The organism is Ideonella sp., assembly GCF_041287625.1.
In the GTDB taxonomy this organism is placed as follows: Bacteria; Pseudomonadota; Gammaproteobacteria; order Burkholderiales; family Burkholderiaceae_C; genus Ideonella.
The window spans coordinates 1-56,859 of sequence record NZ_JBGGNH010000030.1; the positions used below are offsets into that span (position 1 = coordinate 1).

Consider the following 56,859-nt stretch of genomic DNA (forward strand, 5'->3'; position numbering starts at 1 on the left):
CGTGCTCGTGGAGCGCGACGACGAAGCCAAGAACGAACGCGGCGTGCAGATCGCACAGGAGCTGATCAACAAGGAGAAGGTCACTGCCACCGTCGGCTACATCAACACCGGCGTGGCGCTCGCCTCGCAGCGCTTCTTTCAGGAAGTCAAGATCCCCGTGTTCCACAACGTGGCCACCGGCTCGCTCATCACTCACCAGTTCGACGACTAGCCCGAGAATTACATCTTCCGCAACGCCGCGCACGACAGCATCCAGGCGCCGATGATCGTGGAAGAAGCCATCACCCGCCGCGGCTTCAAGAAGGTCGCCATCCTGGCCGACTCCACGAACTACGGCCAGCTCGGCAAGGCCGACCTCGAGAAGGCGCTCAAGGCCAAGGGCATCACGCCCGTGGCCGTCGAGAAGTTCAACATCAAGGACGTCGACATGACGGCCCAGCTGCTCAAGGCCAAGGAAGCCGGCGCCGAAGCCGTGCTCACCTACGGCATCGGCCCCGAGCTGGCGCAGATTGCCAACGGCATGACCAAGCTCGGCTGGAAGGTGCCGATGGTCGGTTCGTGGACCCTGTCGATGGCCAACTACATCGACAACGCCGGCCCCGGCGGTGAAGGCGCGCGCATGCCGCAAACCTTCATCCAGGAGCCGACCACGCCGAAGCGCCAGTCCTTCATCATCAGCTACCTGAAGACCTTCAACCCCAAGAACGCGCGCATGGATTCGCCGGTCTCGGCCGCGCAAGGCTACGACTCGATCTACCTGCTGGCCGCCGCCATCAAGCAAGCCGGCAGCACCGACGGCCCGAAGATCAAGGCCGCTCTCGAAGACCTGAAGGCGCCGGTCGAAGGCGTGGTCACCACCTACAACAAGCCCTTCACCAAGACCGACCACGACGCGATCACCGCCAACATTCCGGTGTTCGGCGAGGTCAAGGGCGGCAAGGTGGTCTACGCCTATCCGGAAGACCAGAAGAAGGCTGCCTCGGTGCAAGTCAAGAAGTAAAGCACCGCCCCGTGAAGACGCCGCCCCGGACAACCGCGGCGGCGTCTTTTATTGAGGGGCCCTCCTTTGCCCCGAACGCGCCGCCATCACGGTGCAGAGAGAAATCGCCATGCAAATCTTGACTCAACTCATCTTCAGCGGCATCGCGCTGGGCATGATCTACGCGGTGATCGCGTTCGGCTATCAGCTCACCTTTGCCACCTCCGACACGCTGAACTTCGGCCAGGGCGACGCGTTGATGCTGGGCGCACTGGTCGGCCTCACGCTGGTGGGCCTGGGCGTCAACTACTGGCTGATGATTCCGCTGGTGTGCGTGTTCGGTGCCGTGCAGGGCGCGGTGGTCGAGCGCATCGGCGTGCGGCCCGCCATCAAGATCAAGTCGGAGTTCGGCTGGATCATGTCGACCATCGCGCTCGGCATCATCTTCAAGAACGTGGCCGAGAACGTATGGGGCCGCGACGACCTCAAGTTCCCGTCGCCGCTGCCCGAGTCGCCAATGAAGTTCCTCGGCGCCAACGTGCTGCCGATGGAGCTGCTGGTCGTCTTCGGCGCACTGGCGATGATGTTGGCGGTCGAGTTCTTCAACCGCAAGACCATCTACGGCAAGGCCGTGGTCGCGACCTTCAATGACCGGGATGCCGCCAAGCTGATGGGCATCAACACCAGCCTGGTCATCACCTTCTCGTACGCACTGTCGTCGCTCACCGCTGCATTCGCCGGCGTGCTGATCGCCCCGCTCACATTGACCGGCGCCACCATGGGCGCGGTGCTGGGCTTGAAGGCCTTTGCGGTGGCCATCATCGGCGGGCTGACCAGCGGCATGGGCATCGTGGTCGGCGGGCTGATCCTCGGCATTGCCGAGACGACCACCGGCTTCTACCTCTCCACCGGCTACAAGGACGTGCCCGGCCTGGTGCTGCTGCTGATCGTGCTGGCCCTGAAGCCGGCCGGCCTGTTCGGCAAGACGGCGATCAAGAAAGTCTGATGCGATGAAGGCACCTCAAATCGCGGCGATTGCCGTTGGCATCGCCCTGCTGGCGGCCTTCCCGGCCATGGTCGGCAACCCGTATTACGTGCACCTGGTCGAGACCATCCTGATCTACGCCATCGTGCTGTTCGGGCTGGACATCGTCGTCGGCTACACCGGGCAAGTCTCGCTGGGCCACGCCGGCCTGTTCGGCATTGGCGCCTACACCGCGGGCGTGCTGGTGATGAAGCTGGGCGCGCCGCTGTGGGTCACGCTGCCGGCGGCCATCGCGGTGGCGTCCGTGTTCGGTGCGCTGCTGGCGCTGCCGGCGCTGCGGGTCACCGGGCCGTACCTGGCCATGGTCACGCTGGCCTTTGGCACCATCATCCAGATCCTCATCAACGAGATGAGCTTCCTGACCGAAGGGCCGATGGGCATCACGCTGACCAAGCCCAGCGTCTTCGGCCACACCATGGACGAGACCGAGTACTACTGGCTGGTGGGCGTGCTGCTGCTGGCCTCGCTGCTGGTGGTACACCGCATCCTGCGCTCGCACCTGGGGCGGGCCTTCGAGGCGCTGCGCGGCAGCCCGGTCGCGTCGGACTGCATGGGCGTCTCGGTCTACCGCTACAAGGTTTATGCCTTCGTGATCAGCGCCGGCCTGGCCGGGCTGGCCGGTGCGCTGTATGCGTACTCCGAGCAGTACATCTCGCCCAACACCTACAACTTCGAGCTGACGGTGATGTTCCTGCTGGCCGTCATCATGGGTGGGCGCAAGAGCCGCATCGGCTCGCTGCTGGGCGCCGCCATCATCGTGCTGCTGCCCAAGTTGCTGGACGACCTGGCGATGTTCCGCACCGCCTCGGTGATGCTGGCGGTGATCGTCACCATCGCCGCAGGTGTCGCGGTGCAGCGCGGCAAGATCAAGCCCAAGAGCGCCGCCATCCCGGTGATCGGCACCATTGCGCTGGCCGCAGTCTCGTTCAAGCTGCAGAGCATGACCGACTGGCGGCTGTCCATCTTCGGGCTGATCACGCTGTTCGTCGTGTACTACCTGCAAGACGGCATCGTCGGCTTCGTGCGCGGGGCGCTCGGCCTGCGCAGCCATGCCTCGCACGAGGCGGCCGAGGTCGCAGCGCTGGCGCCCGGCCAGCAAGCGCTCACGCAAGCCGGCGGCGCCACCGGCGAGCAGTTGCTCGCGGCGCGCAACGTGCTGATGCAGTTCGGCGGCCTGAAGGCGCTGAACAACGTGGACCTGAACGTCAAGCGCGGCAGCATCCACGGCCTGATCGGCCCGAACGGCTCGGGCAAGAGCACGATGATGAACGTGCTCACCGGCATCTACACACCCACCGCCGGCGGCGTCGAATTCGCCGGCCATTCGCTGGCCGGCCTCAGTCCGGCGCAGATCGCCCAGCGCGGCGTGGCGCGCACCTTCCAGAACGTGCAGCTGTTCGGCGAAATGAGCGCGCTGCACAACGTGATGGTCGGCCTGCACCACAGCTTCCGCGCCAACCTGATCGACGTGGCGCTGCACCTGCCGCGCTACCTGCGCGAGCACCGCGCCGCGCGGTTGCGCGCACTGGCACTGCTGCGCTTCGTGGGCCTGGGCGAGCTGGCCGGCGAAGAGGCGCGCAACCTGCCTTACGGCCAGCAGCGCCTGCTGGAGATTGCCCGCGCACTGGCGCTGGACCCGCAGCTGCTGCTGCTGGACGAACCCGCCGCCGGCCTCACCGCGCCCGACATCGTCGCGCTGCGCGCCATCATCCAAAAGATCCGCGAACACGGCGTCACGGTGATCCTGATCGAACATCACATGGACGTGGTGATGAGCCTGTGCGACACCGTCTCGGTGCTGGACTTCGGGCAGAAGATTGCCGAGGGCGGACCGGCCGAAGTGCAAGCCAACGAAAAAGTCATCGAAGCGTATCTGGGCGGCCAGGCCAGCTGAGGAACAACAAGATGCTCACCATCCACAACCTCAGCGCCGGCTACGGAAAAGTCCAGGTCCTGCACGGCATTTCCATCGACGTGCCCAAAGGCCAGGTCGTCACGCTGATCGGCTCCAACGGCGCTGGCAAGACGACCACGATGCGAGCCGTCAGCGGCATGATCGCGCCCACCGGCGGCGAGATCCACCTCAACGGCAAGCGCATCGACGGGCTGGAGCCGTACCACATCGCCCGACTCGGCCTAGCCCATTCGCCCGAAGGCCGGCGCGTATTCGCCACCATGAGCGTGGCCGACAACCTGTTGCTCGGCGCCTTCCCGCGCCTCACCGGCAGCCGCCCCAAGGGCGACGTGGCGGCAGACCTGGAAAAAGCCATGGCGCTGTTCCCGCGCCTGCAGGAACGCCGCACCCAGCTCGCCGGCACGCTCTCCGGTGGCGAGCAGCAGATGCTGGCGATGGCCCGCGCGGTGATGCTGAACCCCGAGGTCGTGCTGCTGGACGAACCGTCCATGGGCCTGGCCCCCATCCTGGTCGACGAGGTTTTCCGCATCATCGAACGCCTGAAGGCCACCGGCACCACCATGCTGCTGGTCGAGCAGTTCGCCGCCGCAGCCCTCGCCGTGGCGGACTACGGCTACGTGCTCGAAAACGGCCGCATCGCGGTGCATGGCAGGGCCGAGAAATTGCGCAACGACCCGGCCGTCAAGGCGGCCTACCTGGGCGGCGGGCACTGAGCACCGGAGCGGTTCGGGAGCCCTGAAGGGATCTTGGCGCCCAGGCGCCGTCGCCTCTTTGCGCTGAGCGCCTTGTGACTCTGCCACGGGCGCTCCTATAGTCGGCGATCCCAACAAGCACCTCGTGCACAAGGAGCCGCCTCATGACCCGTTCAAGCTCGTCGCTCGCCCGCCTGATCTCGCCACTGGCCCTCGCCACAGCCGCCCTGGCAGCGGGCTGTGCCGCGCCACCGGCGCATGAGCACGGCGCCGGGGGAATGGAAGGCATGGGCAGCATGGCTTCTATGGCCGTGGCCACGCTCACGCCGATCGCCGGCAGCAACGTGCGCGGCATCGTGATGTTCCACGAGAAGGACGGCCACCTGATGGTGCACGCCAAGCTCAGCGGCCTCGCCCCCGGCGTGCACGGCTTCCACCTGCACGACAAGGGCGACTGCGCCAGCCCCGACGGCATGAGCGCCGGCGGCCACTTCAACCCCACCGGCCAACCCCACGGCCCGCAAAGCGCCCCGCACCACGCCGGCGACATCCCCGCCCTGACCGCAGACGCCAGCGGCAACGTCGACCAGCACTTCATGCTCGACGGTCCGACCGTGGCCGCCGGCCCCACCAGCGTCATCGGCCACTCGGTGATCGTGCATGCGAACCCGGACGACTACGCGACGCAGCCGACTGGCAACTCGGGTGGGCGTGTGGCTTGTGGCGTCATCGCCGGGCATTGAGCCGAAGCGCTGACGATCAGCGACCTCGCCTCAGGCGAGGCCGCGCGGGAAGCGGTTCACCGACCCACCAAACCCGAAACGGCGACTGCCCCGACGGCAAATCCAGCGACCAAGACCAGGATGCTTGAATCCCAAATTCGGGAGCAAACAAGGGCAGGTCAGCGCACAAATAAATGGGGTCAGAGTCAATTTATCTCATTGCCGGGCGAGCGCCACTCGACGGTTGAGAAAGATAAATTGACTCTGACCCCATTTATTTGAACCACGGTAGCGGCGGCAATGCAGATGGTCATGTTTCTCGTTTGAAATTCAAGACTTGCCTCAGGCCAGGTCCTCAAAAATGAGTCAGGCGCCGGCAAGAATGTGGACATAGTTGACGTACTTTTGCATCCTCCGGCTGCGGGGTGCAACAGACAATAGCTCGTCCTTGTACCCCCCCAGGCCAGTACGACGAAGCAGGCGGCTGTAGAACCGATACTCCTGCGGCAGATAGCCCTCCAGAAGCATCGTCACCACGCGAGTTCGGACTCTATCTTCCTGCTGCGGCGTCAACGTTGCCTTGCGAAGTGCTCGCGCTGCCTGGGACTTCAAGGTCATACCAAAGGGAAAACCTTTGCTCTCGGAGATGAAATCAATCCCGAGTTCCGTGCAAGCCGGATCGTCTTCCTTGATGCCCTGGATGACCGCCGCCATGATGGGGTAGATCCAGCCACACTCCCCCTCCATGTGAATTTGAGGTCGAAGGACCCTTTGTTCGGTAATCTGAAGCTGACGACAGTAGCTCTCATACCGCCTGACGACAGATTCAACGGACCACTCTCCGTCGCCGTTGTAGTTCTGCATCGGCATGTATTTAGCACTTGAAAAGTTGCTTTGAACGGCACCGCAATGCATCCACCTGAAGTGGTGTCAAACCTCATCACTTTCACTGCAAGCGTACTGAGATATTTCCAAAGCCAATGACGCTGAAGCAGCAAGTTGGACGAGCTGGGTTGGTAGATAGCAGAACTGGGACACATACCCTTCTTGCAAAGAGACGCCAAAATCCAGGACTGCCGTTTGCACTCCCGGAAACGCCGCCATTCTTGCCACGAGTTCGGAATGATTTCTAAGGAACTCGGTGGCTTCCTTTACCTGCCCGGAGAAATCATCCAGGTCTGCTCCGCTTGCCACAAAGTTTGCGCCGCTATCTATGTGTATTTTTCCTTTGAGCAACCTCGCCTCGTTCTTCCTCCAAGTGCGATGCGCGACGAGACCACACTCGGACACCATGGCATCCACGTCAAGCGATTCGCCAGAGATTCTCAACATGCAGCTCATGTGACTTGGAGCTGTGAAGTCCATTGAAGCTGAGCTGCGGACCAAGGCCTACTGAGGGACGCTGGGTCGAGTGACCGCTAGACTTCACTTTCCCACCTTGCGATAACTGTCTTAGCGACATTATCAAGCGTTGGCATTAAAACAGCACTATTTACGCCCTCCCGATCTAGCAATTTCAACAAACGCGGAATCTGCTCCCCGTCCAGAGTGTGGCCAATAAGGACTGGCTCGGCAGTCGAAGTCTGCGCAAATACATCCTCAAGCGATGGCCACACATGCTGCCTAAAGTAAAACTTCTCGACCGCCAGCAGTTCTGTAAATATGCCAACCTGCGAATGGAGAAACGCATTATTGGCCCGCGCCGGCGCATGCATCTTGAGATAAAACTGGCCAAAGCTTTGGGCAGCTCCGCTATGACTTTTGGTCCGCGTATCTAACGCCCAAACGCAAATTCGAGTGGAAGATGCTGGTTTATAGAGTGGCGAGGCGGCAAAGAAAGCTGCAATAACAGGGTTGGCAGACCAATCCAATAGTCTGGTTGGAACGCCATGATGTTGTGCGAGAGCCATGAGTTCAATGTTTGGAGATTGGCCTTCTCCCCGCATTTGCCTTGCCCACCTCGTAATAAGTGGACTTCGCTCAGGCAAATACGCTTCCGAATCAACTGGGAATCCAACTTCATTCGCTAGAAAAGCAAACTGATATAACGCCTCAGCTTCGGCCGCATGCCATTCATGATAATGCCGAAATATCTCTTCAGGGCCGTCACCCGATGGAATGCTTAGTTTTTCAGCCTTGATTCTATTAAGCAGCGCAAGGAGCTTATTCCCTGTCTGACGCCAAGCTGACGGTATTAGTTGCCAGTTCTCTGCGTCACTAATCCCGCGGAAGACCCATGGAGATTTTTCGCTATCGCCTGTCCACCAACGCTCATTGGATCTACGTATCCGACCTAGGAAGTCTTCCGCATTCGGACAGTGAATGATTTGAAGCGCAGACATTGAAGAGGGCCCGTTGCTTAAAAATCTAACGTGTTCTGTCTGGCGCCTAAACGCCGGATATTACCCACCACGCCTGAGTGGCGGAAGCAGCCCTTTGGGCTCCGAGTGCTTGAATCAACTGGACCCCCTATGTGACGCTCCGGCGTAACACCGCCGTCAAAAGCGGCGCATGTCACAGATTCTGCGGGTGCAGCACCGTCTTGCCAAGAGCGGAGACGCCGTGTCCACGGCATAAGGTGCCGGCGGACACTGCCGCGGATCTGGTGGCCACCGGGCCGGTTGCTCAGTCCGGCCGCGCAGTCAATGCGCCAATCAATAGCCGACCGACAGGCTGACCCAAACCCGCGGACTGCGTTTGGGCGTGATGACCGCAGCCTCGCGGTCCGTCGCCCAGGCGGCCGACAAGTCCGCAGCCCAGCCCTCGCCCTGCAAGCCGGTGCCCACACCGGCACCGGCCAGCCGGCGGCGGTTGCTGCCGGTGGCCCAAGACTGATGATTGACCTGCACCACCCCCGCATCCGCAAACGCCTGCAGCTGCCATTCCGGCGCCGGCTGCCAGCGCAGTGCCAGGTTGCCGACCCAGCCGTCGTCGCCGCTGGCTTCGCCTTCGGGGTAGGCGCGCACGCCGTTGGCGCCGCCGAGGCTGATCTTTTCGGCGGAGGGCAGGTTGTGGTCGGCGCGTTGGCCGCGCCAGGCCATGGCCAGCGTCCATTCGGGCAGCAACTGCTGCTGGCGCTGCAGGCTGGCGGTGAACTTGCCGAAGCCTTTGCCGGTGTTGGCGCTGAGCTGGTCGATGAAATCGCTCACGGCGTCCATGTGCACCTGGCCGGTTTGCAGGCCCAGGCTCAGGTCGCTCACGGCTGGCAACGCCAGCCAGCCGTCTTGCCACTGGCCTTGCAGGCTCATGCTGGCGAGGTTGATGCGGTGCGTGCTGCGGGTTTCGGTGCTGGCCACCATGTCGACCAGGCGCTTGTCGTCGTACTGCAGCTGCAGGTTCCAGTTTTCGGTCTGGCTGCGCACGAGCGAGTGGCGCGCGTAGAAGCTCAGCGTGCTGGCCAGGCCGTAGGCGCCGAGGGCGGCGAACTGCTTGCCGAGCCGGTAGTCCATGTGCGAGGCAGACAGGCCCACGCGCGTGCCCAGCGGCCCCACCGGCAGCTGGTAGGACGCAGCGGCGTAGCGCTGGGCCAGCTGGCTGCGCAGCAGGTGCAGGCTGAGCTGGTCGCCCAGGCGCAGCGGGTTGTTGAACGAGAGGTTCAGGCTCAGGCGCTGGTCGCCGGTACTGTCGCTGCCGTGGTTGTCGAGCGCGGCATCGGCCTCGAAGGCCCGGCCTTCGTCCACCTCCACCAGCAGGTCCGAGGCGCCCGGCGTGTCGCCCGGCCGCAGCGTGGACAGCACGCGCGTGCCCGGCAGGCTGCGCAGTGACAGCAGCACCGGCGCGAGGTCCTGCTCGCGCAGGGCGGCCTGCGGCTGCAGCAGGTCCAGCGGGGCCAGTGCGTCGCCCTGCAGCTCGGCGCGGTTGCGCAGCTCGACCTTGCCCAGCCGGCCCTCGGCGACCGCAATTTCCACCCGCCCGCCCTGCACCTCCTGCGCCGGCAGGTAGGCCCGCGCGACCAGGTAACCGGCCTCGCGGTAGGCCCGGGTGAGCCGGCCGGCGAGCTGGTTCAGCTCGGCCAGGTTCAGCTCGCGGCCGATGGCATCGGCCAGCAGGGCCTGCAGCCGGGCTTCGGGCAGGCTCTGCACGCCGCGCAGCACAAAGCCGCTGACGCGCACCCGCGCCCCGCCTTCAGGCACCGCGCCGGTTGCCGGCGCGTCCACGTTCAGCGGCGGTGACGCACTGGGCGCCGGGCGCGGCGGTGGGTTGTTGCGCAGCTCCTGCAGCAGCTGGCCAGCATCGGGTGCGGCCAGTGCGGCGCTGGTGGCCAGGCTCAGCGCACACAGCGCCAGGCGGTTCGGGGACAAGCTTCTCATCGGCAACAACCACCCAGGATGACTCGGAACTCAGCGCGCAGCAGCAGCGTCGGCTTCCAGCACCGTCAGGCCCAGGCCCTTCAACAGCGCGGCCAGCTTCAGCCGCTGGGCCACGGTCAGGGTCGCGGGCTTGAACACGTCCGCCAGGCCCAGTTGCTGGGTCTTGGTGAGCTGGTAGTTCTGCGCATCCGCGCCGCTGATGGCAAAGGTTTCGACGACGGGCTTGTCGTGGCCCCACAAGGCGGTGACAAACTGGCCGGTCTGGCTCAGTGCCACGTCGTCGCCCGCGACCAGGCCGGTCAAGTTGCCGCCGGTGACGGTCGCGGTCTTCGTGCCGTCGAACACCTTGTCCTGCGCCTTCGCGCCGGTCACGGTCAGCAGGGCTTGGGCGATGTTGGCGCTGCTGCTGTCGCTGGCGACGACGTAGTTGCCCGCGTCGTCGCCGCCCAGGCTGTTTGTCACCGTCACGACCTTGCCGAGACCCGCGTTCTTGTCGGCGAACGTGCCACTCTGGCTGAGCGTGACGCTGTCGCCTGCGACCACGCCGGCCAGCGTGCCGCCGCCGACCTGAGCCAGCGCCGTGCCGTCATAGGTTTTGTTGGCGGCCGCGCTGCCGCTCACTGTCAAGGTCGCGGCGGTGATGTCGGCCGTGGTGGTGGCGGTCGCATTGGCCAGCAGGTAGTTGCGGGCATCCGTGCCGGCGATGGTGAACTGCTCGTTGACGGTCTTGCCGCTGCCGGCGTTCTTGTCGGCGAAGCTGGCGCTCTGGCCCAGGCTGACGCTGTCGCCCTGCACCAGGCCTTGCAGCGCGCCGCCGTTGACGCTGGCCTGCGTGCTGCCGTCGTAGGTCTTGCTGGCGACCACGCTGCCGGAGACGGTGAGCGGCGCCTGGGCGATGTCGGCCTTGGCGGTGGCCGTGGGGTTGACCAGCAGGTAGTTGCCGGCGTCGCCGCCGCTGATGGCGAAGCTCTCAGTGACGGTCTTGCCGGTGCCGGCGTTCTTGTCGCCGAAGCTGCCGCTCTGGCTGAGTGCCACGCTGTCGCCATCGACCAAGCCGTGCAGATCGCCACCACTGACGCTGGCCGTGCTTGTGCCGTCGTAGGTCTTGCCGGCGACATGGGCGCCGAACACGATGAGGGCGGCCTGGCCGATCGCCAGGTTGGCGCTGTAGGCGATGTCATAGCCCTGCTGCGTGGAGTAGAGGCCGCTGCTCACCTGAAGCGAGCCGTTCCCGGCGCTGTAACCGCCAGCGTTTTTGCTGTTGCTGGCATAAGTGAGCGGGCCGCTTCCCAGCAAGGTGGCGCCGGGATCGGACAGCGTGTAGCTGCCGATGGTACCCATGGCAGCCTGACCATCGTAGACCTTGCCGGTGGCCGTGAAGGACACGCTGACCGGCGTGAGGAAGCTGCGCAGCAGCGGCATCGTGCTGCCTTCGTACAAGCGCCAGGCGGTGCCGCTGCCGCCCACGTCGTCCAGCGACCAGCCGGCCGCCGTGTAGGTGGCGGTGGACCTGGCCTCGGCATCGCTGAGGCCACGCGTCAGGCTGTCCACGCTGGCCTGGTTGTTGGCAATGCCGGTGCCCGCCTTGCCCTTGAGCCAGAACGAGCTGCCGACCTGGCCCTGGCCGGCGTTGCGGCCGACCAGGCCACCGGTCTGGGTGTAGCCACCAACGTCGCCGGCGGCATAGGCACTGGCGATGCTGCCGCTGTTGCTGCCAACCAGGCCGCCCACGTTGTAGGCGCCGGAGACGGTGCCGCTGGCGTACACATTGCTCAGCACGCCGGTGTTGCTGCCGACCAGGCCGCCGCTGTCGTTGTTGTAGCCGCGCACAAACCCGGTGGCATAGGCGCCGACGATGCTGCCGGCGTTGCTGCCGGCCAGGCCGCCGATGCCGTCGTCGCCATAGACCCCATCCCCGGCGTACACATTGCTCAGGCTGCCGTTGTTGCGGCCCACCAGCCCGCCGACCTCGGTGCCGCCTTGCACGTAGCTGCCGTCCGCATGCGCGTTGACGATGCTGCCGTCGTTGATGCCCACCAGGCCGCCGGCCTGGTTGCCGTACAGGACGACGCCGTTCGCCTGCGCGTTGCTGATGCTGCCGGCATTGCGTCCGACCAGCCCGCCCGCCGCGCCGGCCGACTGGCCAGAAGCCCAGTCGACGACCACGCCGCCGCTGGCGCTGACCTGGCTCAGCGTGGCGTTGCTCCAGCCCACCAGACCGCCAACGTTGGTCGCGCCGGTCACCGCGGCGGTGGAGAAGACGTTGCTGATCGTGAGGTCCTGCAGCACCGTGGTGGGCTGGCCGTTGGCATCGGTGCCGGCCACGCCGGGCCGGCTGAGGGTGCCCACCAGCCCGCCCACGTTCGACGTGCCGCTGACGCTGCCGCCACTGCTCACGCCGACCAATGCGCCGCTGTCCCAGCCGACCAGGCCGCCCACCGCGCTACCGCCGCTGACCAGGCCCGCCGCGCTGCTGTTCAACACCGCGCCCTTCGCGTCGTTGTTGCCCACCAGCCCGCCCACCTGGTCGCCGCCGCTCACGACGGCCAGGCCCTCGCTGTTGCCGACGATGCCCAGGTTCTGGCCCGCCAGCCCGCCCACCGCGCTGCTGCCGGTGACGCTGCCGGTCACCTGCACCTCGCTGACCGTGCCGCCCGAGTTGACCCAGCCCACCAGGCCGCCGACGTTGGCATGGCCGGTGACGCTGCCACCGTTCAGGTCCAGCTGGCTGAGGCTGCCGCCGCTGCCCAGCGTGCCGACAAGGCCCACGTTGTCCTGCCCGGCCCGGTTGATCACCAGGCCGCTGATGCTGTGCGACGCCCCTGCCAGGCTGCCAGTGAACGGTGCCGCCGCATTGCCGAGCGGCATGAAGCCTTCGGAGCCCCAGCCGTCGCCCGCGGCGGTGCCGGTGGCGCTGGCGTCGATGTCGTTGGCCAGCACGTAGCTGGCGCCGAGGTCGTAGCCGATCAGCTGCAGCTGGCGCGCGTTGTGGATGCTGCGCGTGTACTCGGTCACGCGCACCGGCCGCATGCCGTCGAACATGACCCAGGCCGGCTGGCCGCTGGCGCCATTGGCCACCCAGAAGCCGGAGCCGGCCGCACTCTCGTGCCAGCTGCCCAGGCCGGCGTAGTCGCTGTGCTTGCTGCCACCGGCGGCATTGCCGATGTTGACGTTGTGGGCCCCCGCCGAGGTGCCCCAGGCGCTCGCCTGGCCGGTGGCGTTGCTGTCCCATACCAGGTTGAAGTTGCCGCCGGCGTTGAGGCCCACCAGGCCGCCGACCTGCGAATCGCCATGCACGGCACCCACCGCGTAGGCATTGCTCACCGTGTTCCAGCTCGAGCCCAGCAGGCCGCCAACGGTGCTGCGGCCGGTCACGCTGCCGCTCACCACGCTGTCGCTGACGGTGCCGCCGTTGAAGCCCGCCAGGCCACCCACGGTGTTGTTGCCCGTCACGCTGCCGCTCACCTCGGCGCCGGTGATCGTGCCGGTGTTGAAGCCGGCCAACCCGCCCACGTTGTAGGCCTCGGGCGCCGACACCTCCACGCTGCTGCTGACGTTGCGGAGGGTGCCGCCCGAGTTGTAGCCCACCAGCGCACCGACGTAGCTGTTGCCACCGGCGAACTCGCCCATCCCGATGCGGCCACCTTGCAAGGACACATCGCGGATCACGCTGCCGCTGTCGGTGGCGGCGAACAGGCCCAGGTAGCTGCCATAGGCATCGGCAATGTTGAAGCCCTTGATCCCATGGCCCAGGCCGGCGAGGCTGCCGGTGAAGGGGTTGTCGCTGCTGGCCACCACGGCCGCGCCGTAGACATTGGCGCTGGCATCGATGTCCTGCGCCAGTGCGTAGCGCCCCGCCAGCCCCAGGCTGTTGATGGCTTCCAGGTCGGCCATGCTGTGGACCAGCGTGTAGGCCGCGCCGTTGATCTGCAGCGAGGCGTTGGCGCCGCTGAGCGTGACGGGCGCGTGCACGCTGTAGTCCGCACCGCTGCGCACGCTGCCGGTTGCAGCGTAGTTGCCGGTGTTCAGCACCAGGCCGGCATTCGCGCCGGTGGCGGTGATCTCGGCGTACAGGTTGATGTTGTTGTAAGCGTTCAGCGTCAGCGTCGTGTTGGCGCTCCAGCTGACGGCGGCATTGACGTTGATCTCGCCGCTGTCGCTGCCCTGGCTGCTGTCGGTGGTCAGCGTGACGTTGTTGCTGGCGAGGTTCGCAGCGAGCGTGGTGGCGCCGATGCCGCTGCCGGTCTGCGCGCCGCTGCCCAGGCTGATCGTGAAGTCCGTCGGGTCGACCAGCCAGGTGCCGGTCTTGCCGGTCTGCGACAGCGTGCTGATCTGTGCGCCGTCGGCAACCTGCACATGCGCGCCGCTGGTCTCGATGAAGCCGCCATCGTGGTTCACGGACGAGGCGTCCAGCGTGCCGCCTGCCTTCACGGTGCCGCCGTTGAAGCCGCCGAGCAGGATGATCCTGCCGCCGCTGCTGTCGATGCCGCGCGCTTCGATCACACCTTCGTTGTTGACCACGGTGTCCATCAGCGCGTTCTTCGCGTTGGCGCTGAGCAGCACGCTGCCGTTGTCGGCGCGGATCAGGCCCTTGTTCTCGGCCAATGCATTGAGCGTGCCTTCATCGACCGTCACGCTGAGCAACTGGCTGCCGCTGAAATCCAGCGTGACCTTGTCGCCGGCGGCGAGGGCCGCGGTGCCGTTGGGCGTGGTGATCGTGCCGCTGTTGCTGACTTGCTTGCCAATGAGCGCCACATAGCCGCCCGTGAGGCTGCCCTGGTTGACCACGCTGCCCTGACTGCCGTTGCCGGCAAACGTCGCCTTGCCCGCCTGGAAGTCGCTGTCACTCAGTCTCAGCGTGGACGCCAACAGACCGCCGACGTTGACGCTCGCACCATTGCCAAACAGCACGCCATTCGGGTTCAGGATCCACACCTGGCCGTTGGCCGTGAGGCTGCCGTTGATGCTGGACGCATCGGTGCCCAGCACGCGGTTCAGCGCAATGGATGAAGCGCCCGGCTGCACGAACTTGACGCTCTCGCCGCTGCCCACGTTGAAGCTCGCCCAGTTGATCGCCATGTTCTGGCTGCCCTGGGTGATGGTCGTGGTGTTGCCGCTTTGCGTGATGGTGCCACTGCCCGTGCTGACCGCGCCACCGGTCGGGCCCGCGAGTGCCGCGCCGCTCAGCGCAGCCGCCGCCAGCAGCACCGCGCCGCCGCGCTTGCCACGCGACCGAGCGGTCTCCGGCACGGCGACAAAACGTTGGAACAGGTCGCTCCAGACAAGGCGGTAGGCGTGGTTCATGGCGGAAAAAATGAGAAGCAAAGGGCTGGCGGGATGCTAGGGACGGGACCTTGGCCTGTCCGTAGAACAAATGCGCTACAGCCGGCCCCCCCACGCCTGTGCAGCTTGAGGGAGCCGGCATCGCGAACGGGTGCTTGAGCGAGGCTTCAGCGTGGGGCGGCGTCGGCCTCCAGCACAGTGAGGCCCAAGCCCTTCAGCAGCGCGGCCAGCTTCAGCTGCTGGGCGACGGTCACGGTGGCCGGCTTGAACACGTCCGCCAGGCCCAGTTGCTGGGTCTTGGTCAGCTGGTAGTTCTGCGCATCCGCGCCGCTGATGGCAAAGGTTTCGACGACGGGCTTGTAGTGGCCCCACAAGGCGGTGAGGAACCTGCCTGTCTGGCTGAGCGCCACGTCGTCGCCCGCGACCAGGCCGGTCAACGTGCCGCCGGTGACCGTGGCTGTCTTCGTGCCGTCGAACACCTTGTCCTGCGCCTTCGCGCCGGTCACGGTCAGCAGGGCTTGGGCGATGTTGGCGCTGCTGCTGTCGTTGGCGACGAGGTAGTTGCCCGCGTCGTCGCCGCCCAGGCTGTTTGTCACCGTCACGACCTTGCCGAGACCAGCGTTCTTGTCGGCGAACGTGCCGCTCTGGCTGAGCGTGACGCTGTCGCCGGCAATCACGCCGCGGAGTTGGCCACCGCTGACCGCGGCTGCGGTCGTGCCGTCGTAGGTCTTGTTGGCTGCGACGCTGCCGCTCACCGCCAAGCTCGCAGCGGCGATGTCGGCCGTGGTGGTGCCGGTCGCATTGGCCAGCACGTAGTTGGCGGCATCCACACCCGCGATGGCGAACTGCTGGTTGACCGTCTTGGCGGCGCCAGCGTTCTTGTCGGCAAAGCTGGCGCTCTGGCTCAGGCTGATGTCGTCCCCCTCCACCAGTCCCTGCAGCGTGCCGCCGCCGATGCTGGCCTGGGTTGTGCCGTCGTAGGTCTTGTTGGCCACCACGCTGCCGTTCACCGTCAAGGTCGCTGCGGTGATGCTGGCGGTGCTGGCACCCGGGCGGTTGAAGGTGTAGTTGCCGGCGTCCGTGCCCAGCAGGGAAAGACCCAGGCTGACGGTCTTGTTCGTGCCGACGTTCTTGTCGTCGAAGTAGCCGACGAGGTACACAGCCACCGCGTCCCCGGCAACCACGCCGCCAAGGCTGCCGGTGACGCTGGCACGGGCCGAACCGTCGTAGGTCTTGTCGGCCGCCACGATGTCAATCGACAGCAGCTTGGGCGTGATGTCGGAAGCCAGCACAGTGGCCGGGTTGACCAGCAGGTAATTGCCGGCATCGGTGCCCGCCAGGCTGCGGCTGACGCTGACCTGCTTGCCGTAGCCCACGTTCTTGTCGCCGAAGCTGCCGCTCTGGTTGACGGTGACGAGGTCCCCGTCGATCAGGCCACTCAAGCTGCCGCCACTGACACTGGCAGCGGTGCTGCCATCGTAGGCCTTGCTGAGGGCAGTGCCACCGCTGAAGAAGACGGTGGCGGCCGAGATGTCGGCCTGTGCGGTGCCGGCCTGGGCGCCGAGCACATAGTTGCCGGCATCGGTGCCGTGCAGCGTGCCGGTGATGCTCACGGTCTTGCCAATGCCGACGTTCTTGTCGCTGAAGCTGCCGCTCAGGTCGAACGCCAGGCTGTCGCCCGCAAGCACGCCAACAAGGCTGCCGCCGCTGACCTGCGCCGCGAGCTTGCCATCGTAGGTCTTGCTGCTCGCCTGCGCGCCGCTCACCTGCAGCTGCGCGGCGAAGATGTCCGCGGCGACGCTCGTCACAGGACTGGTCAGCACGTAGTTGCCCGCATCGTTTCCGGCCAGGCTGTTGGTGACCGTGACTGTCTTGCCGCTGCCGGCGTTCTTGTCGCTGAAGCTGCCCATCTGGCTCAGGCCGATGCTGTCGCCGGCCAGCACGCCGTTCAGGCTGCCACCGCTCACGCTCGCCAGCGTCGTGCCGTCGTAGGTCTTGTTGGCCGCCGTGCTGCCGCTGATGGTCAGGGTGGCGGCGGTGATGTCGGCCAATGCACTGGCGGTGGTTATGGTCAGGATGTAGTTGCCGGCATCGGCGCCCGACACACTGTTGACCACGCTCACCGTCTTGCCCCGGCCGGCGTTCTTGTCGCCGAAGCTGCCGCTCTGGTCGAGCACGACGTTGTCGCCCGCAACGACACCTTGCAGCATGCCGCCGCTGACGCTCGCGCTCGTTGTGGCATCGTAGGTCTTGCTGGCCGCGGCCGTGCCGGCGACGGTAAGCGTCGCTGCGTGGATGTCGGCGCTGGTGATGCCAGTGCCCGATGTGAGCACGTAATTGCCGGCATCCGCGCCCAGCAGGCTGCTGGTGTAGCTGACGGTCTTGCCGCCGCCCGCGTTCTTGTCGCTGAAATTGCCGCTCTGGCTCAGCGCCACGGCGTCGCCAGCAAACACGCCGTTCAGGCTGCCGCTGAGGCTGGCCGCCGTGCTCCCGTCATAGGTCTTGCTGGCCGCAGTCGTGCCGCTGAGCGTCAGCGTCGCCGCGGTGATGTCGGCCGTCGCGCTGCTCGCCGCGACCACGTAGTTGCCGGCATCGCTGCCGCTCAGGCTGCCGGTGACCGTCACGGCCTTGCCGCTGCCGGCGTTCTTGTCGCTGAACGTGCCACTCTGGCTCAGGCTGACGCTGTCGCCGGCCAGCACACCGCCCAGGCTGCCACCGCTCACGCTCGCCAGCGTGGTGCCGTCGTAGGTCTTGCTGGCCGCCGTGCTGCCGCTGACGGTCAAGGTAGCGGCGGTGATCTTGGCGGTGCCGGCGGCCAAGGTCAGGTCGTAGCCAAACTGGTTCGAATACAGGCCGCTGAGGCCGATGCTGTAGCTGCCGACGTTCTTGCTGCTGGCATCGCCGTAGACCGCCGTGCCGAGGATGAGGCTGCGGTCGGCGCCAGCGTCGCTGGTGGCGTAGCCGCCGCCGCTGAAATTGACCGTGCCGTCATAGACCTTGCTGACGCTGTCGGCGCTGACGGTGAGCGCCGGCATGAAGGACCGCAGCAAAGGCGCGGACTGGCCCTCGTAGATGCGCCACACGGCGTTGCTGCCGCCACTGCTGGCCAGGTCCCAGCCGCTGAAGCTGGACGCCTGCATCATCTGCGCGGAGCTCAGCCCGGTGCCGCCCCCCAGGCTGCTGGACTGGCCGGTGGTCTCCAGGTTCCAGTAGCCGTTGGTGACGGTGGGGTAGTAACCGTCGAAGCCGCCGATCAGGCCGCCAGGTTGATAGCCGGCGCTGACATGGCCGCTGGCATAGACATCGGTCAGCGAGCCGGCCCCCTCGCCCATCAGGCCGCCCACGCGCGAGTCGCCGCTCACGTCGCCGGTGGCATAGGCATAGACCACCTTGCTGTCGTAGTTGGCCGAGCCGATCAGGCCACCCACGCCTTCGCCGCCGGCGGACTTGACCTTGCCGGTGGCAAAGGCATTGATGATGAAAGAGGCGTCGTTGTGGCCGACCAGCCCGCCGACCGAACCGGTGAGACCGGTCACGTCGCCAGTCGCATAGACGTTGGAAAAGACCGAGCTGTTGTAGGCCAGGCCGACCAGGCCGCCGACATTGAAGTTGCCGCTGACGTCGCCACTGGCATGGGCGTTGTTGAGGGTCACCGCCTCGGTCTGCAAGCCGACCAGCCCGCCGACGTAGGACGCGCCCGTCACGTTACCGCTGGCCCACACCTGATCCAGGTTGCCGTCGTTGCGCCCGATCAGCCCGCCGGTGTCATTGGCGCCGGTGACCGTGCCGGTGGCGTCCGACCGTGTGATGCGGCCGGTGTTGTAGCCGACCAGCCCACCCGAATCGTCGCCGCCATGGACATCGACGGCGGCATGCACGTTGAGGATGGTGCCGTCGCTCAGCCCAGCCAGCGCGCCCGCACCCGGGCCCGAGGCCTGCACGCTGCCGCCCACCAGGCTGAGGTCGCGCACCACTGCGCTGCTGCGGATCTGGCCGATCAGCCCGGCGAGGCTGCCCGCACCCGCCACGTTGAACTGATGAACGGTGTGGCCCAGGCCGGCCAGCGTGCCGAAAAACGTCCCGATCACTGCGTCGCCGTAGACCGTGCCGCTGGCATCCAGGTCCTGTGCCAGCGCCAGCAGGCCGTGGTCGTCGGCCGACTGCAGTTCGGCCATGCTGTGGATCAGCGTATAGGCATTGCCATTGAGGCTCAGCGTGGCATTCGTGCCGCTGAGCGTGACCGGCGCATTGACGTTGTAGTCGCCGCCGTAGTTCAGGGCCAGCCCGGCCGCTGCACCGGTGGCCGTGATCGCCGCGTTGAGGTTGACGTTGTTGTATGCATTGAGCGTCAAGGTCGTGTTGGCGCTCCAGGAGACGGCGGCGTTGACATTGATGTCGCCGCTGTCCGTGCCCGTGCTGTTGTCCGTCGTCAGCGTGACGTTGTTGCTCGCCAGGTTAGTGGCCAGCGTGCTCGCGCCGATGCCGCTGCTGGTCTGCGCGCCACTGCCGGCGGCGATCGTGAAGTCCGTCGGGTCGACCAGCCAGGTGCCGGTCTTGCCGGTCTGCGACAGCGTGCTGATCTGTGCGCCGTCGGCAACCTGCACATGTGCGCCGCTGGTCTCGATGAAGCCGCCATCGTGGTTCACGGACGAGGCGTCCAGCGTGCCGCCGGCCTTCACGGTGCCGCCGTCGAAACCGCCGAGCAGGATGATCTTGCCGCCGCTGGCGGCTATGCCGCGCGCTTCGATCACACCTTCGTTGTTGACCACGGTGTCCATCAGCGCGTTCTTCGCCGTGGCGCTGAGCAGCACGCTGCCGTTGTCGGCGCGGATCAGGCCCTTGTTCTCGGCCAAGGCGTTGAGCGTGCCTTCGTCGACCGTGACGCTGAGCAGCTGGCTGCCGCTGAAATCCAGCGTGACCTTGTCGCCGGCGGCGAGGGCCGCGGTGCCGTTGGGCGTGGAGATCGTGCCGCTGTTGCTGACTTGCTTGCCAAGCAGCGCGACGTAGCCGCCAGTCAGGCTGCCCTGGTTGACGACGCTGCCCTGGCTGCCGTTGCCGCTGAAGCTGGCCTTGCCGGCCGCGAAGTCACTGTCACTTAGGCTGAGGGTGGAGGCCACCAGGCCACCCACGTTGACGCTGGCGCCATTGCCAAACAGCACGCCATTCGGGTTCAGGATCCACACCTGGCCGTTGGCCGTGAGGCTGCCGTTGATGCTGGACGCATCGGTGCCCAGCACGCGGTTCAGCGCAATGGACGATGCACCCGGCTGCACGAACTTGACGCTCTCGCCGCTGCCCACGTTGAAGCTCGCCCAGTTGATCGCCATGTTCTGGCTGCCCTGGGTGATCGTGGTCGTGTTGCCGCTCTGGCTGATGGTGCCGCTGCCGCTGCTCACTGCGCCGCCGGTCGGACCAGCCAGTGCTGCGCCGCTCAATGCCGCTGCCGCCAGCAGCACCGCGCCGCCGCGCTTGCCACGCGACCGAGCGGTCTCCGGCACGGCGACAAAACGTTGGAACAGGTCGCTCCAGACAAGGCGGTAGGCGTGGTTCATGGCAGGGAAAAATCAGAAGCAAAGGGCTGACGGGATGCTAGGGACGGGGTCGTGGCCTGTCCGTAGAACAAATGCGCTACAGGCGAGGCGCCACCCGTCGCCCACACTGGCCGCCGGCAAGCCTGCGACACGCGCGGCTGCGCGCTCCGGCTTTGAAGCGGTGTCGCGGCAAGGCGGCCTGGGCGCCACGCGATTCTCTTCAGCGGCGGCGGGCGGCTTGACCCGGTGTCTCAGTTGCCAAAATGAATCCCCAGGATGGGATGCGCGGCACCTCCTCTTCCTTTTCATGGCCAGCAGTTTTTCCATGACCAGCGACTACTCACCCACCGTTCGCCAGCTCCTGGCCACCCCCGCGCAGCGCTATGTCCACCCCTGCGCAGCGCCGTCGCCCATCGAAACGCCACCGGTGTTGCGGCGCCACTTCAGCGTGGCCGCCGAGGCGCTCACGCTGCAAGCGCCTGCCTGGCGCGACTACGTGGGCCGCTCGCTGGACGTGCCGCTCTCGCGCACGCAGGTCGCCGCAGGTTTCCATGGCGAGATCGCCACCCACGTGCTGAGCGACATGGTGTTCATGGACATCCGCAGCGACGCGGTGGCCCAGGTGCGCAGCGCCGCGCGCATTGGCACCGACACGCTGGACGACTACGTCTTCCACGTCGCGGTCGAAGGGCTGATCGAATCGGTGGCCGACGGGCGCCGGCCGCGCCGGTCCACGCAGTTCATGCCCGGCGTGCTGGCGCTGGACATGCGCCAGCCCTGGCGCATGCACCGCCCCACGCAGGCCCGCGTACTGGCCTTCATGCTGCCGCGCGCCATGGTGGAGGCCGTGATCCCCGATGCCCCGGCGATCCACGGCCAAGTGGTGACCTACACCTCGTCACTGGCCCGCCTGCTGCTGGCGCAATTGCAGACGCTGGCCACAACCCTGCCTCGCCTGCCACCAGCCGAAGCCGAGCGCGCCATCCGCAGCGGTGCCGAGCTGATGCTGGCCGCATTCGGCCGCCAGGCCCGGTTGCACGGCCATGCACGCAATGCCGTGCGCATGGCGCTGCTGGACCAGTTGCAGCACCACGTGCAAGCCCATTTGCACCAGGACACGCTGTCGCCCGACGGCATTCGCCAGCAGTTCAGGCTGCCACGCGCCACGCTGTACCGGCTGTTCGAGCCCGAAGGCGGCCTGGCGGCCTACATCCGCAACTGCCGGCTGCGCGAGGCCGCCGAAGAGTTGCTGAGCGCGCCGCACAGGCCGGTCATCGACATTGCCTACGGCCTGTGCTTCAACAGCGCCTCCGACTTCACCCGCGCCTTTCGCCGGGCCTACGGCATGCCGCCGCAGGACTTCCGGGCAATGGGGCTGACCGCGGCCAAGGCGCGCTGAACAAGGCCCGCGCCATGCGCCGGCCCAGGCCTCATCAGCCGCGCGGCCAGGCCAGGTCGACCTGGTAGGGGTAGTGGTCCGAAGCGTCCAGCTGCACGCCGGCCGGGTACTGGCTGTGCGCCAGTGCGCGCTTGGCGTAGCCCTCGCCGCTTTCATGCACATGCGCGTAGAACAGCAGCAGGTCGTCACCGAATGCCGCGGGGCAGACCGTGTCCATCGTCGCGAGGCGCGCATCGAAGTCCGCGCCGGACCAGTTCAGCCCGTCAGCAGACGAGCGATGGAACATGCCGGCGCCGCCGGGCTCGCGGTAGAACAGTTCGAAGCGGCCATTGCGGCTGGTGATGCCGGGCGAGCCGGTGGCGGTGGCGCCTTTTTCCAGCTGCGCCGGCTGCCACTTGCCAGTGTTGTTCAGCACCGCACGCATCAAGCCACGCGGGCTGCCCGAGCCGGCGTCCACCGTCACGACACACAGCGTGTCACCCAGCGACGCGGCCGCAATGTCGTGTGGCGTGTCGATGTGCAGCCAGTCCCGCTTCGACCAGCCCCCCGCTCCCCACTGGTGAACGCAGACCTGCTCACCATTCGGATCACGGCAGAAGACGTACAGCCTGCCCTGGTGCACCACTGCACACACACCGCCAGAGGACCGCATTTCGCCGCCTTGGCTCTCGGCCCGCGACCACTTGCGCCCATCCACGGATTCCATCTTCATCACCTGCCGGTCTTGCTGGAAGAACAGGTGCAGGCAGCCCGCGAACCACACCAGCCCCGGCGCACCGTCGCTGCTCACGTCCGGCAGCACCTCGTGGCGCCACTGCTTGGTCGCCTGGTCGAAGCGGCTGATCTGCAGGCTGCGGTCATGCGCGGCGCGCGTGGCCACCCACAGCTTGTCGCCGGCCACCGCGGCAGATGGCAGATGGGCCAGGGTGCCCTTGTGAACCCAGTACCACGCGGGATTGGAGGTGTTCAGCGGGTAGCGCCAGTCGCGCAGCACCGTCGCCTGCAGCGGCCGCAGCGGCGTCTGCGCGCTGTCCTTGAGGTAGACGTAGTCCAGGCAGTCGGATGCGGGCGTGTCGCTGCCCGGGGTGAAGAACTGATCCAGCGTGTTGTGGATGTGGTCGTCGGTGGCCGAGGCCAAGGCCTGGTCCGGGCCGTGCACGCGGGTCCAGCTGTCGGTCGCGGCCTCGGCAGCCATCAAGCTCTCCAGCGTGGCGAACTTGGCCGGGTCGCCCATGCGGTGCACGTTGAAGTCACCCAGCAAGGCCGCGGGCATGTCGCCCCGGCCGCCCAGGGTCCAGCCGATCAGGTTCTCGATGTTGGCGCAGCGGGCATCCTTGTTGCCTGCGTTGGTCCAGGCGTGGGTCATGCCGATGCGCAGCTTCGCACCCCCGTCCAGCTTCACGGTGGCCGACAGCACGCCCTTGGTGGCCCATTCGTCTTCGCTGTATTCCTCCGAAGTCTCGGGGAACTGGTTGAACTGCCAGTCCTCCAGCGGAAACTTGCTGACCAGCACGATGCCTGAGCCCGCCCGGTTCAAGGCCCCGCTGGTGCCCCGGATGCTGTGCGGATAGACGCTCTTCAGGTCGTCACGGATGTTGTCCATGCGGTTGGCGGACCAGACCTCCTGCAGCGCCACCACGTCGGCGCCGGACTGCTTGACCTTCTCCACGATGAAGGCGTGGCGCTCGTCGTCGCGGAAGGTGACCGGCAGCTTGCCCGTGAGCTCGGCTCCCGTCACGATGGCGGAACCCGCCATCAAGTGGGTGTTGAAGCTCAGCAGGCGCAAACGGCGCGAGGCCCACAGCACCGGTTGCTTCGCGTGCTCGTCGGCCTCGCCGCTGCGCACCGTGAGCAGGCCGCCGTCTTCAACCACCGCCATGAACTTTCCGCCCGGTGCCACCGTGCCGGTGCTCCAGATGAAGTCGGTGTCGCCGTCGGGCTTCTGGCGGTAGACACAGAGGTTGCCATCACCCTGCATCGCGGCGAAATAGTCACCGTGCGGCAGCGAAGCGCCCAGCGACGCCCAAATGCAGCCACCTCGCTGCTCGGGGCCGGGGCCCTGGTAGAGACAGAGGTCGCCATCACGCTGCTGCGTGAGGAAGCAGCTTCGGTCAGGCGACGAGAGGTGTTCGCCAGCGCGGAGCTTCTGGCCAGTCAACAGGAAGTAGGTCATGGTGTTTTTTCCCTTGCGATCTTTGAGATGTGTGGGCTGCCGTTGCGGGGTTCGCAAGCCTTCAGCCCTCACGTTTTGATCGTAGGAAAGCGGCGGCGCGGTGTCCGTAGAACGAATGCGCTACGGCCATCCTCCGGTTTGACGAGGGCGAGCCGGCGCCATGCCGAGCTTCTTAACCGGCCTTTAAAAGTTCTTAATCGCGGCGCCAAAAGCGGTCGGTTCAAAAGGCTTAACAAGCCACAAGCCGCGCTGAAGGACGGCAAAGGGGCAGCTCGCCGACAGTGAAGCCATGCCACTCCACAGCCCTGGAACACAGCCATGAACCACGCCTACCGCCTCGCCTGGAGTGATGCCAAGCAGGGTTTTGTGCCTGCCTTCGAAACCGGCCGCAACGACCCCGACTTCCTGAAAGCGCTGTGCGCGGCGATGCAGGCGGTATCGGACCTGAGCCGCGCGGCGCACGGGCCACGGGCCGCGTGCAACATCGTCGTCAGCATCGATGACGACGCGCAGGTCACCTGCTCCATCGCGCAGCCCACCACCACCGCAGCGAACGATGGCGCGCCAGTGCTGTCGGCCCGCGAGCGCGAGGTGCTGGGCTACCTGGAAAAGGGCTTCACGGCCAACGAGATCGCCAGGTTGATGCGGCTCTCGCCCTTCACCGTGCGCAGCTTCGTGCGCCGCATCTACGAGAAGCTGAACGTTTCGTCCAAGGCCGAGGCGCTCTACGAAGCCCGCCAGCAGCGCCTGCTGGCGGATTGAAGGCAGACGGAAGGATCAGGCAGGCGGCGGCGCGCCGGCCACCTTGGCCGCCAGCGCCTCGCGCATGCGCTTCAACTTTTCCTTCGGGTCTTCCTTGCTGCCGGCCAGGTCCAGCTTCATTTCCTTGATGAAGCGGCTGGGGATGCCGGCCACGGTTTCGCGGCCTTTCTTGCGGCGGCGCAGCGTGGTGCACAGCAGCGTCTTCTGCGCGCGGGTGATGCCCACGTACATCAGGCGGCGCTCTTCCTGCAGGCGCTCGGGCGTCATGTCCTCGGCGTCGCTCTTGAAGGGCAGGATGCCTTCGTTGATGCCGACCAGGATCACGTGCGGCCACTCCAGGCCCTTGGACGCATGCAGCGTGGTCAGCGTCACCACGTCCTGCTCCTCGCCGCGCTCCGCCAGGCTCAAGATGACGCTGATGGTCTGCGCCACGTCCAGCACGCTTTTCTTCTCGCCTTCGACGGTCATGCCGCCGTCCTGGCTGATCTCGCCGCCGCAGCGCTTGGCGACCCAGTCGATGAAGTCCAGCACATTGGTCCAGCGGGCCGCGGCCACCTTTTCGCTGTCTTCGCTGTCGTAGAGGTGCTGCTCGTAGCCGATCTCCTTGAGCCACTCCAGCAGCATCGGCTTGGCGGCCTCGGCGCCAATCGTCGTGCGGGCCTTGTATTCGAGGTCGTTGAGGTAACGGCCGAACTCGTGCAGCGAATCGACGGCCTTGGCGGGCAGCGCGGCGCGCAGGCTCTCGGTGAACAGCGCCTCGAACATGCTCTGCTTCCACTTGCCGGAGAACTCGCCGAGCTTGCCCAGCGTGGTGTGGCCAATGCCACGCTTGGGCGTGGTGATGGCGCGCAGGAAGGCCGGGTCATCGTCCTGGTTCACCAGCAGGCGCAGCCAGCCGCACAGGTCCTTGATCTCGGCCCGGTCGAAAAAGCTCTGGCCGCCGGAGACCTTGTAGGCGATCTGCGCGGCGCGCAGCTTCTGCTCGAAGGGGCGGGCCTGGAAGTTGGTGCGGTAGAGCACGGCAAAGTCCGACAGCTTGATGCGCGGGTCCTGCGCCATCAGCGCCTGGATGCGCGCAACCGTGCGCTCGGCCTCGTGGTCTTCGCTGTCGCACTCGGCAATGCGCACCGGCTCGCCTTCGCCCAGGTCGCTCCAGAGCTTCTTCGGGAAGATCTTCGGGTTGCCGCCGATCACCTCGTTGGCCGCGCGCAGGATGGCCGAGGTGGAGCGGTAGTTCTGCTCCAGCGGAATGACCTTCAGGTTCGGGAATTCCTCGGGCAGGCGCTTCAGGTTGTCGATGGTGGCGCCGCGCCAGCCGTAGATGCTCTGGTCGTCGTCGCCCACGGCCGTGAACATGCCGCGGCGGCGTTCGTCCGGATGGTCCACCAGCGCCTTCAGCAGCTCGTACTGCACGGCGTTGGTGTCCTGGTATTCGTCCACCAGCACGTGGCGGAACTGGTTCTGCCATTTCTCGCGCGCTTCCGGGATCTTCTGGATCAGCTTGAGCGGCATGCTGATCAGGTCGTCGAAGTCCACCGCCTGGTAGGCGACCAGGCGCTCTTCGTAGAGCTTCATCACACGGGCCGCCAGCTGCTCGTCGCTGTCTTTCGCCGCGGCCATCGCGCCATCGCTGTCCAGGCCCTGGTTCTTCCACAAGCTGATGGTCCACTGCCATTTGCGGGCGATGGCGTTGTCGGTGCAGGAGCCGGCGTCGCGGATCACGCCCAGCACGTCGTCCGAATCCAGGATGGAGAACTTCTCCTTCAGGCCCAGCCTGGTGCCGTCCTCGCGCAGCATGCGCACGCCCAAACTGTGGAAGGTGCTGATCCCCAGGTCCTTCGCCGCCCGCGCGCCCACCAGGCTCTTGGCCCGCTCCCGCATTTCCAGCGAGGCCTTGTTGGTGAAGGTGATGGCGGCGATCTGCTTGGGTTGCAGCCCCGCCTGCAGCAGCCGGGCGATTTTCTGCGTGATGACCCGCGTCTTGCCCGAGCCCGCACCCGCCAGCACCAGGCACGGCCCGCTCAGGTAGTGCACCGCCTCCATCTGGGCGGCATTCAGCGTGGATGGGGGCGGAGGCAAGGCGGACGACATGGCGGCAACAGGAGGGGGCCGCGGATCATAGCCAAGCCGCCCGGCCCGCCAGCCGCCAATCCCGTACCAAGCGGCTTGGGTTCGCGGCGAACTTGGCAAAGCCAGGCTCGCCACGGCGCGTGTCAGGCCAGCGACCGGGCCGGCAAGCCACGTGGCAGCGGCCTGGCGCGCACGATGCCCAGCAGCCCCGCCAACACCGGCACATGCCTGGCCACAAGGTAGACCGCACCGCTGGCAGCGAAGGTGGCCACGATCAGCAGCAAGCCTTCGGGCACCGGCGGCAGCGCCAGCGGCTGCAGCCACCAGGCCAGCAGCACGATCACGGTCTGGTGCATCACGTACAGGCAGAACACCGCGCCGGTGAGGCGGCGGCGCCACGGGCCGTCATGGTCCAGCCAGCGACGCGCGAAACCGCAGGCCGCGACGATGGCCCACCACTGCGTGGCACCCCACAGCAGGCGCTGGGCCCACAGCAGCCCTTCGGGCAAGTTCTGGTCATGCCACGGGCCGAAGAAATAGAGGCACAACATTGCCCAGCCGGCGAAGGCCAGGCCCAGCGCCGGCCAGCGCTGCGCCTGCAGCCCCGCCCACAGCTGGTCACCCGCGCGCGCACCCACCATGCCGAGGCCGAAGGCCCACAGGTATTGCGCATGGTTGTACCAATCCCAGGTCAGGTTGTGGGTGGACGGGAAGGCGCCGTACATCAGTCGCGCCGCCATCGTCGGCAAGGCCAGGCCCAGCAGCAGTCCCCAGGGGCCCACAGGCAGGCGCGCGGCGGCCGCGTCCAGCAGCTTCGGCGCCCAGCGCACCAGGGCCCAGGCGATCAGGCTGTAGATCCACAGGTAGGGCAGGAACCAGAGGTGGTTCCAGGTCGGCAGGTCGATGCAGTTGGTGCCGCTGCACAGCTTGCCGCCCTGCAGGTAGCGCTGCATGAACGCACCGTAGTCGCCCACGAAGCCCAGCTGCGTGAGGCCCTGCACATAGGCCTGTGGCGGCACGATGACCAGCATGCCGAACAGCAGCGGCCACAGCAGCCGGCTGCTGCGCTGGCCCACGAAGCCAGGGCCGCTCTGGCGCCGCAGCAGCGCCTGCGTGGCCGCGCCGCCAATGAAGAACAGCAGCGACAGCCGCCACGGCGAGGTCAGCATCATCAGCGGCTCGATCGCGCCGCTGGCGTTCGGGCTCTTCACATGCCAGTCCCAGCTCACGTAGTACATGCCGACGTGATACGGCACGAGCAGGGCAAAGGCGAGGATGCGCAGCCAGTCGAGGAAAAAGAGGCGCCCGGTTGCGGTTGGCGCGAGGGGTGAGGAGTTCATGCCGCCAGCATCGCCGGGCTCGCCATGGCGCTCAAGCAGACTGGGGCGAAGTGGACGGCGGCTGGGGCGAAGTGGCGGATCTATCTCAAAGCTTCGCGGAAGCTGCGCGAGATGCGCAGCGTTTCGCCGGAACGCAAGGTCAGCTGCGCTTCACCGCGCGGCAGCGGCGCAATGGCCTGCACATGGACCGGATTCACCGCATGCGAGCGGTGCACCTGCACAAAGCCTTTGGCGGCCGGGTGGGCGAGGAATTCGGCCAGCGTGCGGCGGTCCAGGTGGCAGGCGGGCGGGGCGTGCAGCTCGATGTAGTTGTCGGCCGCGGCCACCCATTCGACCTCGGCCAGCGGCAGGCGGCGCAGGCCGCCGCCGCGCTGCGGCACCAGCCAGTCGCCGGTGAGCGGCTGCAGCTGTTGCAGTGCGGTCAACAGGGCACCACGGCGTGGTGCGGCACCGGCCGCGGCCAGGCGCTGCTGCATGCGGGCGATGGCCTCGGCCAGGCGCTCGCCGGTGTAGGGCTTGAGCAGGTAGTCGACCGCGTTCAGCTCGAAGGCGCGCACGGCGTGCTGGTCGAACGCGGTGCAGAAGGCGCAGACCACGCCGGGCGGCAACAGCAGCGCCAACTCCAGGCCGCTGCGGCCGGGCAGCTGGATGTCGAGCAGCGCGGCGTCGGGCGCGTGCGTGGCGGCCAGCGCCAGCGCCTCGTCGGCATCGGCCGCTTCGCCGACCAGCGTCACGCCGGGCATGTCCGACAGCAGGCGGCGCAGCTTGGCGCGCGCGGGTGGTTCGTCGTCGACGATCAGCAGCTTCATGCGGCCACCGCGCCCTGTGCAGGCAAGATCAATGTGAGCTGCCCACCGCCGCCCGGCGCGGCATCGAGCGTGACGCTGGCCGTGTCGCCATACAGCGCCTGCAGCCGCGCGCGGGTGTTGGCCAGGCCGATGGCGCCTTCGCGCTCGCCGCGCGTGGGCGTCACGCCGCTGTTCTGCACCTGCAGCCACAGCAGCGGGCCGGGCCGCAGTTCGCCGCGCACCGTCACGCGCACCGGGCCGCTGCTTTGCGCCACGTCGTGCTTGATGGCGTTTTCCACCGGCGAGATCAGCAGCAGCGCCGGCACCTGGCAGACGCGCGCGGCGGGCGACACGTCTACCTCCACCACCAGCCGTTCGCCAAAGCGCGCCTGCATCAGCGACAGGTAGGGTTGCACCAGCGCCAGCTCTTCGTCCAGCGCATGCCGGCCCGCCTGCTCGGCCGCCAGCGCCTGGCGCAGCAGCGTGGCCAGGTCGCAGAGGATGCGGTCGGCGCGTGGCACGTCCTCGTACATCACCGACGAAATCAGGTTCAGCGTGTTGAACAGGAAGTGCGGCTGGATCTGCTCGGCCAGGCGCGCCAGCTGCGCTTCGGCCAGCTCGGCGCGCAGCCGGGCCAGCTCGCGCTGGCGCTGCTGTTCGGCGAACAGCAGCAGCAGGCCGTGGCAGACCGCCACCATCACGGTGTAGCTCACCAGGTCCTTGCCCAGCTCATAGGCCATGACCTTCAACGGGCCGCCGGGCTCGTAGGCCACCGCCGTCAAGGCATAGACGCCAAAGCGCAATGCGAACATGCCGCTGACATGCAGCACGGCATAGGCCAGCGCGCCCAGCACATGCCGGCCCAGGAAAGCCAGCCGCCCGCCACCGGCCTGCAGCCGCTGCCAGGCCCGCGCATGCCAGCGGTACACCGCCACGCCCAGCGGCCCCATGCAGACCACCGAGCTGAGTTCCCAGAGCAAGGGCTCCCAGGGATGCTGGCCACCACGCTCGAGGTAGTGCTGCAGCTCGGCCAAGCCTTGCAGCAGGCCAACCACCAGCACGATGGCGGCGTAGCCGGCCCACAAGGCGCGCTGTGACACCGGCGCGGCAGTCGCTCGGCCGGACAGGGCAATGGCAGGCAAGGCCGTGGGCTCGGCAGTCATTGGCGGGACCATATCACCGCCCTCGCGAGTGACGCGCCGCTTCGCCCCGGCAAAGGTGCCGCTCGCCCCATCGCGCCTTTTTGGAGTCACAACAAGTCGCTCATTTCGGAGCAGCGCCGCGCACTGCGGGATGCCCAAGCGGCCAGCCCGCTCATAGGATTGGCTGCATCGGACGGCGGCATTGGCGTCGCAGTCCGAGCCTCATCCAACCTGCTGATTGCCGCCGCACTACCATGAGTTTTTCCACCATCGCCATCGCCCGTTCCACCCGCCTGCTGGGCCAGGCCACGCTGCTGAGCCTGTGCACGCTGGCAGCGGCCCATGCCGCCGCCTTCACCGCTGGCGAGAAGGACGCCGCCGACTACTGCGTCAAGGCCGGCGGCACTTCCAGCGTCGTCTACCCCTACGGCAACACCAATGCCGACGCCGCCCAGTGGGTGCGCTACGCCGGCTCCAAGGACATGTGCACCTTCGAGGCGGCCGACGGCAGCCAGATCGCGATCTGGAACAAGACGCTGAACACCAAGATGCCCAGCATGGCCGCGCTGGCCTACTACGCCAAGGTGCCAATGGGCTCCAGCTCGGGCAACCCGGCCTTCGCCTATTGCGTCAACAAGCTGGGCGGCGCAGAACTGATCGGCGCTGCCGGCTCGGGCAGCGGCTGGGCCACCGCGCCGGGCGAGCGCGTCTACGCGATGTGCAACTTCGCCGACGGCTCGGCCATCGACGACTGGGGCTTGACCTATCACTCGGCCGACATCGTCCGCGGCATCGACCTGAGCACCGTGCTGCACTTCGCCAACCCGTATTGATGGCCCTGGACCTGAGGCGCGCCGGGGGTGGCGCGCCCGGGCCAGGCCAGGCATGGAAGCTGCGTGATGCGCCACTATCATGGCCCGCACCGCAGCCCTCGCCCGACCCGATGCCCGCGCCCTCTCCGCTCCCGCCGCCCGGCCATGTGCTCACTGGCCGCGACAGGCTATGGCAAGGCCGGCGCACGATCGAGGACTATGTTGACCAGCTCAACCAGTTCTCGCCCGACGCCTCGCGCCGCATCTCCAGCTGGGGCGCCGAACCGGGCGCCACGCTGGCCGTTGCCAGCGTGGCGATGGACCGCCGCCAGCCCGGCGACGAAGCCCTGCTGCCCCCGCTCTTCCTGTCCGAAGGTCGCCTCAGCTTCGGGCTGACGCTGCAAGGTGGCAACCCCCAGGCTGCCCCGTCGGTCTACGTGATCGGCCTGCCATTGGCCGGCCAGATCACGGCGCAGCTGAGCAACCAGCCCGCCTGCGTTGCGCACGCCGGCGAAGGCCTGATCCTGGATCCGGCAGAGGTTCGCAGCTTCGGCCTGTCGCCCGGCGTGCACTGCGTGGAGTTCTGCCTGCCCAAGCGCGACGTGGCCAGGCTGGCCGGCGACTGGCAGCCAGGCGTACAGGGCAGCCACCCGCGCTTCGCCCCTCGCCTCGCGGCCCCGCTGGCGCAGCGCCTGCTGTTCATGGCGGCACAGGCCGCCGATTCATTGCAACCGCCAGGCGGCCAGCCCGGCTCGCCGATGATGTTTCGGCGCTGGTGCGAGATGATCGCGCTGACCTTGCTGCACGAGCAGCCGCAGCGTCAACCCGGCTTGCCCAAGCCGCGTGGCACCGTTGGCCAGGCCGCACCCGCCAGCCTGCGCCGCGCGATCGACTACATCCACGCCCACGCCGAAGGCGCCATCGGCCTGGCCGACATTGCCGACGCCGCCTGCCTGAGCGTCAGCAGCCTGGTACGCCAGTTCAACGCCCAGCTCGGCGCCTCGCCCTACAGCTACCTCAAGACGGTGCGGCTGGAGCGCGCCCGACGCGAACTGCTGGGCCGCCCCGACCTCCTGATTCGCGACGTGGCCCTGCGCTGGGGCTTCCAGAACGCCAGCAAGTTCAGCCAGGCGTACCGGCTGCAGTTTGGCGAGCTGCCGAGCGCGACGCAGCTGCAGCGAGCCGTGACCTAAATGCTCAACGGATCCACATCCACCGCCCAGCGCGCAATGCCCTTCATCGAGTGGCGCAATACGTGCAGCTCCGGCAGCCAGTTCGCCAGCAGGCGTTGCAGCGCGCCGCGCGAGGGCGACTCGATCAGCATCTGGCGGCGCTCCAGGCCGGCGACCTTGGAGACCGGGGGCGGCACCGGGGCGTAGAGCATCACGTCGGCGCCGCCGTGGGCCTTCATGTGCTCATTCAACCAGGCTTGTGCGGCGTCCCGCGCCTGCTGCAGGAAGGCTTCGGCGACCGGGCCTTCGCGGGCTTCGGTGCGCAGCAGCGCGAGGTGGCTGTAGGGCGGCAGGCCGGCCATTTCGCGCTCGGCCAGCTGGCTGGCGGCGAAGGCGGTGAAGTCGTGCGCCTTCAGCGCGGCGAACAATGCGTGCTGCGGGTTCCAGGTCTGCACCCACATCTCGCTGCGGGCGGCCGCCTCGGCGTCTCGCCCTGCCCGCCCGCCCGCCTGCAGCAGGCTGGCGAACAGGCGCTCGGCGGCGCGGAAGTCGGCGGCGAACAGCGCGCTGTCGGGGTTGACGGCGGCGACCAGCGTGACACGCCGGAAGTCGTGGCCCTTGGTGATCATTTGCGTGCCGACCAGCACATCCACCTCGCCGGCATGCACCGCGGCGAGCTGCTCTTCCAGGCTGCCTTTGTGGCGCGTGGTGTCGGCGTCGATGCGGGCAACACGCACGCAGCCGCCACCGGGGCGTTCTACGCCTTGCAGCAGCGTCGCGATCTGTTCTTCCAGGCGTTCGGTGCCGCGGCCCACCGGCTGGATGTCCAGGTTGCCGCAGTCCGGGCAGGCCTTGGGCACGCGTTCGGCAAAGCCGCAGTGGTGGCAGCGCAGCGTGCGGTCCAGCTTGTGGAAGACGCGCCAGGCGCTGCAGTGCGGGCAGCCGCTTTTCCAGCCGCAGGCGCCGCAGTTCAGCACCGGCGCAAAGCCGCGGCGGTTCAGGAACAGCAGGCTTTGTTCGCCGCGCTCGATGCGGTCGCGCACCGCTGCCAGCACCGGCGGGCACAGGGCCGGCGCCTCCTGGCCCTGGCCGGGCGTGGGCTGCCTGGCCATGTCGACCACGCGCACGGCCGGCAGCGCGCCGTGACCCACGCGCTGTGCCATCGTCAGCAGCTGGTAGCGGCCACTGCGGGCGTGCTGCCAGGTTTCGAGCGAAGGCGTGGCCGAGCCCAGCAGCACCGGCGCGCGCTCCAGCTTGCCGCGGTAAACGGCCAGGTCGCGCGCCGAATAACGCGCGCCGTCCTGCTGCTTGTAGCTGGGGTCGTGCTCTTCGTCGACGACGATCAGCCCCAGCCGCGGCAGCGGGCAGAAGATGGCCAGCCGCGTGCCCAGCACCAGTTCGGCATGGCCCTCGTGGGCCGAGAGCCAGTTCTGCAGGCGCTGCGCCGGCGTGAGCCCGCTGTGCAGCGAGACCAGCCGGCGGCCGGGGAAACGTTCGGCGAAACGGGCTTCGAGCTGCGGCGTCAGGTTGATCTCGGGCACCAGCACCAGCGCCTGCCGGCCGGCAGCCAGCGCCTGTTCGGCCGCACGCAGGTAGACCTCGGTCTTGCCACTGCCGGTCACACCGAACAGCAGGTGGCAGGCTGGCGCCTCGGCCTCGAACTGCGGCGACAGCCGGGCCAGCACTTCGGCTTGTTCGGCCGTCAGCGCCGGGCGGACGGGCGGCGGCGAAGCGGGCACTTCGGGCACGGCTTGCGGCTCAGCCTCGAGAGTCAGCTTGCGGCGCTTCTTCGGCTTGGCGTCCGGATCCGGCAGGCCAAGCTGCTTGTGCAGGCGCTTCAGGCGCTTGGCCAGGCCGGTGTTGTCGAGCTTGCGCAGTTCCGGCGGCAACACCGCCAGCGCGACCTCGCCGATGGCGCGCTGGTAATAGCGCGCGGTGAATTCGACCAGCTGGCACCAGGCCGGCGGCAGCGGCGCCAGCGCCAGCAGCGCCTCGCGCACCGGGCGCAGCTGCTCGGCCGGCAGCGCGTTGGCAGCTTCTTCTTCGCTGGGCTGGCGGGGCCAGACAACGCCTGGCAACTCGCGCCGGCCCAGCGGCACGCGCAGCAGCGTGCCGGGCGGCAACTCGGCCTCGGCCAGGTAGTCCAGCACGTCCGCCATGCCGGCGTGCTGGGGCGTCTCGACGGCCACCCGAACGCGATGCAGGGCCGCTGGCACGCAAGCTTCTACCGGGTCGCTCATGAGCGGCAAGAAGGGGTCAAAGTGCGCGTCACTTGCAGGCCATCTCTGTGACGGTTTTGAGAAAGGCGCCGTAAGCCCATGATTGGAAACAGCTTTCCCACTTGTGCATGTTTTCTGTGGATAACTTTGTGGGAAAGCTTCATCGGCGTGCGCTAACTGCTTGATCCAGCGCGCTTTGCGACAGATTGCCCCAATTAGGAGCAGGGCTCATTTGTCATTGAAAATCAAACACTTGGCACGATTCACCGGTATTTTTTCCGCTTTTCGCCAGCGCCGCTTATGCCGCCGCCTCGCCTAGAGTTTTTTGGGGATAAGTCAAGCCCCTGAGCGCTCACTCACCCTGCAAAACCCGTCGGACAGACCTTGGTATTTGCACCTAGTCAGGCTGCGGCGGGGCTGGCGCGCAACGCCCGTGAGTGTTCGTGCACGGCCTGGACCAGGTCCAGCACCCGCTCGGGCGGCGTGAACTGGCTGATGCCGTGGCCCAAATTGAACACATGGCCGTCCCAGCCCCCATCGGTGCGCTGCGGCCGACCAAAGCTGTCGAGCACCAAACGGGCCTCTGCCCGCACCACTTCGGGGGGCGCAAACAGCACGTTCGGATCCAGATTGCCTTGAAGGGCGACACTCGCGCCGACCCGCTGCCTGGCTTGCGTCAGGTTCACGGTCCAGTCCAGGCCGACCACGTCGGCACCGCATTCGGCGATCTGCTGCAGCCACAGGCCACCGCCCTTGGTGAAGACGATCATCGGCACCCGCTCGCCGCCCTGCTCGCGCTTGAGCTGCGAGACGACGCGGCGGGTGTAGTCCAGCGAAAAGCGCTGGAAGGCGCCATCGGCCAGCACGCCGCCCCAGCTGTCGAAGATCATCACCGCCTGCGCGCCAGCGTCGATCTGGGTGTTCAGGTAGAGCGCCACCGCGTCGGCATTGATCTGCAGCATGCGGTGCATCAGGTCCGGCCGGCTGTAGAGCATGCCCTTGACCTGGCGGTAGTCGTCCGACCCGGCACCTTCGACCATGTAGCAGGCCAAAGTCCACGGGCTGCCGGAGAAGCCGATCAGCGGCACGCGGCCGTTCAGCGCATGCCGGATCGAGGTGACGGCGTCGAACACGTAGCGCAGCTTGTCCATGTCAGGCACGGCCAGTGCGGCAACAGCCGCTTCGTCCCGCACCGGGCGCGCGAAGCGCGGCCCTTCGCCTTGCTGGAACGACAGGCCCAGGCCCATCGCATCCGGCACGGTAAGGATGTCGGAAAACAGGATGGCGGCGTCCAGCGGGTAGCGCTCCAGCGGCTGCAGCGTGACCTCGGTGGCGTAGTCGGTGTTGGTGGCCAGGCCCATGAAACTGCCGGCCCTGGCCCGCGTCTCGCGGTACTCCGGGAGGTAGCGGCCAGCTTGCCGCATCAGCCACACGGGCGTGTGCGGGGTGGGCTGGCGCAGGCAGGCGCGCAGGAAGGTGTCGTTTTGCAGCGGGGCGAACATGCCAGGGATTATCCTGCCGGGCCGCTTGAACCCGGCCGCCTGCCCCTCATCTTGGGCGGGAACGGTGCCGCATCCGAAGGCGGCAGGCCCGAATTTTCTGATGGAGATCAACATGTACCTGACCTGGCGCAGCCTTTTCCGCACGCTGGCCCTGACGCTGGGGGCCACGGCGCTGGCCAGCAGCCTCGCGGGCTGCGGCTACAACGAGTTCCAGCAGAAGGACGAAGCGGTCAAGGCTGGCTGGTCCGAAGTGCTGAACCAGTACCAGCGCCGGGCCGACCTGGTGCCCAACCTGGTCGCCACGGTCAAGGGCGAAGCCAACTTCGAGCAGGAAACGCTGACCAAGGTGGTGGAGGCACGCAGCAAGGCCACGTCGATCCAGGCCACGCCGGAGTTGATCAACAACCCCGAGGCCTTCCAGAAGTTCCAGGCCGCGCAGGGTGAACTGACCAGCGCACTGAGCCGGCTGATGGTGGTCAGCGAGCGCTACCCGGACCTGAAGGCCAACCAGGGCTTCCAGGACTTGCGCGTGCAGCTTGAAGGGACTGAGAACCGCATCACCGTGGCGCGCAATCGCTACATCCAGACGGTGCAGGGCTACAACGTGCTGGCCCGCAGTTTCCCGACCAACCTGACGGCCAAGATGTTCGGCTACGACGTGAAGCCGGTCTTCACGGTGGAGAACGAAAAAGCCATCTCGGCGCCGCCGGCGGTCAGTTTCGACAAGCCGGCCTCGAAGTAAGCCCACGATGAGGCTGTTCACCCGCTGGCTGTCTGCACTGCTGGGCGCGTTGGCGCTGGGCCTGCTGGCCGCTGCGCCAGCGCAGGCCGAACTCGCGGTGCCGCCACTGAGCGGCCGCGTGGTCGACCAGACCGGCACGCTGACGCCCGTGCAGGCGCAGGCTCTGGAGGCCAAGCTGGCGCGCTTCGAAGCCGAGGCCGGGCCGCAGATCGTGCTGCTGCTGGTCGCCAGCACGCAGCAGGAGGACATCGCCGCCTACGCCTGGCGCGTGGCCGACCAATGGAAGATCGGCCGGCGCGAGGTGGGCGACGGGGTGCTGATCGTCGTGGCCAAGGGCGACCGGCGCGTGCGCATCGAGGTGGCCAAGGCGCTGGAAGGTGCGGTACCGGACCTGGCCGCGCGGCAGATCATCGACCGCGCGATCAAGCCCGCGTTCCAGAAGAACGACTATGCCGGCGGCCTGAATGCCGGCCTGGACCAGCTGATGGCGCGCATCCGCGGCGAGCACCTGCCGGCGCCGCAGCCGCGCAGCGGCGTGCATGTGCAAAACGGCAGTGCAGGCGGCGACTCGCTCGGCGGCTGGCAGTCGCTGGCCTTGTTCTTCTTCCTGGGCGTGCCGGTGGCCGGCGGGCTGCTGAGCGCCGTGCTGGGCCGCAAGCTGGGCGCCCTGGCAACCGCAGGCGGTGCGGGCACCGCGGCAGGCCTGCTGGCCGGCAGCTGGCCGATCGGGCTGGGTGCCGGCATAGGCGCGCTGGTGCTGGTGGGCCTGCTGGGCATTGGCAGCTCGCGGCGCGGCCGCAGCGGGCGAGGCGGCAGCTTTGTGCCACCCATCATCTGGGGCGGCAGCAGCGGGGGCGGCAGCTGGAGCGGGGGCGGCGGTGGCTTCTCGTCCGGCGGCGGCGGTGACTTCGGCGGCGGCGGCGCCTCGGGAGACTGGTGATGGCGGCAACCCTCAGAACCGGCAGCCGCCTGCTGCGCCTGCTCAAGCACCGCCGCTGGGACGAAACCGATGCGCGGCGGCTGCTCCCGCCAGCCGCTTTGCAAGCCCTGGCCGCCCAGGTCACGGCCAGCGAAGCCGGCCACAGCGGTGAGATCCGCATCTGCGTCGAGGCCGGACTGCCATTGAGCTACCTCTGGCGCCGCGCGAGTGCGCGCGAACGTGCGATTGCGATGTTCGGCAAGCTGCGCGTGTGGGACACCGAGCACAACAACGGCGTGCTGGTCTACCTGCTGCTGGCCGAACGCACCATCGAGCTGGTGGCCGACCGCGGCCTGAGCCGCCAGGTCGACGACGCCACCTGGGCCCGCATCGTCGCCGGCCTGCGCGAAGCGCTGGGCCAGGGCCAATGGGCGCCCGGCCTGGGCCACGCGGTGGCCGAGATCGACGCGCTGCTGCGCCAGCACTTCCCGCTGACCGGCGAGCGCCAGCTCAACGAACTGCCGGACGCGGTGGTGATCCTGGGTTGAGGCGCTGCCAGGGCGTGCCGGTAGGCAAAGCCGGCAGCGGCCCCAGCGGACAGGCGCTGACCAACGCGACGGCCAGCGGCGGATCCGTCAACAGGCCACTCGCCGCTGACGCAATGTCGGGCCCGGCCGCATCAAACGCCAGCGACTGCAGCGTCGGAAATTGCAGTCCCAACCCGCGGTGCTTCAGCCAGGCTTCCTTCAGCGTCCACCAGCGGTAGAACTGATGCATGCGCAGCAGCGTGTCAGGCTGGGCTTGAAGCAGCGCGACCTGCGCCGGGCTGCAGACCATCTGCGCCAGGCCCAGCACGTCGCGCCGGGGATTGAGCTGCTCGATGTCCACGCCAACCGGCGCGTCGCCAATCGCCACCGCCAGCCAGCCGCCACTGTGCGAGAGGTTGGCGTGCAGGCCGGTGCCGGGCAGCGTGGTGGCGCCCGAAGCGGCGAGGTCCACCGGCTGCGCTTCAGGCTCGCCGCCAAGCAGCATGGCCAGTTCGCAGCGCAGCTGCCAACGCCCGGCCAAATAGACCTGCCGACGCGGGGGCAGGCCAAAGCCTTGCCAGCGCTGGTGTTCGCTCGGCGTCAGCCAGGCCAACGCCGATGGAAGCGTCACCTCGGCCAGCAAGACCAGCCTCAACGCGGCCAGTGGCACGCGATGCTCGCAGCGCGGTTTACTTCGCCGCCATGGCCTTGTCGTCCGCACCGGTCGGGCCGCCCTTGGCACGGTCGAAGTTGCCGATGACGTAGTCGCTGGACAGCTCGCCGATGCGCGTCAGCATCAGGTTGTCATGCACGCCAAACACAAAGCCCGCGGCCCAGGCGTCCGCGCGCTGGAAGAACTCCGGCGTGGCCACGGTCGCGCCCTTGCCGTCGGTGATGTAGAGACGCATCAACACGCCCGAGCTGCCGGCCAGGGGCCCCAGCAGCACCCGCTTGGCACCGTGGGTGAACTCGATCTGCTCGACCACCGGGTCGATCACCAGGCGACGGCCGTTGTCCGGCCGCTGGTTCCATTGCGACAGCAGTGGCTTCAGGGGCTTGTCGAAGTTCGCCTGGATCTTGTCCATCGTGCCGGGATTGGCCTTCTGGCCTTCGGCCAGGCGCACCGGCTTGATCTCGATGCGGCCGAAGGACGAGAAGGCTTCGGTCGGCGGCGGGTTCTGCTTGGCCGTGGCTTTCACGCTGGTGGCGCAGCCGTGCATCAACGGCAGTGCCATGGCCACCATGCAAGCCGCCAAGGTGCGGCGTGTCAGGATTCGGTTCATTTCAAAAGCTCCCTCAGTTGGGTCGTTGTGGGTCAATCGAATCGCTTGAAGATCAGCGAGGTGTTGATGCCGCCGAAGGCGAAGTTGTTGCTCATCACCAGCTCGGTCTGGAGTGCGCGGCCGTCGCCGGTGACGTAGTCCAGCTCGGCGCAGCGCGGGTCGACCTGCTGCAGGTTGAGCGTGGGCGCAAACCAGCCGCTGCGCATCATCTCGATGCTCATCCAGGCTTCGAGCGCGCCGCAGGCGCCCAGCGTGTGGCCCATGTAGCTCTTCAGCGAAGAGATGGCCACGTTGGGCCCAAAGACCTGGTGCGTGGCCTGAGACTCGGCAACGTCGCCGTGGTCGGTCGCGGTGCCGTGGGCATTCACATAGGGGATCGCGGCCGGGTCCAGTTCGGCGCTCTTCAGCGCCAGGCGAATGGCCTGCGCCATGGTCGGCGCGTTCGGCTGCGTGACGTGGCTGCCATCGCTGTTGGTGCCGAAGCCGACCACCTCGGCGTGGATGGTGGCGCCGCGGGCCCGTGCGTGTTCCAGCTCTTCGAGCACCAGCGTGCAGGCGCCTTCGCCGAGTACCAGGCCATCGCGGTTCGCATCGAAGGGCCGCGGGCTCAACTCTGGCGTGTTGTTGTGCTTCACGCTGGTGGCGAACAAGGTGTCGAAGACCGCCGCCTGCGTGGCGTCCAGTTCCTCGGCGCCGCCGGCCAGCATCGCCACCTGCTGGCCATTGCGGATCATCTCGTAGGCGTAGCCAATGCCCTGGCTGCCCGAGGTGCAGGCGCTGCTGGTGGGCACGATGCGGCCGGTGAGGCCGAAGAACACGCCGATGTTGACCGCGGCGCTGTGCGACATCATCTTGATGTAGGTCGTCGCGTTGATGCCTTCGGTGCTCTTCTCCAGCATCATGCGGCCGAAGTCGCCAATGGCCTTGGGCGTGCCGGAAGACGAGCCGTAGGAGATGCCGACCTCGCCGCTTTTCAACCATTCATCGCCCAGCAGGCCGGCGTCCGCCAGCGCCATTTCGCTGGCGCGCGTGGCCATCAGCGCGACGCGGCCCATGCTGCGCATGCTCTTGCGGTGGTAGCGCTCGGGCGGCAGCTCGAAGGCCGTGGCCGGTGCGCCGATCTGCGTGTTCAGGCCTTCGTAGCCCGCCCATTCGGCCATGCGCTGCACAGCGTTGTGGCCGGCTTTCAGCCTGGCCTCGACCGTGGTCCAGTCCGACCCCAGCGGGCTGATCGCGCCCCTGCCCGTGACGACGACGCGCCTGCTCATCCCACCATCCCCCCATTCACCGAAATCACCTGCCGCGTGATGTAGGCCGCGTCCGGGCTCATCAGGAAGGCCACCAGCGCCGCCACTTCTTCGGGTTTGCCGACACGCTTGGCAGGAATCATCTTCATCGCTTCTTCCAGCACCCGCTCGTCCACCATCTCGGTGGCGATCAGACCCGGCGCGACGCAGTTGACCGTGATGCCACGGCTGGCCAGTTCAACCGCAAGCGCCTTGCTCGCACCGATGATGCCGGCCTTGGCCGCGCTGTAATTGACCTGGCCGCGGTTGCCCATCAGCCCGGAAACCGAGGCCAGCGTGACGATGCGGCCCGGTTGGCGGCGGCGCACCAGCGGCAGCGTCAGCGGCTGCAGCACGTTGTAGAAGCTGTCCAGGTTGGTGTGGATGACCTGGTCCCAATCTTCGCCGCTGAGGGCCGGGAAGGCGCCGTCGCGGGCGATGCCGGCATTGCAGACCACGCCGTAGTAGCAGCCATGCGCCTCCACATCGGCCAGCAGGATCTCGGCCACGCGCTCGCGCTCGGCCACGTCGAACTGCAGCACCCGGGCCTGGCGGCCGAGCGAGGTGATCTGCTGCGCCACTTGCTGCGCTTCGTCCACCTTGCTGCGGCAATGCAGCACCAGGTCGTAGCCGTCCTGCGCCAGCCGCAGCGCGATTGCGCGGCCGATGCCGCGGCTGGAGCCGGTGACCAGCACGGTCTTCGCCGTCGATGTCATCGTCATGTTGTCTCGCCTTTGATGAATTTCTCTGGATCGTCGGGACCGAAGACCGTGACCTGCGCGGTGGCGACCACACGGCCTGCCAAGCGGATTTCGCAAGCGAACTGACCCAGGCCGTTGTCAGCCTGGTACTCGCGCCTTGCCACCACCTGCAGCACCTGCCCGAGTTCAAAACGCGGCAGCTCGCAGCGGTAGCGCCGGCTGCCCAGCAGGAAGCCGATTCTCGGCGCTTCGCCCGCAGCCCGCGCCTGCGCACCCGCCCAGGCCGCGACCGCCTGCGCCATGTACTCGATGCCCACCCACGCGCCCACGCCGCTGCCCGGCCCCAGGCTGTCGAGGAACAGATGGTCCTCGCGCAATTCGACCTCGGCAATCAAGGTCTCGCCCTCGACCGACACCAGCCGGTCCAGCAGGCACATGCGGCCTGCATGCGGCACCAGCTCGTGGATCTGCCAGTCGCTCGTGTCAGCCATGGATCACCTCGTGGGCGCTCAGCACCAAGGCCGCATTGCTGCCGCCAAAGGCGAAGGAATTGCTCAGCACGTGGCGCAGCGGGCGGCCCAGCGACTGGCCGGGGCGCACCAGGTTCAACGGCGGCAGTTGCGGGTCGGCCGCGCCGTCCCACCAGTGCGGCGGCAGCCGGCCTTGCGGGTTGCCCACCAGGCACAGCCAGGCAAACGCCGCCTCCAGCGCACCGGCCGCGCCCAGCGTGTGGCCGGACAGAGGCTTGGTCGAGCTGCAGGCCACGCTCGGGCCCAGCAGCTGCGTCACGGCGCGGCTTTCCATCGCGTCATTTTGCGGCGTGGCGGTGCCGTGCAGGTTCAGGTAATCGATGTCCTGCGGCTGCAGGCCGGCCCGGGCCAGCGCCTGCTGCATCGCCGCCAGCGCGCCGGCGCCGCTGGGCTCGGGGGCCGAGATGTGGTGCGCGTCCGAACTTTCACCCCAGCCGGACAAGCGCACTGGCCCGGGCTCGCGGCGCATCACGAACAAGGCCGCGGCCTCGCCAATGTTGATGCCGTGACGGTTCGCGCTCATCGGGTTGCAGCGCTGCGGGTCAACCGATTCCAGCGCGGCAAAACCGGCCACGGTGAAGCGGCACAGCGAATCGGCACCGCCGGTGATGACCGCGTCGCACAGGCCCGCGCGCAGCAGCCGCGCGGCGCTGGCCATGGCCTTGGCGCTGGACGAGCAGGCGGTGGACACGACGTGGCAAGGCCCGTCCAGCCCGAGCAACTCGCCCAGCATCAGCGCGGGTGAGCCGATCTCCTGCTGGCCCAGGTCAAAGCCCGGCGGGAACCTGCCTTCACGCGCATGCCGCTCGAACGCCAGCTCGCTCTCGCCCACGCCCGAAGTGCTGGTGCCCAGCACCACCGCGACCCGCGAAGCGCCATGCAACGCAATGGCCGCGTCCACCTCGGCGCGGACCTGCGCCAGTGCGCTGAGCAGCAGCGCGTTGTTGCGGCTGCGGTGGCGCAGCGGGAGGTGGTCAACGCTGGGCAACGGTGACGTGACGGCGCCCAGGTGCAGGCTGCGGCCGGGCCAGGCCGAGGTGTTCTCGGCCACGCCGCCGGGTGCGTCGGCAAACAGCCCTGCACGCACCGCCGCCTGGCCCTGGCCAAGCGCGCAGTTCACGCCCAAGGCATGCAGGTAGACCGCGCTGCTCAAGGCGTGCTCTCCTGCGGCGCGGATTCGATCTGCAACGCGTAGTGCTCCTGCAGGTTGCGCAGCTGCACCTGGCTGCGGCCCAGCAACGGCCCGTCGATTCGGATGCCGACAGCCAGCAGCCCATCGTGGCGCAGTTCGCGGCCGGCCGCGGTCTCGCTGAAGGACCAGCCCGGCGGCAGCGCCTGCTGCACGCTGGCTGCCGGCCAGTAGACCAGGCTCATGTCGCGCAGCAGGTGGGCCGCGTCCACGCTGGCCGGCAGCATGGCGTGGCGCTGTTCCTGCAGGTCCTTCCCGTCCCATTGCAGCAGCAGCACACGCTGGCCCAGCGCAAAGGCGGCCAGCAACAGGCTGCCGGGCTCCAGTTGCAGCTGCACGTCAATGGACTGGGCGGTGACACGGCCGTCGTCCAGCCGAGTGACATGCAGGCGCTGCTGCAGGCTGGCGGACTCGGTGAGCAGTGCGGGGGACAGCCGCAGCATCGGCAGCCCGGCCGGCTGCACCACGGGCGCCGTCGCGCAGCCTGTCAGCACCAACACGGCAGCAGCGAAACAGCGACGGGCGATCATGGGGGTCATGCGCGGGCGAACCTCAGCAGGCTGTGGCAATAGCCAATGCCGTCGCGCGTGGTCAGCAGCTTCAGGCCGGCGCGCTCGGCCAGGCGCACATAGTCTGCGCTCTCGTAGACCTTGCTGTTGCCGCTGGCCATCGCGGTGAAATAGGGCGAGGTGTTGATCAGGCAATAGGCGGCAATGTCGTAGCGCTGGCGGTCCCAGAAGGTGTCCATCACCAGCACCTGGCCTTGCGGCGCCAGCGCGGCGGCGACGCGCTCGAAGATGCTGGCGATGTCGGCCTCGCTGAAGCAGCTGAGGAACTGGCTCATCCACACCAGGTCCATGTTGCCCGGCAAGGGGCAGGCGGTGTCCAGCAGGTCCACCGGGTGCAGGCTGGCGCGCGCGGACAAACCCGCGTCCGCCAGGTTGCGCGCGGCCACTGCCAGCTGCTGCGGCAGGTCCACCAGGTGCAGCGCCACCTCGGGCTGGTAGCCCAGCGCGGCCAGGCTGAACTTGCCGGTGTTGGCACCCACATCCATCACCCGGCGCGGGCCGGTCGCGAACACATCGGGCAGCACGTCTGGAAAAGAGGTGTCTGAATAAAGGTGGTCAAACGCAAACCAGCTGCTCTTGGCCGGCTCTGGCAGCTCGGCCAAGCCCTGGTAAAGCGTGGGCCAGTCGCCCAGGTGCGGCAGGCCCAGCGGCTGCTGCGCATCCAGCGAGCGCTCCAGCTCGAACAGGCCCTGGTAGCAGACGTCGTGCACGAAGTCGAAATTGACCTGGGTCATGCGGTCGCTGAGGATGCAATAGCCGGTCTTGTCCAGCACCCAGCGGCCGTCGGCGCGCAGCAGCACGCCAGCCGACAGGCAGGACTCCAGCACCACCTTCAGCGCGTAGTCGCTCCATTCGCCGTGGGCCAGCAACTGCGCATGCGTGAGCCCCGTGTCGCCAGCCTTGGCCAGCACCTGCAGCAGGCCGCGCTTCCAGGCATAGCGCACGCAGTGGAAAACGACCGGCCCGAAGGCAATCTTCTGCGCCTCGAAACGGGCTGCAAACGCGTGCTGCGGCTCGGGCGAAAACTTCTTGTCCAGCATGAGGGGTCAGTTCGGTGAAGAGGGCGAGCGAGGCAAGAAGACAGGCGTGAGGGCCCAGGCCAGCGTGACGCCGATCAGCAGTGTCAGCCCGAAGGCCCGCAGTGCAGGGGTGCCGGACAGTGCCAGCAGCCCGAAAGACAGCAGCGTGCAGGCAGCGGCCAGCGTGACGGAGAGGAAGGGCCGGGTCGCCTCGGGTGCCGGCCGCTCCAGCAGGAAGATGCCGTAGTCCACGCCCAGGCCGAGCAGGATCAGCAGCGGCAACACGTGGAACAGCTGCAGCGGCTGGCCGGCGAGCGCCAGCAGCGCCACGGTCAGCACGCTGGCCAGCGCGGTGGGCAGCAGCGCACGCCAGGCCGCGCGGCCGAAGCGCCAGGCGAGTGCGGCCCAGACCAGCCCGTAGGCCAGCAGGATCACGCCGCTCATGCGCACGCGGTAGCGGCCCAGCAGCGACGAGACATCGGCCACCTTGTCGACCCAGCGCACGCCGGGCAGCTCGGCGGCCAATGCGGCGAGCCGTGTGCGGGCGTCGGTGGACTCGGCACCGCGCAGCAGCACCGCGCAGGCCGGGCCGCCGCCGAGCTGGCCAAGGAACTGGTGGCGCAGCGGTTCGGAAACCGGCGAGGCCAGCCAAGCCTGCAGCGTCAGCGCCGGCGGTGCCTGGGCCAGCAGCGGGCTGTCGACGGGCTGTTCCAGGCGCTGTGCCAGCAGAGCCGTAAGCCCGGCTTCGCCGTCGAAGCGCTGGTGCAGCAAGGCCAGGTCCTGCGCCTGGCGCGCGGCCGAAGGCACCCAGTCGGACACGGCCTGCCAGCCGCGCAGCTGGCCGCTGGCCTGCAACGCACGCAGCCGCGTGGTCAGCGCTTCTTCGCGGGCCAGCAGTTGCTGTTCGTCGGCGCCCTGCACGATGAAAAACTGCGCGACGCCGGGCAGGTCCATCAGCCGGCCGAGTTCGCGCTGGTCCTGCACCAGCTGGGGCGGCGCGTTCTGCAACTGGCGAATGTCGTCATTGGCCTGGAAACGCCAGGCGCCGGCCGCCAGCACCGCGAGCGCCAGCGCCACGCCAATGGCCGTCACCGGTTGCTGGCCCCACTGCGGCCAGCTGGCGCGCCAGCCACCCAGCCATTGCGCGAAACGCGTCGGCTGCATCTGCCCGCCGTCCAGCAGCGGGAACCACAGCAGCACGGTGACGAATGCGGCCAGCAGGCCGACGGCCGAGAACACGGCAATCTGCTGCAGGCCGGGGAACGGCGTGAGCGCCAGCAGCGCGTAGCCGATCACCGTCGTCAGCATCGCCAGGCCCATCACCGGCGCCTGCTCGCGCAGCATCTGCCAGCGCTGCTCGGGCGCCAGGCCCAGGCGGGCGCTGAAGTAGTTGCTGCCGTAGTTTTCGGCCACGCCCAGCAGGCTGGCGCCGAAGACCAGCGTGATCAGGTGCAGGCGCTGGAAGACCAGCGCGCTGACGGTGATGGCGGTGAGCAGGCCAACCGCCATCGACAGCGTGACCAGCAGCCGCGGGCGCAGCGAGCGGAAGACCAGCAGCGTCAGCAGCACGATGCCGACCAGCGAACCGATGCCGATGGTGTGCACCTCGTGCTGCGCCTGCGCTGCCGCGGCGGCGGCAAACAGCGGCACGCCACCCTGGATCACCTGCACCTTGGGCGAGGCCTGCAGCGCCGCAGCGCGGCCCTGCGCCAGCAACGGCTGCAGCGCCTGCGGGCCGGCAATGTCGAAGGCCGAGGCCTGCAGTTCCAGCATCAGTATGGCGTAGGCCTGCGCGCCATCCTGCAGCGCGAGCCGGCCATCCAACACCCGCACGCGGCTGAGCTGCGAGCGCTCGGCCAGCCACTGGCCCAGCAGGTTCAGCGGGTCGTCCGCCCAGCGGCCCACGCGCGGGCCGGCCACTGGCTGGTACAGCCAGGCCAGCGCTTGGTCGGCCAGCTGCGGCGTGGTTTGTCGGGTGAGCTGTTCGCGCGTGGCGGCGCTCAGCAGCGCGGCGCGATGCGGCGCGTAGAAGTCCAGCCAGGTTTGCTGGGCCTGGTCGTCGACGCGGTAGCGCAGCGTGGCGACCGTCTGGTCGGCCAGGCTGGCGGCAAAGGCGTCGCCCGCGTGCTGAGCCGCGGGCCAGTCGGCACCGCCGACCAGCACGATGACGCGGCGCTCGGCGGCGCTGGCCATCAGGCGCGTGGCGCTGGCGGCCAGCGGGTCGCGCTCGTCCTGCGGCAGCATGGCCAGCACGTCGGTGTCCAGCAGCGTGCCGCTGCGGGTCCACAGCCAGGCGTTGTGGCCCACACACAGCAACGCCCAGGCCAGCCACACGAGGGCCAGCCAACGCAAGGCGCGCGGTGCTGATGTCACTCGAACAGCCCCGCCTCGCCAGCCCCCGGCGCGGCGTCCGCGCGCAGGTTGCTGAAGGCGATGCTGCTGCGGTCGCCGCTGGTTTCGGCAATGACGAGGCGCCGCACGAAAGCATCGCCCTCCAGCTCGACGCGCTGCAGGAACTGCTGCAGCGCCGGCTGGCGCGGCGTGAGGGAGAGCTGCCAGGTCTTGGGCTGCAGCTGGGCCTGCAAGGTGAACAGTTCGGCCAGGCTGGCCATGTCGCCGTTCAGCAGCGCGAACATCAAGGTGTTGATGGTGCGCAGCGCCGGCTCGCGCGAAGCGTCCAGCTGGAAGGACGTGACGCCGTTCTGGCTGGCGCGCACCTGCTCGCGCGTGAGCCGCAGTTCGCTGGCAAACGGTTGCCTGGTGCGCCAGAGCACGCCCTTGCCACGCGCGACGACAAAGTCGCCATGCGAGACCAGCGGCTTCTTGAAACCAGGCACCTCTTTTCGCTGCTCGAATTCGCCGTGCAGCCAGGCTGGTTGCGTGAGGCGCGACTGCAGCTCACGCACCAGCGCGGCGCTGTCTTCCGCCCAGGCAGGCCAGGCGGCGACAGCCACCGCGGCAGTCAACAGGTCACGGCGCTTCATGTCGGCTGCACGCCCAGGCACTGCCACAGCACCGGCGGACAGACGTAGGCCATCTGACCGGTGCTGACGTCCACGGCCACCTGGATGGTGTGCGCACGCGTCAGCACGCGGCCGCTGGCGGCGTCCTTGATCAGGTAGTCCAGCCGCAGCCGGTTTTCCCATTCGGTGATCTCGGCGCGGATGCGCAGCGGCTGGCCGAAGGTGGCCGAAGCGACGTACTTCAGCCGCATGTCGACGATGGGCCAGGCGAAGCGGGAGTCGCGCATCTGCGGGTAGTCGTAGTCGAAGCGGGCCAGCAGCGCGCAGCGGGCGATTTCCAGGTACTTGACGTAGTGGCCATGCCAGACCACGTTCATCGGGTCCAGGTCGTGGAAGGCCGGCGTCAGCTCGATCTCGTGGACAAAGCTCGGCTTGTCAGTCATACAGGCTCCAGGCCTCTTCGCGCAGGCCGACGATCAGGCGCTGCAGCTCGCCGTCCAGCGCGCGGTCTTCCTCGATCAACGGGATGCGCTCGGCGAGGTCGGCCTGCATCGCGGCCAGCGCGGGGCTGAGCGACAGCGGCTGCTGGCGGTCGCGCAAAGCGACGCCCTGGCGCGCCGCGATCAGCATCGCGGCCAGCACCTGTTCGGAGAGTTCCAGCACGCGCAGGCAGTCGCGCGCGGCAATCGTGCCCATGCTGACCTTGTCCTGGTTGTGGCACTCGGTGGAGCGCGAGAAAACCGAGGCCGGCATGGTCAGCTTCAGCGCTTCTGCCGTCCAGGCCGAGACGCTGATCTGCAGCGCTTTCAGGCCGTGGTTGATGGCCGCACGCTCGCCGCTGGCGCCCGAGAGGTTGGACGGCAGGCCGTGGTTGAAGCGGGTGTCGACCAGCAGCGCAAGCTGGCGGTCCAGCAGGTCGGCGACGTTGGCGACGGCGGTTTTCAATGCGTCCATCGCAAACGCGATGTGGCCGCCGTAGAAATGGCCGCCGTGCAGCACGCGGCCTTCTTCGGCATCGATGATGGGGTTGTCGTTGGCGCTGTTGAGTTCGTTCTCGACCAGCTGGCGCAGGAAGGGCAGCGCGTCTTCCAGCACGCCGATGACGTGTGGCGCGCAGCGCAGCGAGTAGCGGTCCTGCAGGCGTTGTTCGTTGCGGCTCGGGCGGTCACTTGCGAGGTCTTCGCGGATGCGTGCGGCCACGCGCTGCTGGCCGGCATGCGGCTTGACGGCGAACAACGCTTCGTCGAAGTGGTGCGCATTGCCGGCGCTGGCCAGCACGTTCATTGCGGTCAGGCGTGTGGCCATGCGGCCAAGGTAGTCGGCGCGCTGCCAGGCCAGGCAGGCCAGCGCGGTCATCACCGCGGTGCCGTTCATGATGGCCAGGCCTTCCTTGGGCCGCAGCGTCAGCGGCGCCACGCCCAGCGCCTGCAGCGCGGAAGCGGCCGTGCAACGCTCGCCGCGCCACATCACCTCCCGCTCACCGCAAAGCACCGCGGCCAGGTAGGACAGCGGCGTCAGATCGCCACTGGCGCCGACCGAGCCTTCGGATGGGATCAGCGGCAGCAGGTCTTCGCGCAGCAGGGTTTCGATCTGGCGCAGCAGGTCCAGGCTGACACCTGACACGCCCTGCGCCAGCGAGTTCAGCCGCGTGGCCAGCACCGCGCGTGTCTCCTGCGGGCCCAGCATCGCGCCGGCGCCGCAGCCGTGGTAGATGTACAGGTGGCGCGGCAGCTCGGCCACCAGCGCGGGCGGGATGACGACGGTGCAGGAGTCGCCGTAGCCGGTGGTCACGCCATAGATCACGCCGTCTTCGGCCAACAGCTTGGCGACGAAATCGGCGCCGGCCTGAATGCGGGCGGTGAAGGCCGGGGCGGTGCTCAGCTTCGCGGTGCGCTCGCCACGCGCCAGCGCGACCACGTCTTCGATGCACAGGCGGCGACCGTCAAAAACGACGGGGGAGGTCTCAGGCATGGGCAGGGTCCCAGAAGCGGTAGAAATTGAACCAGTCGTAAGGCGAGCGCTGTAACAGGCGCGCCAGGCATTCTGCGTAGCGCGCGGCGTGTTCGGCCAGCGCCTGCTCGCGCTGCTTGCGTGGCAGAAGCACCTGCTCGGCGAGTGGCTCGAAGTGCATGGCGTAGCCGTCGCCTTCGTGGATGCAGCCGAGGAAATGCAGCGGGCATTTGAGCAGGCTGGCCAGCACGTAGGGGCCGATGGGCAGCGGCGCCGGGCTGCCGAGGAAGTCGACCGTCACGGTGCGGCCGCCGTGCAGCGGCACGCGGTCACCCGCGATCGCGACGAACTCGCCGGCGGCCACCTTGTCGGCCAACAACATCGCGGTGGCGACCGTGATCTCGCTGACCTCGATCAGGTTCAGCGCCGCGCCCGGCTGCAGGCGCTGCAGAATGCGGTTGAAGGCCTGCGCGTGCCGTGTATGGACCAGCACGTTGAGCTTGAAAGCCGGTTGACGCTGGGCCATTGCGCGGCACAGTTCCAGGCAGCCGATGTGGGCGGTGACCAGCACCCCGCCCCCACCGGAAATCGCCTGCTGCGCGACTGCCTCGGCGCCGTCCATGCGCACCTTGTCGGCCGGGTAGCGGCCGGCCATTGCCAGCAGTTTGTCCAGCAGGGTTTCGGCGAACAGCGCGACGTGTTGCAGGCCCTGGCGCCAATTGGGCTCGTGCGGCCACAAGCGGTTCGCTGCCTGCTGCCGGCGCAGGTAGCCCAGGCTGGCCTCACGCAGCGCCGGGCGCGTCAGCCAATGCACCAGCACCACAGGCCACATCAGCGCACGGAACACGCGACGGCCCGCGATCCGGTGCAGTGCATAAAGCGCCCAGATGCCTGCGACAAATGTCGTCTCGCCCATGCTCGCCCAGTGGTGAGTGAGCCCCTCGCCCGATGGGTACATCGGCCGATCCCCCGAGGGGATGCGGGCCGGCTTGGGAGCGGCCCGGCGCTCGGCCCGCTCCTCCGCATGCAAGGTCATGCAGGCCTCGTCCAGCGCCGCCACAGCAGCAGCGGCGCGCGCGGCAGCATGCCGAAGAACAGGCGGGTGTGCATCGCGCTGATGCGGACGTTGTCGCGCAGCGCGCGGAAGTGCGAGACACCGTCGGTCGGGTAGTGCACCGCCGTCGGCTGGTTGATGAACCGCATGCCGCGCCAGAACAGGCGCACGGCGATGTCGGTGTCGAAGTCCATGCGCCGGCCGATGGACACATCGTTGACCAGCGCCAGCGTGGGCGCCAGCGGGTAGATGCGAAAGCCGCACATCGAGTCGCGGATGGCCAGCGACAGCGTGTTGATCCAGACCCAAATGTGCGTGGCATAACGACCGTAGAGCCGGGCCTTGGGCACGCTGTCGTCGTAGACCGGGCAGCCGCAGATCAGGTGCGCCGGGTTGGCGGCGGACAGTGAGGCGAAGCGCGGGATGTCGGCCGCGTCGTGCTGGCCATCGGCGTCGATCTGCAGCACGTGGGTCCAGCCGAGCTCGGCCGCGCGGCGAAAGCCGGCCACCATCGCGCCGCCCTTGCCCTGGTTCTGCGCCAGCCGCAGCAACTGCACCTGGCTATCGGCGGCGGCCGCGAGGACCTGCAGCACGGACGCACAGCCAGGCTCGCTGCCATCGTCCACCAGCAGCACCGGCAGGCCGTGGGCGCGCACGGCGGCGGCGACGGCGCCAATGGCCTCACCGTGGTTGTAGACCGGGATCACCGCGCCCAGCGTCATGCTGCAACCTCGCTGGCGGGCACGTCGAACACCACCCGACCGCTGGCATGTGGGCCGGCATCGGATTCCAGCTTGAAGACCAGCTTGCCTTGCGCGGCCTGCATCGTCAGCTGCATCTGCAGCACCTGGCCCGGGCGGATGACCTGCTGGAATTTCAGCGCTTCCAGCGCGCGGAACGCGCCAGGCAGCCCAAACAGCTCCTGCGCAAACAGCAGGGCCCACTCGACCTGGGCCACGCCGGGCAGCACCGGATGGCCGCTGAAGTGGCCATCGAACTGCGGCAGCGTGGCGTCTGGCCAGATGCGCAGCGTGGCGTCGGTCGCGCTCTGGCTGAGCACCTGCATCGCCGGGCGGCGCGGGTCGAACAGGGCCTGCAGTGCCTGCGCCGTAGCCTTGCCTTGCGCGTTGGCCGGCAGGCGCGAGACAAAGCGCCAGCGGCGCGGCAGCGTCATGGTTTCCAACTGCGGCTGCAAATGGCGGCGCAGCGCATCGGCCAGCGCGGCGCGGCCTTGCAGCGTGTGCAGCGCCCAGCCGGCCTCGGTCGGCACGCCCACCACGGCCAGCTGTTCGCGCAGGCCGGGAAGCACCAGCACGCGCAACTCCGCGAGCCATTCGGTGGCCAGCAGCGCCTGCTCGATGGCCTGCAGCGAGACACGCTTGCCTTCGATCTTCAGCACCCGGTCCAGCCGGCCCAGCAGTTCGAAGCCTTCTTCGCTGGCGCGCACGCGGTCGTCGCTGTCATGCCAGCCGGCTTCGGCCAGGTGCGCCGACGAAACCTGCAGCCGTTCGCCGTCGACACGCCAGGCCACGCCTGGCAAGGCGCGCCAGACGGGGGAATGCTTTTCGCCGGAACGCTGGCGCCACGCGATGCCGCCGGTTTCGCTGCTGCCGTAGACCTCGATAGGCGCCTGGCCGAACAGGCGGCGGCAGTCCGGCAGCGCATCGTCTGGCAGCGGTCCGCCGGACGAGAACACCAGCGCCACGCGCGCAGTGAAGCTGTCGTCCGGCAAGGCTGGCGGCAGGCGCTTCAGGTGAGCCGGGCTGGCGATCAGTAGCGCAGCGTTCGGTAACTCGCGCAAGGCGAGCGGCAGGTCCTCGATGTAGGCCAGGCGTCGCGCATGCAGCAGCCGCCCGCTGGCCAATGGCCACAGCACGCGGAACAGCAGGCCGTAGATGTGCTGGTGCGACACGGTGCCCAGCACTTCGGCCTGGCCGGCGCGCGCGCCAAAGGCCTGTTCTTGCGCGGCCACTTCGACGAACAGCTGTTCCAGCCGCTTGGTGATGGCCTGCGGCTCGCCTGTGCTGCCGGAGGTGAACAGCACGAGTTGCTCGGCCTGCGGGTTCAGCGGCAAGGCCTGCTGCGGTTCGGCGGCGGGCGACGGGCGCAGCCGTGGCAACGCGAAGTCTTCCGCTGCGTCGCTGGCCAGGCCGGCGACCTGGGTGCCGAGTGCCTGCAGCGTCGCGGCCGTCAGCTCACCGGGCAGGTAGACGATCTTGCCGGCGTGCCAGGCGCCGAACAGCGCGGCGCTGAAGTCCAGCGTGTCCTCGAAATGCAGCGCGACGGCCTGGCCGTGCAGGGCCGCGAAGGTGGCTTCCCATGCGGCGGCGGCAAGGCGCAGGCTGCTCAGCGTGACGGCCTGGCCGGCAGCATTGCGCGCGACCTGGCGGTCGGTGGCATCTGCACAAAGCAGGCGGCAAAGGTCGGTCCAGTCACTCATGGCATGGTGCCCTGGGCCGCACGCACTTTGCGGCGCACCAGCCATTCACCGCCCATCAGGCCCCCCATCAGGACGTAGGCGACCAGGCCGTTGTAGAGCGCCCAGAGTTTGTCGTCGCCCCAACAGGCGGTGAACAGCGCCAGGCTGCCGTTGAGCACGAAAAAGCTGCACCAGACCTGCGTGACGCGTCGGGTGTAGCGCACGCCCGAGGCGTCCAGGTCTGGCTCGGTCAGGCGCGCAATGCGCTCGACGACCGTGGGCGGATGGCGCAGGCTGGCGCCGAACAGCAGCAGCAGGCCGAGGTTCACCACCACCGGATAGACCTTCAGCGGCATGGCCTGGTTGATCAGCGCGGTGGCGGCGGCGAGCAGCGCGGCGGCGGCCGCGGCCCACCACCAGAAGGGGTCGCGCCGCGGGCTGGCGAGCGCGCGCACCACCGCCAGCGCGGCCAGCAGCAAGGCCAGCCAGCGCGGCTCGAAACGCCCCAGACCCAGGTAGACCAGCAGCGGGTAGGCGGCGGTCAGCACGACCACCAGGCCCCAGCGCATGGTGGGCTCAGGCGCTGGTTTCGGCGGCGTCAGGGGCTTTGATCAGGCCCTGCAGCGCGTCGATCACATCCTGCAGCGTGCGCACGGCCTTGAAGGCCTCGGGCTGCAGGCGCTTGCCGACCAGCGGCTTGAGCCGGACGATCAGGTCGACGGCGTCGATGCTGTCGATGTCCAGGTCTTCATGCAGGCGGGCGGTGGCCACCACCCGGTCGGGCGCGATGTCGAAGGTGTCGACCAGGATGTCGCGCAGGCGCTCGAAAATGTCTTGGTTGGTCATGCTGGAACTCGTGGGCTGGCGGACGGCACTGGCTTGCCGCTGAGTCATCTGTCGGGGCGATCAGGCGGGCATGCGGGCGGCGCCGACGAACTGCGCCAGCGCCCGCACGCTGGCGAAGTGGCGGCGCGTCTCTTCGGAGTCCGCCGTCATGCTCACGCCATAGCGCTTCTGCAGCGCCAGTCCGAGCTCGAGTGCATCGATCGAGTCCAGCCCCAGGCCTTCGACGAACAAGGCCTGTTCGGCATCGATGTCCTCGGGACGCATGTCCTCGAGGTTGAGTGCCGAGATCAGCAGCTCCTTGATTTCACGTTCCAGCGCTTCCATCACTCCCTCTTACCCTCGAGAAATGGCCGATCAAATGGTCTGTCAGGTGCCGCGCGGCCAACGCGGTCTCCTGCCCTGCCGCTGCCAGGAATGGCGCGACCGGGATGTCGTCATCCACCGTCAGCACAAAGTGCAGCGGCACTGGCGCAGCCCGCCACCACGGCGCTCCCTTGGTCAGCCCCAACGGCTGGCACTGGATGAACACTGGTGTGATGTCGATGCCGCCACGCAGCGCAATCTGCGCCGCGCCGCGCTGCATCTTCATGGGCTGGCCCGGGCGCGTTCGCGTGCCTTCGGGAAAGATGATCAGGTTGCCATCGTTCTTGACACTGTCTATGCAGTCTTGCAGCAATTCCGGCCCTGAATTGTTGCAGATGTAGCCCGTTGCGCGCACCGCACCGCAGGTGAACGGATTGTGAGCGAGTGTGGACTTCACCACGCAGTCGGCGTTGTCGATCAGCGAGATCAGGAAGACCACGTCGATCAGCGTCGGGTGATTGGCCAGCACCAGCAGGCCGCGGCGCTGCAGCCGGGCCAGGCCACGCACCTCGTAGGTGATCAGGTGCAGCAGCCGCATCCAGCCGATGAAGGCGCGGAACAGATGGTGCACCGCGGCACGCGCCAGGGCGGTTCGCCGCGACGGATTGCGCACCGCCAGCGTCAACAGCGGGAAAATGACCCACCACAGCAACACGCCACCGACGCCGAAGCTGCCAAAAGCCAGCGCCGTCGCCAGCAGGCCGCGCAAGCGCCGCAGGCGATCGATCATGGGGCCGCCGATGCGCGCAACCAGCGCCAACGGCCACGCTGGAGCTGCGGCTCGCTGCCAAGCAGAAAGCGCAGCACGGCCAGGTCGCCCAACATTGCGTGGTCCTCGGTCGGACCTGGCGCGGCGGTCTGCAGCGAAAGCTCGCCGCCGGGCTGGATCAAGCATGCCCAGGCGCGCAGCGGCGCCAAGCCTGGCGGCTCGGCCAAGTCGGCATATGGCGCTGGCAGCGGACCATCGGAGCAGACGACCGTGACCTGCCCAGCCCCATCGGCAAGCAGGCCCAGGGCTTCGACAAAACCAGCTTCGGCGCTGTGCGCGCCGGCCGCAACGGCGAGGAAGTTGGCCTTGTCGCCGCGGGCAATCGAGTACTGTGCGCCTTGCGCGTTGTGCACCGACAGGCTGAAGGCGGTAGGCGACAGCGGCTCGCCCGCCGCCAGCTGCTGCAGCATGCCGACCGAGCGTGTGATCTCGCCCCAGCGCGACGCAAACACCACCGGGCCGCCGGTGTCCGCCCCCTGGGCCTGGAAGGCGACCTGCAGCGCGGCGCGACCCAGCGGGTCGACGCGGCGCCGGGCCATGGCTGGCACTTCGACCAGCGGCGCCAGGCCTTCGGCCGGCAAGGCCTGCGGCGCGGCCAGCCAATCCAGCCAGCGCGCGGAATCGTCCAGGCCCGGAGCCCAGGCCGCCCAGCGCAGGATGCGAAAACTTGGCATGGCGAGACGGTGGGCGAATGAGAGGGCGACGGCCGCGGCGAACTAGAAGCCCCACAAGCACAAAGCCCGCCACGATCAGGATCGCGGCGGGCTTGCGGGGTTACAGCGCGCTGGTGCTTACTTCTTGCGCAGGCGCTGGATGGCGGCCAGCTGGGCCGCCATGGTGGCGAACTCACCTTGCGCCAGCGCCAGGTCGATGTCGCTCTTGGCGTTTTTCATCGCGGCTTCGGCGGCCTTCTTGGCCTCAAGGGCCTTGGCTTCGTCCAGATCGTTGCCGCGGATCGCGGTGTCGGCCAGCACGGTGACCGAGCCCGGCTGCACTTCCAGGATGCCACCGGCAACGAAGACAAACTCTTCTTCGCCCGTGTCGGCCCGCTGGATGCGCACGGCGCCCGGCTTGATGCGGGTGATCAGCGGCGTGTGGCGGGGCAGGATGCCCAGCTCGCCGTTTTCACCCGGCAGCGCGACGAACTTGGCCTCGCCCGAGAAGATGGACTCCTCGGCAGAGACGACGTCGACGTGAATGGTTGCCATGCTGAAGGTTCCTTATTGGATCTTCTTGGCTTTCTCGAAAGCCTCGTCGATCGTGCCGACCATGTAGAACGCTTGTTCCGGCAGGTGGTCGCATTCGCCAGCCACGATCATCTTGAAACCGCGGATGGTTTCCTTCAGCGGCACGTACTTGCCCGGCGAGCCGGTGAAGACTTCGGCGACGTGGAAAGGCTGCGACAGGAAACGCTGGATCTTGCGGGCGCGGGACACGGCCAGCTTGTCTTCCGGTGCCAGTTCGTCCATGCCCAGGATGGCGATGATGTCGCGCAGTTCCTTGTAGCGCTGCAGCGTGGACTGCACGGCGCGGGTCGTGTCGTAATGTTCCTGGCCGATCACGTTCGGGTCGATCTGGCGCGAGGTCGAGTCCAGCGGGTCGACGGCCGGGTAGATGCCCAGCGACGCAATTTCACGCGACAGCGAGACGGTCGAGTCCAAGTGGGCGAAGGTGGTCGCAGGCGACGGGTCGGTGTAGTCGTCCGCAGGGACGTACACGGCCTGGATCGACGTGATCGAGCCGACCTTGGTCGAGGTGATGCGCTCTTGCAGGCGGCCCATTTCTTCGGCCAGCGTCGGCTGGTAGCCCACGGCGGAAGGCATGCGGCCCAGCAGTGCGGACACTTCGGTACCGGCCAGCGTGTAGCGGTAGAT

The 56,859-nt window shown here is 67.9% G+C and carries 45 protein-coding genes and 2 pseudogenes (1 of these 47 only partly in view); 12 read left to right on the plus strand and 35 right to left on the minus strand.

Annotation, left to right across the window (positions count from 1 at the left end; genetic code table 11):
• The 5 genes and pseudogenes from ACAH41_RS11725 to ACAH41_RS11745 form a co-directional block, all read left to right on the plus strand.
• Nucleotides 1–1,000 (plus strand): annotated as a pseudogene (locus ACAH41_RS11725) (ABC transporter substrate-binding protein); the annotation flags it as partial.
• Nucleotides 1,001–1,109: 109 nt separating this feature from the next.
• Nucleotides 1,110–1,985: a branched-chain amino acid ABC transporter permease gene (locus ACAH41_RS11730; RefSeq protein WP_370538300.1), complete on the plus strand. Its 876-nt coding sequence runs from the start codon at nt 1,110–1,112 to the stop codon at nt 1,983–1,985.
• 4 nt (nt 1,986–1,989) lie between these two features.
• Complete coding sequence (locus ACAH41_RS11735; protein WP_325648003.1) at nt 1,990–3,918, plus strand: ATP-binding cassette domain-containing protein; 1,929 nt, start codon at nt 1,990–1,992, stop codon at nt 3,916–3,918.
• Nucleotides 3,919–3,929: 11 nt separating this feature from the next.
• Nucleotides 3,930–4,652, plus strand: a complete 723-nt coding sequence (locus tag ACAH41_RS11740; protein ID WP_325648002.1) for an ABC transporter ATP-binding protein — start codon at nt 3,930–3,932, stop codon at nt 4,650–4,652.
• A 143-nt stretch (nt 4,653–4,795) separates the two neighbouring features.
• Entirely contained in the window at nt 4,796–5,374 is a 579-nt protein-coding gene (locus tag ACAH41_RS11745) for a superoxide dismutase family protein (protein ID WP_325648001.1), read from the plus strand.
• 345 nt (nt 5,375–5,719) lie between these two features.
• On the opposite strand, the gene ACAH41_RS11750 is transcribed toward ACAH41_RS11745, so the two are convergent.
• The 6 genes from ACAH41_RS11750 to ACAH41_RS11775 all read right to left on the minus strand — a co-directional run bounded on the left by ACAH41_RS11750 (nt 5,720) and on the right by ACAH41_RS11775 (nt 20,498).
• Nucleotides 5,720–6,217, minus strand: coding sequence for a hypothetical protein (locus ACAH41_RS11750; protein ID WP_325648000.1), 498 nt, complete (start codon nt 6,215–6,217; stop codon nt 5,720–5,722).
• A 66-nt stretch (nt 6,218–6,283) separates the two neighbouring features.
• Nucleotides 6,284–6,685: a hypothetical protein gene (locus ACAH41_RS11755; protein WP_325647999.1), complete on the minus strand. Its 402-nt coding sequence runs from the start codon at nt 6,683–6,685 to the stop codon at nt 6,284–6,286.
• Between the two features lie 86 nt (nt 6,686–6,771).
• Nucleotides 6,772–7,695: an FRG domain-containing protein gene (locus ACAH41_RS11760; RefSeq protein ID WP_325647998.1), complete on the minus strand. Its 924-nt coding sequence runs from the start codon at nt 7,693–7,695 to the stop codon at nt 6,772–6,774.
• Nucleotides 7,696–8,007: 312 nt separating this feature from the next.
• Nucleotides 8,008–9,663 carry a ShlB/FhaC/HecB family hemolysin secretion/activation protein gene (locus tag ACAH41_RS11765; protein ID WP_325647997.1) on the minus strand — a complete coding sequence of 552 codons (1,656 nt, stop codon included), beginning with the start codon at nt 9,661–9,663 and terminating at the stop codon, nt 8,008–8,010.
• A gap of 30 nt (nt 9,664–9,693) precedes the next feature.
• On the minus strand, nt 9,694–14,967 hold the full coding sequence (locus ACAH41_RS11770; protein ID WP_325647996.1) for a YDG domain-containing protein: 5,274 nt from the start codon (nt 14,965–14,967) through the stop codon (nt 9,694–9,696).
• 146 nt (nt 14,968–15,113) lie between these two features.
• The gene (locus tag ACAH41_RS11775; protein ID WP_325647995.1) at nt 15,114–20,498 is read right to left on the minus strand and encodes a YDG domain-containing protein; all 5,385 of its coding nucleotides are present in this window, start codon (nt 20,496–20,498) and stop codon (nt 15,114–15,116) included.
• A 304-nt stretch (nt 20,499–20,802) separates the two neighbouring features.
• Between ACAH41_RS11775 and ACAH41_RS11780 the strand changes: the two genes are divergently transcribed.
• On the plus strand, nt 20,803–21,876 hold the full coding sequence (locus tag ACAH41_RS11780) for a helix-turn-helix transcriptional regulator (protein ID WP_325647994.1): 1,074 nt from the start codon (nt 20,803–20,805) through the stop codon (nt 21,874–21,876).
• Between the two features lie 34 nt (nt 21,877–21,910).
• Here the strand turns inward: ACAH41_RS11780 and ACAH41_RS11785 are convergent, their stop codons facing one another.
• The gene (locus ACAH41_RS11785) at nt 21,911–24,049 is read right to left on the minus strand and encodes an endonuclease/exonuclease/phosphatase family protein (protein WP_325647993.1); all 2,139 of its coding nucleotides are present in this window, start codon (nt 24,047–24,049) and stop codon (nt 21,911–21,913) included.
• A 564-nt stretch (nt 24,050–24,613) separates the two neighbouring features.
• Between ACAH41_RS11785 and ACAH41_RS11790 the strand changes: the two are divergent.
• Nucleotides 24,614–24,811, plus strand: a pseudogene (locus ACAH41_RS11790) (response regulator transcription factor); the annotation flags it as partial.
• A gap of 15 nt (nt 24,812–24,826) precedes the next feature.
• Here ACAH41_RS11790 and ACAH41_RS11795 read toward each other — a convergent pair.
• The 4 genes from ACAH41_RS11795 to ACAH41_RS11810 form a co-directional block, all read right to left on the minus strand.
• Nucleotides 24,827–26,902 (minus strand): UvrD-helicase domain-containing protein, encoded by a 2,076-nt coding sequence (locus tag ACAH41_RS11795; RefSeq protein ID WP_325647992.1) that lies wholly within the window; start codon nt 26,900–26,902, stop codon nt 24,827–24,829.
• A 122-nt stretch (nt 26,903–27,024) separates the two neighbouring features.
• Nucleotides 27,025–28,221 carry an acyltransferase family protein gene (locus ACAH41_RS11800; RefSeq protein ID WP_325647991.1) on the minus strand — a complete coding sequence of 399 codons (1,197 nt, stop codon included), beginning with the start codon at nt 28,219–28,221 and terminating at the stop codon, nt 27,025–27,027.
• Between the two features lie 80 nt (nt 28,222–28,301).
• Nucleotides 28,302–29,030, minus strand: coding sequence for a LytTR family DNA-binding domain-containing protein (locus ACAH41_RS11805; RefSeq protein ID WP_325647990.1), 729 nt, complete (start codon nt 29,028–29,030; stop codon nt 28,302–28,304).
• Nucleotides 29,027–30,151 (minus strand): histidine kinase, encoded by a 1,125-nt coding sequence (locus ACAH41_RS11810; RefSeq protein ID WP_325647989.1) that lies wholly within the window; start codon nt 30,149–30,151, stop codon nt 29,027–29,029. Before ACAH41_RS11810 ends, ACAH41_RS11805 begins: the two co-directional genes overlap by 4 nt.
• Before the next feature lie 254 nt (nt 30,152–30,405).
• Between ACAH41_RS11810 and ACAH41_RS11815 the strand changes: the two genes are divergently transcribed.
• Complete coding sequence (locus ACAH41_RS11815) at nt 30,406–30,984, plus strand: hypothetical protein (protein ID WP_325647988.1); 579 nt, start codon at nt 30,406–30,408, stop codon at nt 30,982–30,984.
• Nucleotides 30,985–31,094: 110 nt separating this feature from the next.
• Nucleotides 31,095–32,156 (plus strand): AraC family transcriptional regulator, encoded by a 1,062-nt coding sequence (locus ACAH41_RS11820; RefSeq protein ID WP_325647987.1) that lies wholly within the window; start codon nt 31,095–31,097, stop codon nt 32,154–32,156.
• Here the strand turns inward: ACAH41_RS11820 and priA are convergent.
• Nucleotides 32,153–34,375 (minus strand): primosomal protein N', encoded by a 2,223-nt coding sequence (gene priA, locus ACAH41_RS11825; RefSeq protein ID WP_325647986.1) that lies wholly within the window; start codon nt 34,373–34,375, stop codon nt 32,153–32,155. The genes ACAH41_RS11820 and priA overlap by 4 nt on opposite strands.
• A gap of 380 nt (nt 34,376–34,755) precedes the next feature.
• A complete protein-coding gene (gene hemE / locus ACAH41_RS11830) occupies nt 34,756–35,856 on the minus strand; it encodes a uroporphyrinogen decarboxylase (RefSeq protein ID WP_325647985.1) in 1,101 nt (366 codons plus the stop codon).
• 112 nt (nt 35,857–35,968) lie between these two features.
• On the opposite strand from hemE, the gene ACAH41_RS11835 reads away from it, so the two are divergent.
• Genes ACAH41_RS11835 through ACAH41_RS11845 form a run of 3 tightly spaced genes read left to right on the plus strand, consistent with a single transcriptional unit; the run spans nt 35,969 to nt 38,065 of the window.
• Entirely contained in the window at nt 35,969–36,598 is a 630-nt protein-coding gene (locus tag ACAH41_RS11835; RefSeq protein ID WP_325647984.1) for a LemA family protein, read from the plus strand.
• A gap of 7 nt (nt 36,599–36,605) precedes the next feature.
• Nucleotides 36,606–37,538: a TPM domain-containing protein gene (locus ACAH41_RS11840; protein ID WP_325647983.1), complete on the plus strand. Its 933-nt coding sequence runs from the start codon at nt 36,606–36,608 to the stop codon at nt 37,536–37,538.
• A complete protein-coding gene (locus tag ACAH41_RS11845) occupies nt 37,538–38,065 on the plus strand; it encodes a TPM domain-containing protein (RefSeq protein ID WP_325647982.1) in 528 nt (175 codons plus the stop codon). The genes ACAH41_RS11840 and ACAH41_RS11845 overlap by 1 nt, the downstream gene beginning before the upstream one ends.
• On the opposite strand, the gene ACAH41_RS11850 is transcribed toward ACAH41_RS11845, so the two are convergent.
• The 22 genes from ACAH41_RS11850 to atpD all read right to left on the minus strand — a co-directional run.
• Nucleotides 38,028–38,675 carry a 4'-phosphopantetheinyl transferase superfamily protein gene (locus tag ACAH41_RS11850; RefSeq protein ID WP_370538301.1) on the minus strand — a complete coding sequence of 216 codons (648 nt, stop codon included), beginning with the start codon at nt 38,673–38,675 and terminating at the stop codon, nt 38,028–38,030. The two genes, ACAH41_RS11845 and ACAH41_RS11850, sit on opposite strands and share 38 nt — an antisense overlap.
• 58 nt (nt 38,676–38,733) lie before the next feature.
• Nucleotides 38,734–39,327 (minus strand): hypothetical protein, encoded by a 594-nt coding sequence (locus tag ACAH41_RS11855; protein WP_325647980.1) that lies wholly within the window; start codon nt 39,325–39,327, stop codon nt 38,734–38,736.
• A gap of 32 nt (nt 39,328–39,359) precedes the next feature.
• Nucleotides 39,360–40,595, minus strand: a complete 1,236-nt coding sequence (locus ACAH41_RS11860; RefSeq protein WP_325647979.1) for a beta-ketoacyl-ACP synthase — start codon at nt 40,593–40,595, stop codon at nt 39,360–39,362.
• A complete protein-coding gene (fabG, locus tag ACAH41_RS11865) occupies nt 40,592–41,329 on the minus strand; it encodes a 3-oxoacyl-ACP reductase FabG (protein WP_370538305.1) in 738 nt (245 codons plus the stop codon). Before fabG ends, ACAH41_RS11860 begins: the two co-directional genes overlap by 4 nt.
• 2 nt (nt 41,330–41,331) lie before the next feature.
• Nucleotides 41,332–41,805 carry a 3-hydroxylacyl-ACP dehydratase gene (locus tag ACAH41_RS11870; RefSeq protein ID WP_325647977.1) on the minus strand — a complete coding sequence of 158 codons (474 nt, stop codon included), beginning with the start codon at nt 41,803–41,805 and terminating at the stop codon, nt 41,332–41,334.
• Complete coding sequence (locus ACAH41_RS11875; RefSeq protein ID WP_325647976.1) at nt 41,798–42,997, minus strand: beta-ketoacyl-ACP synthase; 1,200 nt, start codon at nt 42,995–42,997, stop codon at nt 41,798–41,800. The genes ACAH41_RS11870 and ACAH41_RS11875 overlap by 8 nt, the downstream gene beginning before the upstream one ends.
• On the minus strand, nt 42,994–43,572 hold the full coding sequence (locus ACAH41_RS11880) for a DUF3261 domain-containing protein (RefSeq protein WP_325647975.1): 579 nt from the start codon (nt 43,570–43,572) through the stop codon (nt 42,994–42,996). The genes ACAH41_RS11875 and ACAH41_RS11880 overlap by 4 nt, the downstream gene beginning before the upstream one ends.
• Entirely contained in the window at nt 43,569–44,642 is a 1,074-nt protein-coding gene (locus ACAH41_RS11885; protein WP_325647974.1) for a class I SAM-dependent methyltransferase, read from the minus strand. Before ACAH41_RS11885 ends, ACAH41_RS11880 begins: the two co-directional genes overlap by 4 nt.
• Nucleotides 44,643–44,648: 6 nt before the next feature.
• On the minus strand, nt 44,649–46,973 hold the full coding sequence (locus ACAH41_RS11890) for an MMPL family transporter (protein WP_325647973.1): 2,325 nt from the start codon (nt 46,971–46,973) through the stop codon (nt 44,649–44,651).
• 17 nt (nt 46,974–46,990) lie between these two features.
• Nucleotides 46,991–47,605, minus strand: a complete 615-nt coding sequence (locus ACAH41_RS11895; RefSeq protein ID WP_325647972.1) for an outer membrane lipoprotein carrier protein LolA — start codon at nt 47,603–47,605, stop codon at nt 46,991–46,993.
• A complete protein-coding gene (locus tag ACAH41_RS11900) occupies nt 47,602–48,027 on the minus strand; it encodes a thioesterase family protein (RefSeq protein WP_325647971.1) in 426 nt (141 codons plus the stop codon). Before ACAH41_RS11900 ends, ACAH41_RS11895 begins: the two co-directional genes overlap by 4 nt.
• Complete coding sequence (locus ACAH41_RS11905) at nt 48,020–49,555, minus strand: aromatic amino acid ammonia-lyase (RefSeq protein WP_325647970.1); 1,536 nt, start codon at nt 49,553–49,555, stop codon at nt 48,020–48,022. Before ACAH41_RS11905 ends, ACAH41_RS11900 begins: the two co-directional genes overlap by 8 nt.
• Complete coding sequence (locus ACAH41_RS11910) at nt 49,548–50,570, minus strand: acyltransferase (RefSeq protein WP_325647969.1); 1,023 nt, start codon at nt 50,568–50,570, stop codon at nt 49,548–49,550. The genes ACAH41_RS11905 and ACAH41_RS11910 overlap by 8 nt, the downstream gene beginning before the upstream one ends.
• Nucleotides 50,567–51,310, minus strand: coding sequence for a glycosyltransferase family 2 protein (locus tag ACAH41_RS11915; RefSeq protein ID WP_325647968.1), 744 nt, complete (start codon nt 51,308–51,310; stop codon nt 50,567–50,569). Before ACAH41_RS11915 ends, ACAH41_RS11910 begins: the two co-directional genes overlap by 4 nt.
• Nucleotides 51,307–53,028: an AMP-binding protein gene (locus tag ACAH41_RS11920; protein WP_325647967.1), complete on the minus strand. Its 1,722-nt coding sequence runs from the start codon at nt 53,026–53,028 to the stop codon at nt 51,307–51,309. Before ACAH41_RS11920 ends, ACAH41_RS11915 begins: the two co-directional genes overlap by 4 nt.
• Nucleotides 53,025–53,576, minus strand: a complete 552-nt coding sequence (locus ACAH41_RS11925) for a hypothetical protein (RefSeq protein ID WP_325647966.1) — start codon at nt 53,574–53,576, stop codon at nt 53,025–53,027. The genes ACAH41_RS11920 and ACAH41_RS11925 overlap by 4 nt, the downstream gene beginning before the upstream one ends.
• A 7-nt stretch (nt 53,577–53,583) precedes the next feature.
• Nucleotides 53,584–53,853: an acyl carrier protein gene (locus ACAH41_RS11930; protein WP_325647965.1), complete on the minus strand. Its 270-nt coding sequence runs from the start codon at nt 53,851–53,853 to the stop codon at nt 53,584–53,586.
• A 60-nt stretch (nt 53,854–53,913) separates the two neighbouring features.
• Nucleotides 53,914–54,177 (minus strand): phosphopantetheine-binding protein, encoded by a 264-nt coding sequence (locus ACAH41_RS11935; RefSeq protein ID WP_325647964.1) that lies wholly within the window; start codon nt 54,175–54,177, stop codon nt 53,914–53,916.
• Nucleotides 54,158–54,946, minus strand: coding sequence for a lysophospholipid acyltransferase family protein (locus tag ACAH41_RS11940; RefSeq protein WP_325647963.1), 789 nt, complete (start codon nt 54,944–54,946; stop codon nt 54,158–54,160). The genes ACAH41_RS11935 and ACAH41_RS11940 overlap by 20 nt, the downstream gene beginning before the upstream one ends.
• The gene (locus ACAH41_RS11945) at nt 54,943–55,659 is read right to left on the minus strand and encodes a beta-ketoacyl synthase chain length factor (protein WP_325647962.1); all 717 of its coding nucleotides are present in this window, start codon (nt 55,657–55,659) and stop codon (nt 54,943–54,945) included. Before ACAH41_RS11945 ends, ACAH41_RS11940 begins: the two co-directional genes overlap by 4 nt.
• A 117-nt stretch (nt 55,660–55,776) precedes the next feature.
• Nucleotides 55,777–56,193 (minus strand): F0F1 ATP synthase subunit epsilon, encoded by a 417-nt coding sequence (locus ACAH41_RS11950; RefSeq protein ID WP_325647961.1) that lies wholly within the window; start codon nt 56,191–56,193, stop codon nt 55,777–55,779.
• Between the two features lie 12 nt (nt 56,194–56,205).
• On the minus strand, nt 56,206–56,859 hold the final stretch of the coding sequence (atpD, locus tag ACAH41_RS11955; protein WP_325647960.1) for a F0F1 ATP synthase subunit beta. 771 nt of this gene lie beyond the right edge of the window; 654 of the gene's 1,425 nt are visible here — the last part of the coding sequence; the start codon falls outside the window, past its right edge; it ends in the stop codon at nt 56,206–56,208.

What these genes read in the sequence shown, in the direction of transcription:
- ACAH41_RS11885 (WP_325647974.1), bottom strand. Translation starts at nt 44,642, where the DNA reads ATGCTGGACAAGAAGTTTTCGCCCGAGCCGCAGCACGCGTTTGCAGCC.
- ACAH41_RS11950 (WP_325647961.1), bottom strand. Translation starts at nt 56,193, where the DNA reads ATGGCAACCATTCACGTCGACGTCGTCTCTGCCGAGGAGTCCATCTTC.
- ACAH41_RS11930 (WP_325647965.1), bottom strand. Translation starts at nt 53,853, where the DNA reads ATGACCAACCAAGACATTTTCGAGCGCCTGCGCGACATCCTGGTCGAC.
- ACAH41_RS11795 (WP_325647992.1), bottom strand. Translation starts at nt 26,902, where the DNA reads ATGTCGTCCGCCTTGCCTCCGCCCCCATCCACGCTGAATGCCGCCCAG.
- ACAH41_RS11820 (WP_325647987.1), top strand. Translation starts at nt 31,095, where the DNA reads ATGCCCGCGCCCTCTCCGCTCCCGCCGCCCGGCCATGTGCTCACTGGC.
- hemE (WP_325647985.1), bottom strand. Translation starts at nt 35,856, where the DNA reads ATGTTCGCCCCGCTGCAAAACGACACCTTCCTGCGCGCCTGCCTGCGC.
- ACAH41_RS11735 (WP_325648003.1), top strand. Translation starts at nt 1,990, where the DNA reads ATGAAGGCACCTCAAATCGCGGCGATTGCCGTTGGCATCGCCCTGCTG.
- ACAH41_RS11805 (WP_325647990.1), bottom strand. Translation starts at nt 29,030, where the DNA reads ATGAAGCTGCTGATCGTCGACGACGAACCACCCGCGCGCGCCAAGCTG.
- ACAH41_RS11740 (WP_325648002.1), top strand. Translation starts at nt 3,930, where the DNA reads ATGCTCACCATCCACAACCTCAGCGCCGGCTACGGAAAAGTCCAGGTC.
- ACAH41_RS11745 (WP_325648001.1), top strand. Translation starts at nt 4,796, where the DNA reads ATGACCCGTTCAAGCTCGTCGCTCGCCCGCCTGATCTCGCCACTGGCC.
- ACAH41_RS11905 (WP_325647970.1), bottom strand. Translation starts at nt 49,555, where the DNA reads ATGCCTGAGACCTCCCCCGTCGTTTTTGACGGTCGCCGCCTGTGCATC.
- ACAH41_RS11835 (WP_325647984.1), top strand. Translation starts at nt 35,969, where the DNA reads ATGTACCTGACCTGGCGCAGCCTTTTCCGCACGCTGGCCCTGACGCTG.
- ACAH41_RS11895 (WP_325647972.1), bottom strand. Translation starts at nt 47,605, where the DNA reads ATGAAGCGCCGTGACCTGTTGACTGCCGCGGTGGCTGTCGCCGCCTGG.
- priA (WP_325647986.1), bottom strand. Translation starts at nt 34,375, where the DNA reads ATGAGCGACCCGGTAGAAGCTTGCGTGCCAGCGGCCCTGCATCGCGTT.
- ACAH41_RS11770 (WP_325647996.1), bottom strand. Translation starts at nt 14,967, where the DNA reads ATGAACCACGCCTACCGCCTTGTCTGGAGCGACCTGTTCCAACGTTTT.
- ACAH41_RS11815 (WP_325647988.1), top strand. Translation starts at nt 30,406, where the DNA reads ATGAGTTTTTCCACCATCGCCATCGCCCGTTCCACCCGCCTGCTGGGC.
- ACAH41_RS11845 (WP_325647982.1), top strand. Translation starts at nt 37,538, where the DNA reads ATGGCGGCAACCCTCAGAACCGGCAGCCGCCTGCTGCGCCTGCTCAAG.
- ACAH41_RS11730 (WP_370538300.1), top strand. Translation starts at nt 1,110, where the DNA reads ATGCAAATCTTGACTCAACTCATCTTCAGCGGCATCGCGCTGGGCATG.
- ACAH41_RS11910 (WP_325647969.1), bottom strand. Translation starts at nt 50,570, where the DNA reads ATGACCTTGCATGCGGAGGAGCGGGCCGAGCGCCGGGCCGCTCCCAAG.
- ACAH41_RS11750 (WP_325648000.1), bottom strand. Translation starts at nt 6,217, where the DNA reads ATGCAGAACTACAACGGCGACGGAGAGTGGTCCGTTGAATCTGTCGTC.
- ACAH41_RS11800 (WP_325647991.1), bottom strand. Translation starts at nt 28,221, where the DNA reads ATGAACTCCTCACCCCTCGCGCCAACCGCAACCGGGCGCCTCTTTTTC.
- ACAH41_RS11855 (WP_325647980.1), bottom strand. Translation starts at nt 39,327, where the DNA reads ATGAACCGAATCCTGACACGCCGCACCTTGGCGGCTTGCATGGTGGCC.
- ACAH41_RS11940 (WP_325647963.1), bottom strand. Translation starts at nt 54,946, where the DNA reads ATGATCGATCGCCTGCGGCGCTTGCGCGGCCTGCTGGCGACGGCGCTG.
- ACAH41_RS11840 (WP_325647983.1), top strand. Translation starts at nt 36,606, where the DNA reads ATGAGGCTGTTCACCCGCTGGCTGTCTGCACTGCTGGGCGCGTTGGCG.
- ACAH41_RS11760 (WP_325647998.1), bottom strand. Translation starts at nt 7,695, where the DNA reads ATGTCTGCGCTTCAAATCATTCACTGTCCGAATGCGGAAGACTTCCTA.
- ACAH41_RS11900 (WP_325647971.1), bottom strand. Translation starts at nt 48,027, where the DNA reads ATGACTGACAAGCCGAGCTTTGTCCACGAGATCGAGCTGACGCCGGCC.
- ACAH41_RS11925 (WP_325647966.1), bottom strand. Translation starts at nt 53,576, where the DNA reads ATGCGCTGGGGCCTGGTGGTCGTGCTGACCGCCGCCTACCCGCTGCTG.
- ACAH41_RS11765 (WP_325647997.1), bottom strand. Translation starts at nt 9,663, where the DNA reads ATGAGAAGCTTGTCCCCGAACCGCCTGGCGCTGTGTGCGCTGAGCCTG.
- ACAH41_RS11920 (WP_325647967.1), bottom strand. Translation starts at nt 53,028, where the DNA reads ATGAGTGACTGGACCGACCTTTGCCGCCTGCTTTGTGCAGATGCCACC.
- ACAH41_RS11945 (WP_325647962.1), bottom strand. Translation starts at nt 55,659, where the DNA reads ATGCCAAGTTTTCGCATCCTGCGCTGGGCGGCCTGGGCTCCGGGCCTG.
- ACAH41_RS11860 (WP_325647979.1), bottom strand. Translation starts at nt 40,595, where the DNA reads ATGAGCAGGCGCGTCGTCGTCACGGGCAGGGGCGCGATCAGCCCGCTG.
- ACAH41_RS11775 (WP_325647995.1), bottom strand. Translation starts at nt 20,498, where the DNA reads ATGAACCACGCCTACCGCCTTGTCTGGAGCGACCTGTTCCAACGTTTT.
- ACAH41_RS11780 (WP_325647994.1), top strand. Translation starts at nt 20,803, where the DNA reads ATGACCAGCGACTACTCACCCACCGTTCGCCAGCTCCTGGCCACCCCC.
- fabG (WP_370538305.1), bottom strand. Translation starts at nt 41,329, where the DNA reads ATGACATCGACGGCGAAGACCGTGCTGGTCACCGGCTCCAGCCGCGGC.
- ACAH41_RS11785 (WP_325647993.1), bottom strand. Translation starts at nt 24,049, where the DNA reads ATGACCTACTTCCTGTTGACTGGCCAGAAGCTCCGCGCTGGCGAACAC.
- ACAH41_RS11935 (WP_325647964.1), bottom strand. Translation starts at nt 54,177, where the DNA reads ATGGAAGCGCTGGAACGTGAAATCAAGGAGCTGCTGATCTCGGCACTC.
- ACAH41_RS11870 (WP_325647977.1), bottom strand. Translation starts at nt 41,805, where the DNA reads ATGGCTGACACGAGCGACTGGCAGATCCACGAGCTGGTGCCGCATGCA.
- ACAH41_RS11755 (WP_325647999.1), bottom strand. Translation starts at nt 6,685, where the DNA reads ATGTTGAGAATCTCTGGCGAATCGCTTGACGTGGATGCCATGGTGTCC.
- ACAH41_RS11915 (WP_325647968.1), bottom strand. Translation starts at nt 51,310, where the DNA reads ATGACGCTGGGCGCGGTGATCCCGGTCTACAACCACGGTGAGGCCATT.
- ACAH41_RS11880 (WP_325647975.1), bottom strand. Translation starts at nt 43,572, where the DNA reads ATGACCCCCATGATCGCCCGTCGCTGTTTCGCTGCTGCCGTGTTGGTG.